This is a genomic window from Thalassococcus sp. BH17M4-6, assembly GCF_049323015.1.
GTDB lineage: Bacteria > Pseudomonadota > Alphaproteobacteria > Rhodobacterales > Rhodobacteraceae > Puniceibacterium.
On the sequence record NZ_JBMPGU010000007.1, the window covers coordinates 113,064 to 167,640 of the forward strand.

Consider the following 54,577-nt stretch of genomic DNA (forward strand, 5'->3'; position numbering starts at 1 on the left):
GTTCGCGAGACGGCGAAGACACCCGCCGCTCGAGCAGCCGCGCACCGCCCGCCGTCACTGTTCGGTCGATCACGGATAACAGCGATCCGGCTCGTCCGCCCTGCAGGCTGTGTGTCAACTCCAGGTTCCGGCGGGTCGCGGCGTCGATCTGCATCAGCCGTGACACCTGATCCTGCCGGGGGGGCTGCAGCAGCGGCAACTTGCCTTTCTGCGTGATGTCCAGATAGTCGACCAGCGCGCCCATGGCCGACACTTCGGCCCGCTCGAACCGGCCAAAGGCCTCGAGCGTCTGCACGCCAAAAAGCGCACAAATCCGCGCCTCCGCCCCGGTCGAATCGAACGATGCGCGGCCCAGAACCGTGGGCAGAATGCCAAGGTCGGTCAGCACCTCGCCCAACGCCTCTTCGACCGTGTCGGATACCAGCACCTCGGACGGGGCGAGCCGCGCCAGTTCCGCGCCGATGCGGGCGCGCGACAACGGCATCACGTGAAACACACCGGTGGAAATGTCAGCCCAGCTGATCGCCCAATCGTCTCTGACACGGCTCAAAGCGGCCAGGTAGTTGTGCCGCCGCGCCTCGAGCAGCGTCTCTTCGGTCAGGGTGCCGGGGGTGACCAGCCGCACCACGTCCCGCTTCACCACCGATTTCGATCCGCGTTTCTTCGCCTCGGCCGGGCTTTCCATCTGTTCGCAGACCGCGACGCGAAATCCCTTGCGGATGAGCGTCAGAAGGTATCCTTCGGCGGCGTGCACCGGCACGCCGCACATCGGTATGTCATCGCCGTCATGCTTGCCGCGTTTGGTCAGTGCGATGTCCAGCGCCGCGGCGGCGGCTGCCGCGTCGTCAAAGAACATCTCGTAGAAATCGCCCATCCTATAGAACAACAGCGCATCCGGATACTGCGCCTTGATCTCAAGATATTGCGCCATCATCGGCGTGACCGCGTTCATGTGACCCCCCATGGCTTCGCCGCAACCCTACAAATCCCCGCATTTGTCCGAAAGCCAAAACCATCCCGGTTGAGCACGCCCCGTTGCTGGTCTAAGACCAACCGACCGCTTTGGGAGGAGCGCCTGAATGGCCCGTCTGAAATATACCCGCGAAGAGGCGCTTGCCTTTCATCTGGAGCCCACCCCCGGCAAGTGGGAGGTGCAGGCCACCGTTCCCATGACCACGCAGCGGGACCTGAGCCTGGCTTATTCGCCAGGCGTTGCTGTCCCGTGCGAAGAAATCGCTGAAAACCCGGAACTGGCGTACGACTACACCAACAAGGGCAACCTTGTGGCCGTCATCTCGAACGGCACCGCGGTGCTGGGTCTTGGCAACCTCGGCGCGTTGGGTTCGAAACCGGTGATGGAGGGCAAGTCGGTCCTGTTCAAACGCTTTGCCGACGTGAACTCTATCGATATCGAGCTTGATACCGAAGACCCCGATGCCTTCATCAACGCGGTCAAGCTGATGGGCCCCACCTTTGGCGGCATCAACCTCGAAGACATCAAGGCGCCCGAGTGTTTCATCATCGAACAGACACTCAAAGAGCAGATGGACATTCCGGTGTTCCACGACGACCAGCACGGCACGGCGGTGATCTGTGCCGCCGGCCTGATCAACGCGCTGCACCTGTCTGGCAAGAAGATCGAGGATGTGAAGATCGTCCTCAACGGGGCAGGGGCGGCGGGCATCGCCTGTCTGGAACTGCTCAAGGCCATGGGCGCGCGGCATGACAACTGCATCATGTGCGATACCAAGGGCGTGATCTACCAGGGCCGCACCGAGGGCATGAACCAGTGGAAATCGGCCCATGCCGCCAACACCCCGTCGCGCAGTCTGGAAGAGGCGATGGTCGATTGCGATGTCTTCCTGGGCGTGTCGGCCAAGGGCGCGGTGACGCAGGAGATGGTGCAAAGCATGGCCGAAAACCCGGTCATTTTCGCGATGGCCAACCCCGACCCCGAGATTACCCCCGAAGAGGCGCAGGCGGTCCGCGCCGATGCCATCGTCGCCACCGGGCGCAGCGACTATCCCAACCAGGTCAATAACGTCCTGGGCTTTCCCTATCTCTTTCGTGGCGCGCTCGACATCCACGCACGGGCGATCAACGACGAGATGAAGATCGCCTGCGCCGAGGCGCTGGCCGAGCTTGCGCGCGAGGATGTGCCGGACGAGGTTGCGCTGGCCTATGGCAAGAACCTGACCTTCGGGCGCGACTACATCATTCCGACACCCTTTGATCCGCGGCTCATTCACCGCATTCCGACGGCGGTCGCGCGGGCGGGCATGGACACCGGCGTGGCGCGACGGCCGATCATCGACATGGAGTCCTACGAGCTGTCGCTGAAATCGCGGATGGACCCGACCGCCAGCATCCTGCGCGGCATCAACAGCCGCGCTCGTGCCGCACAGGCCCGCATGATCTTTGCCGAAGGTGATGACCCCCGCGTCTTGCGCGCCGCCGTGATGTATCAGCGGTCGGGGCTGGGCCAGGCGCTGGTCGTGGGCCGCGAGGCCGATGTGAAGCTGAAGCTGGAACAGGCCGGGCTCGAGGATGCGATCCGCGAAATCGAGGTGATCAACGCCGCCAATACCCGGCATCTGGAAACGTACAAGACCTTCCTTTACGATAGGCTGCAGCGCAAGGGCCATGACCGACAGGACATCGACAGGCTGGCGACCCGAGACAGGCACGTCTTTGGCGCGCTGATGCTGGCGCATGGCCACGGCGACGGGCTGATCACCGGGGCGACGCGGAAATCGGCGCATGTAATGCAGCGCATCAACCACGTCTTCGATGCTGATGCAGAACACGGGGCCGCGGGGATCACCGCCTTGCTGCACAAGGGCCGGATCGTGCTGATCGGGGACACGCTCGTGCATGAATGGCCGGACGAGAATGACATGGCCAACATCGCCGAACGTGCCGCCGGGGTGGCCAAGCACCTCGGGCTCGAACCGCGTGTGGCCTTCGTCTCGTTCTCGACCTTCGGGTACCCGGTGTCGGAACGGGCGACCAAGATGCATCTGGCACCCAACGTGCTGGACCGGCGCGGCGTGTCTTTCGAATACGAGGGCGAGATGACGGTCGACGTGGCGCTCAACGCCCGTGCGATGGAGGCCTATCCGTTTTCGCGCCTCTCCGCACCGGCCAACATCCTGATCGTTCCAGCGCGGCATTCGGCGTCTATCTCGGTCAAGTTGATGCAGGAAATGGCCGGGGCGACGGTGATCGGGCCAATTCTCGCGGGGGTCGACAAGTCGATCCAGATTTGTTCGTCGGTTTCGACCGCGAATGATATTCTCAACATGGCGGTTCTGGCGGCCTGCAAGGTCGGCTGACCCGCGGGGCGGCAAGATAAGGGGGCAGCGCGGTGACCATTTTCAATCTGGGCTCTATCAATGCCGATCTGGTTTACCGCGTACCGCATCTGCCGGGACCGGGCGAAACGCTGGCCTCGGCGGCGTTCAGCCGCGGGCTGGGCGGCAAGGGGGCCAACATGTCCGTGGCGGCGGCGCGCGCGGGGTCGCACTTGGTGCATATCGGCGCGGTCGGCGAAGACGGGCGCTGGGCCAGCGACAGGCTCTTGGAATACGGGGTCGACACCCGCCACATCGCCGTCACCGCCGAAGCGACGGGTCATGCGATCATTGCAGTGGATGATGCGGGCGAAAACCTGATCATCCTGCACAAGGGCGCCAATTGGGCCTTGTCAGAGACCGAAATCGCGCTCGCGCTCGAACCCGCCAAGGCCAGCGACACTTTCCTGTTTCAGAACGAAACCAATGCGCAGCGCGCGGGCGCCGAACAGGCGTCGGCCAAGGGGTTGCGCATCGCCTATGCCGCTGCGCCCTTTGATGCGGGCGCGGTGGCCGAGGTTCTGCTGCTGCTCGATCTGCTGGTCCTGAACGAAGTCGAGGCCGCGCAGCTGGAAGAGGCGACCGGCACGCCCCCGCACCAGCTGCCGGTGCGCGACGTGGTGATCACCCTCGGGTCCAAAGGCTGCCGCTGGATCAACACGGACGACGGCACCTCTCAGGATCTGCCCGCCCTGCCGGTCAAGGCGGTCGATACCACCGGGGCGGGCGACACCTTCACCGGCTATCTGGTGGCGGGGCTGGATCGCGGTCTGCCGATGGCGCAGGCGTTGTCGCAGGCAACCCGCGCCGCGGCGATCATGGTCACGAGGCACGGGACGGCGGATGTCATTCCCGACCTCAAGGATGTGCAGGACAGCCTGCTTTAGCCGCCGATGAAGGGCGCGTCGGCGCCCCAAAGCTGCTCGATCCGGGCGTCGCGGCCGCAGCCCTTGCGGTACCGCTTGTAGGCATCGAACTGCTTGACCGCGCCGAACCGGGTCAGCACGCGGTTGGTGCCCTTGTAGTAATCCTGATGATAGTCCTCGGCCTCGTAGAACGGCCCGGCCTGCAGGATCGGCGTAACGATGGTCTGCCCCAGCTCTTGCTGCGCTTCGGCCTTTGCGCGTTCCGCGGCGGCCTTTTCAGCAGCGTTAGAGACGAAAATAGCGGTCGCGTAGCTTTGCCCACGGTCGCAGAACTGGCCGCCCGCGTCAGTGGGGTCGATCGACCGGAAGAACAGGTTGTAAAGCTGATCCAAGCTCACAACGCTGGGATCGTAGGGGATCTTCACCGCCTCGTAATGCCCGGTGCCGCCGCGCGTCACCTGCTTGTAGGTCGGGTTCTTCGTCGTGCCGCCGGTATAGCCCGACACCACGTCGCCAACGCCTTTGACCTTTTCGAAATCCGCCTCGACGCACCAGAAACATCCACCGGCCACGACGATGTCCGCGGCCTCGGCGCGCTGGGCATTGGCGACCAGGCCAAAGCAGATGAAAAGCGCCAGAAGGGCGGGCTTGAGAAATGTGAAACGCTGCATGGCAACCTCCTTTATTTCGATCAGCGTGCCTGCCCGGCGCGCATCGGGCAATGGACTGTCACCGATTGTCACGCCAAGGTGAGAAGAGGTGACACCGCAGGAGCCTGCCATGACCGATGTGACAACCCACCAGGCCGAAGAGGATGCGCGCAACGCCGATATCCTGATCTGGCTCAACGGCGCGCTGAAGCCCAAGGCGCAGGCGCTGGTCAGCGTCTACGACAGCGGGTTCATGCTGGGTGACGGCGTCTGGGAAGGCCTGCGGCTTTACGACGGCCACTGGGCGTTCGCCGACAAACATCTCGACCGGTTGTTCGAGGCGGCGAAGGCCATCGATCTCGACATCGGAATGACCCGGGACCAGCTGCTATCGGCTTTGTCAGAGACGCAAAAGGCCAACGGCATGACCACCGATGCCCATGCCCGGCTGATGGTGACCCGCGGGGTCAAGACGCGGCCGTTCCAGCATCCATCGCTGTCCCGGCAGGGCCCGACCGTGGCCATCATCATGGAACATTCGCGCCCGTCCATTCCCCGTCCCATCCGGCTGGCCACCGTACCGCACCAGCGCGGGTTGCCGATGACGCAGGACCCGAAACTCAATTCGCATTCCAAGCTCAACTGCATTCTGGCCTGCATCGCCGCCGAAAAGGCCGACGCGGACGAGGCGCTGATGCTCGATGTGCATGGCTTCGTGAACACCACCAACGCCTGCAACTTCTTCATCGTGCGCAACGGCGCGGTCTGGACCAGCACCGGCGACTACTGCATGAACGGGATCACCCGGCAAAAGGTCATCGACCTTTGCCATGTCAACGGTATCCCCTGCTTTGAGCGAAATTTCTCGCTGGTCGACGCCTATAGCGCGGACGAGGCGTTCCTGACCGGGACCTTCGGCGCGCAAACGCCGGTGGGCAGGATCGACGGCCGGCAGATCGGCACCGGCCAGATGGGGCCTGTGACCGAGCGCCTTCGCACCCTCTACAAATCCCTGATCGAGGAAACCTGCCGATGAAACGCCTCTCCCTCTTTGCCAGTGTCTTGGCGCTCATGGCCTGCACGCCGCCCGCGCCCCTGCCACCCGACGGGTCGGATATTCCCTGGTCCGAGGCGGTCGAGCTTTTTCAGCAGTGCCGGGTCGAAACCGCGTTTCAACTGCACGACCGCACCGTAACGCTCACCCTCAAGGACGGCACAACCCTGCACACGGTCACGCCCCGCCTTGATGACGTAGTCCGGCCCGGCGTCATGCCGCCGCGCTGCGACGACGTCGGGATCATTATGGAGTAGCCGATGAGACTGGCCATGTGGTCCGGGCCGCGCAATCTGAGCACGGCGATGATGTACAGTTTCGGCAACCGCGCCGATTTTCACGTGGTGGACGAGCCATTCTACGGCCCCTACCTGCGCAAAACCGGGCTGGACCACCCGATGCGGGCCGAAATCATCGCCGACCGCCCGGAAAGCGCGCAAGAGGTGGCGGCATCCTTGCTGGGTCCGATCCTGGATGGCAAGCCGCATGTCTATCACAAGCACATGGCGCAGCACATGATCCCGGGCATCTCCCGTGACTGGATGGCGGATTGCACCAACGTTTTTCTGATCCGCCACCCGGCGCGGGTTGTGGCGAGCTTTGCCGACAAGTACGAAAATCCGACGCTGGACGACATCGGCTTTGTCCAGCAGGCCGAGCTTTACGCGCTGGCCAAGGCGCTGGGCCAGACCCCGGTGGTGATCGACAGCGCCGACATCCGCCGCGACCCCGACCGAATGCTGCGCGCCTTGTGCGAGGCCATCGACCTGCCGTTCGATCCCGCGATGCTGCGCTGGCCCGCAGGCGGTCATCCCCAGGATGGTGTCTGGAAGAAAGTCTGGTACGCCTCCGTTCACACGTCCACCGGGTTCGCCGGGGCCGAAGGGCCTTTGCCACAGCTTGATGGCCCGATGGCCGATCTGGCAGCGCGGGCGCTGCCTTATTACGAAGACATGGCGGCGGCGAAACTGAGCTGACGACCCGGTGGCCAGCAGCCGCAAAAAAAAATTTGCCGCCCCTGAAACTCTGCCAGCCGATCTTCCGTGACTGTTACCAGCGACCGGGTAAATGGCCCTGTCCTCAGTCCTGAATGGGAGAGATGATTATGAAGACACTTCTGATGACCACCGCCGCCCTGACCGTATCCGCCGGCATGGCCTTCGCCGCCGCGCATGGCATGGCCCCCGCCGTCGAAGCCACCGACCAGTCGGTCGAAAATGGCGTCGTCAGCGCCTCCAAGGTCGTGGCGCCCGCCAACGGCTGGCTGGTCGTGCACCGCACCGATGCGGACATGAAGCCCGGCCCTGTCGTCGGTTACGCGCCCCTGCGCGAAGGCGAAAACATGGATGTGGCCGCGATTCTGCAGGAAGACGTGGCATCGGGCGACATGCTGATGCTGATGGTTCACAGTGAAGAGGGCGGCATGTCCACCGGTGTGTTCGAATACACCCTGGGCGCCACCGAAGATGGTCCCATCAAGCCCGATGGGAACCTTGTCATGACGGTCGTCACCGCCGAGTAGTCCTTCAAGGACGACCGTCAGAGCGTCGGGAATACTGCGGAGTTGACGACGCTCGGGAACCGCCGGGTCCTTCGGGGCCTGGCGGTTTTCTTTTGTCTGCCATTCTTCTTGGCAAAATACCTCCAGAGAGCACGAGAGACAGCGTCTCTCGTATGCCGCAGGCATTCCGGGCGCGTTTCTAGCCCTTCAAACGCCGCTTCCGCGTGGCCAGAAGCTTCAGACGCAGCGCGTTCAGCTGGATGAAACCGGCGGCGTCCTTCTGGTCGTAGGCGCCTGCATCCTCTTCGAAGGTCACGTGCTGTTCGGAATACAGCGAATGATCCGACCAGCGCGCCACGGTCCGCGCGGACCCCTTGTAAAGCATCAGCTTGACCGTGCCGGTCACGTGTTCCTGGCTCTTGTCGATCAGGGCCTGCAGCATCTCACGCTCGGGGCTGAACCAGAAACCGTTGTAGATCAGCTCTGCATAGCGGGGCATGATCGAATCCTTGAGGTGCCCCGCGCCGGAATCCAGTGTGATCTGCTCGATCCCGCGATGCGCCTCGAGCAGGATGTCGCCGCCAGGGGTTTCGTAGATGCCACGGGATTTCATGCCGACAAAGCGGTTTTCGACAAAATCCAGCCGTCCGATCCCGTGTTTCCGACCGTAATCGTTCAGCCTGGTGAGGATCGTGGCAGGGCTCAAAGCTTCGCCGTTGATCGATACCGCGTCGCCCTTCTCAAACCCGATCTCGATATACTCGGGCGTGTCGGGGGCCTGCGTCACCGGATCGTCGGTGCGCTGGTAGACGTAATCGGGCGCCTCGACGCCCGGATCTTCCAGCACCTTGCCCTCGGACGAGGTGTGCAGCAGGTTCGCATCCACGCTGAACGGCGCCTCGCCCCGCTTGTCCTTGGCGATGGGGATCTGGTTGGCTTCGGCGAATTCCAGCAGCTTGGTCCGGCTGGTGAGGTCCCATTCCCGCCAGGGGGCGATCACCTTGATGTCCGGATCCAGCGCATAGGCCGCCAGTTCAAAGCGCACCTGGTCGTTGCCCTTGCCGGTGGCGCCGTGGGCCACGGCGTCGGCACCGGTTTCGGCTGCGATCTCGACCAGACGCTTGGAAATCAGCGGCCGCGCGATCGAGGTGCCCAGAAGGTACAGCCCTTCGTAGACCGCATTGGCGCGGAACATCGGAAAGACGAAATCGCGCACGAATTCCTCGCGGATATCCTCGATATAGATGTTCTGGGGCTTGATGCCCAGCATCTCGGCCTTCTTGCGGGCCGGATCCAGCTCTTCGCCCTGGCCCAGATCGGCGGTGAAGGTCACGACCTCGCAGCCGTATTCCGTCTGCAGCCATTTCAGGATGATCGAGGTGTCGAGGCCACCGGAATAGGCCAGGACGACTTTTTTGGGCGCGGACATGGGCGTTTCCTCTGTCAGGTTTGGCGCGGCGATTACCCGGTTTTCAGGGGCGGGGCAAGGTTTGGCCATTTGCCTTGCGCCACCGCCGTGCTAGCCAAGGCCAAGGCAACCGACAGGAGACGGCGATGAAGGGCTGGCAGATATTTGCACATTCGGTGCGGCTGGTGTTTTCCAACCTTGAACAGGCGCTTCGCGTCTCGTTGGTGCTGTATCTGGTGCAGGTGGCCAACCAGGTCGCGTTCTTTCTGAACCCGCCCGAAATGGTCGAGGTTGGCGGGATGAGCTATCCAGAAATGTCTGCTGGGGGCACGTTTCAGAGCCTGATCCTAGGTCTTCTGGCGGTGGTCGCGAGCCTTTGGATCGCCGTGGCGTGGCACCGCTTCGTGCTGGCCGAGGAATATCCGCAAGGCTGGCTGCCGCGCTGGCACGGGTCCAACATGCTCAGCTATCTGGGCCGGTCGATCCTTGTCGGGCTGCTGATCACGCTGGCTGTTCTGGTGGTGTCGGTCCCGCTGGGTCTGATCACCATGGCCGCGCCGGGCCTGGCCGCGCTGCTGCCAATTCTGATGGTGGGCCTGGCCGCTTTCCTGTTCTTCCGGCTGTCGGTGATGCTGCCTGCGGCGGCGCTGGGTCACAAGATGAAGCTGGGCGAGGCGTGGGAGGAAACCTCGGGCGAAACCGACACGATCCTGGTACTGGCGGCGGTCGTCGCCGGGGCCAGCATCCTGATCCAGTTGCCGACAATGCTGAACGGCGATCCCGGGTCGTTCATCAGCCTGATCTACGGGTTGGTGGTGAACTGGTTCGCAACGATCATCGGCATTTCCCTGCTCACCACGCTTTACGGCCATTTCATCGAAAAACGCCCCATCGACTGACCCCGCCCCACCGGTGCAAGGACCGCCATGACCGACTTTCAGGACCGTGCCCGCGAGGCCACAACGCAGATGCGCGGGGTCTTTGCCGCCACGCCTCTCTTGCGCAATGCGCATCTGTCAGACCGGTTCGAGGCCGATGTCTGGCTCAAGCGCGAAGATCTGTCGCCGGTGCGCAGCTACAAGCTGCGCGGGGCCTTCAACGCGATGCGCAAGCAGGATGGCGTGGCGCTCTTTGTCTGTGCCAGTGCGGGCAATCACGCGCAGGGCGTTGCCTTCATGTGTCGGCATTTCGGTGTCCGGGGTGTGATCTTCATGCCGGTGACGACACCCCAGCAGAAGATCGAGAAAACCCGGATGTTCGGGGGTGACGCCATCGAGGTGCGGCTTACGGGCGATTATTTCGATGATACGCTGCGCGCGGCGCAGACCTTTTGCGCCGAGGCGGGGGCGCATTTCCTGTCGCCCTTTGACGATGAGGACGTGATCGAAGGCCAGGCATCAGTCGCGGTCGAGATCGAGGAACAGCTGGGCGGGCTGCCCGATCACATCGTGATCCCGGTGGGCGGCGGCGGGCTGTCGGCGGGTACGATCAGCTATTTCGGCACCGGCTGCCAGTATACCTTTGTCGAACCGTCGGGTGGTGCCTGCCTGCAAGCCGCGTTGATGGCAGGCAAGCCGGTCAAGCTGCCGAAGGTCAACACCTTTGCCGACGGCGCGGCGGTCGGGCAGATCGGCGAACGCACCTTTGCGCGCCTTAGCGGCGTGGGTCTGGCCAACGTGCTGACGATCCCCGAGGACCGGCTGTGCACGACCATGCTCGATATGCTCAACGTCGAAGGCATCGTGCTGGAACCGGCGGGCGCGCTGGCGGTCGACGCGCTCAAGGATCTGGGACAGGCGATCCGGGGGCGTACGGTGGTCTGCGTCACCTCTGGCGGGAATTTCGATTTCGAACGGTTGCCCGAGGTCAAGGAACGCGCGCAGCGCTATTCCGGGGTGAAGAAGTATTTCATCCTGCGCCTGCCGCAGCGGCCCGGTGCGCTGAAGGACTTCCTGAATATTCTCGGCCCTGAGGATGACATCGCCCGGTTCGAATACCTCAAGAAATCTGCGCGCAACTTCGGGTCCGTGCTGATCGGGATCGAAACCACCGACGCGGCGAATTTCGATCATTATTTTGCCAAGCTCGACGCACAGGGGTTCACGTATCAGGACATCACCGATGACGAGCTGCTGGCGCAGTTCGTGATCTGATGGCGCTGCGCGGAAAGACCGCTGTGGTCACGGGTGGTGGGCAGGGCATCGGGCGCGCGATCTGTCATGCGCTGTCGGCGGCGAGAATGCAGGTGGTGGTCAGCGACCTGCTGCCCGATCTGGCCTCCCGTGTCGCGAATGAGGTCGGCGGCATCGCGGTGCCCTGCGATGTGAGCGAGCCCGAAGAGATCGCCGCGCTGGTGTCGGCTGCGGAAGACCGGTTTGGCGCGATCAACCTTTTCTGCTCCAACGCCGGGTTCGCCAAGGGCGATCCGGGCGGCGCGGTGTCTGCGCCGGATGCGCAATGGCAGGCGTCCTGGGACGTGCACGTGATGGCGCATGTGCGTGCCGCGCGGCTGGTGCTGCCGGGGATGATCGCGCGGGGGGAGGGGGTACTGGTCAACGTCGCCTCTGGCGCGGGTCTGCTGAACCAGATCGGCGATGCCGCCTATTCCGCCACCAAACACGCCGCCGTCAGCCTGGCACAGTCGCTGGCGATCACCCATGCGGATCAGGGCATTCAGGTGGCCGTGGTCTGCCCGCTTTATGTGGCCACGCCCTTGCTAGGGTACGATGATTCCGCGCGCGAGGCGGTGCCGCATGACCGCGTGCTGCGCCCCGAGGATGTCGCGCAGTCGTTGATGGAGGGGCTCGCCGAAGGCCGATTCCTGATTCTGCCGCATGCCGAAGCGGGCGAATTTGCACGCCGCCGCGCCACCGATCCCGAAGGCTGGATCAGGGGCATGCAGGCGCTGCGCCGCCGGGTGATGGCCGAACTGGGGCCGGAAAGCGATCTGGTCGATCTGCACAAGCTGATCTGAGCCTGCGTCAGCGGTCTCAGGCGGCGAACCTTTCCTGCATGCCGTCCAGAAATTGCGCTTTTGAGATAGCGTAGACACGCATCACCTCGTCCGGGTCGACACCGTCCATCTGTCCAAGACCGGCAGAGGCTTCGCCCGACTGGCACAGCTCTGCCATCGCCTGGAATCCCAGGTTGAGCGCACCGCCCTTGAGGAAATGATAGGCCGCTTCCAGCGCGGCCGCGTTCGTAAGGGATGTCAGCGTATCCAGCGTGCCTTCCACCTCTTCGAGGAAAAGGTCGATGACCTCCTGAAAATCCTCGGCGCCGATTTCATCACGCAGTTCCGTCACGCGGGTCCAGTCGATCATGGTCTGTCTCCTTTCTTCGACTGTCGCGCGGATATCTGAAGACGGCGCTAAAGGCTCTGACGGATTGCACGGCATTTTAGGGTTCACGCCGTGTTAAACCCCGGGCCTTAGGCAGGCACGGTCGTATAAGTTCGCCCAAAGGTATTGCCCGTGCCGCTGCCCCTCCCCAAGACCGCCCAGGTCCTGCCGCTTAACGGGCCGATCCGGCGGGTGTTGCTGGTGGACGACAGCCGCCTGCAGCTGCGCATCATGACGGCCCTGCTGGAAAAACTTGGCCTTGAAGTGCAAAGCGCGCTCAGCGCCGAGGAAGGGCTGGCACTTTGCGCCGAGGCAGAGCCTGATCTGGTCATTTCGGACTGGATGATGCCGGGCATGGACGGGCTGGAATTCTGCCGCCGGTTCCGCAAGTTGTCGCGCAACAGCTACGGATATTTCATCCTGCTGACCTCGAAATCCGAAAAGGGCGAGATCGCGCGTGGGCTGGACGCCGGGGCCGACGATTTCCTGACCAAACCGATTGCTTCGGACGAATTGCGTGCGCGTATCAGTGCGGGCGCCCGGATCCTGAGCATGGAGCGGGAGCTGAGCAAGAAGAACCGTGTGATCTCGGACACGTTGGCAAAGTTGCAGGCGGTCTACAACGATATCGAACGCGATCTCAAACAGGCCCGCAACATTCAGGAGGCTTTGGTCCCTGAACACACCCGCACCTTCGGCAAATCGCGGGTCAGTCTGCTGCTGAAACCCTGCGGCCACGTGGGTGGTGATCTGGTCGGGATGTTCAGCCCGGCGCGGGATCGCGTCGGGGCCTACAGCATCGACGTGTCGGGGCACGGCATCACCTCGGCGCTGGTGACGGCGCGGGTCGCGGGGTACCTGAGCAGCCGGTTTCCCGATCAGAACCTGGCGCTGGAACGGCGCGACACCGGCAAACACGCCCTGCGCCCGCCGGAAGAGGTGGGTCTTTTGCTGAACGAACGGCTGGCCGCCGATCCGGGTGTGTCGGAATACCTGACCATGCTTTATTTCACCGCGAATCTGCGCACCGGTCGCATCGACATGGTGCAGGCCGGGCATCCGCCGCCGCTGCTGCTGCGCGCCGACGGCAGTGCGGAATTCTTCGGGGCGGGCGGCGTGCCAATCGGCCTGATTGATTCGGTGTCCTACGAACGCCAGACGATCCAGATGGCCACGGGCGACCGCCTACTGATCTACACCGATGGTTTTACAGAGGCGGTGATGAAAGGCGGCGCCATGCTCGAGGAGGAGGGGCTGCTCGCGCTGGTCCGGGAACACGACGAAAAACCGTCGGGGATGGAGTTTCTCGATGACCTTTTCTGGCGCTTGCGGCGCGACATGTCACCCGAGGTCGGGATGGAGGATGACGTTTCCGCCGTGCTGCTGGAATACGGCGGCAAATAACGCCCGATCACAGGCCGAAGCGGCGCAGGAACGCCCGATCGCCGGGATTGCCCAGCTTGCGTGCGGCCAGGTCGGCGGACATCCACGCGGCGATATGCGCAGGCTCTGACGGCGGGCCGAGGGGCCTGACCGGGCGAGCACGGTAGATGATGCAGAGCTTTTCCGCCCAGAGATCGTATTCCGGCATGAAGGTGAAACGGCGAAAGCAGCCCAGCCTGCGCGGCGCGGCGATGCGCCAGCCGGTTTCCTCGAACACCTCGCGGTGCAGGGCGGTGATCGGATGTTCGCCGGGGTCGATGCCACCGCCGGGCAACTGGAACTCTGGCCAGGGCTCTGACTGGTGGGTCAGCAGAAGCTGGCCGCCGCGCGGCAGGATCGCATAGGCACCGGGGCGCAGGGTGTAGCGCCGACCAGGTTCGGGGGTTGGGCCGTATCGGCGGATCATGCTGCCCCTTGGACTCTGTGTCATGGCTCTTATATGCAGCCGGTATGCCAATCCGCGGCAAATAAGGAAACCCCATGACGCTTGGAACCAAACTCGCCTGGGACGACACCGTCCTGCCCTTTCAGCTTGACCGCTCGGATGTCCGCGGCCGTGTCGCGCGGCTGGACGGTGTGCTGGGTGGTATCCTCAAGCAACACGACTACCCCCCGCAGGTTGAGGCGCTGGTCGCCGAGATGGCGTTGCTGACCGCGCTGATCGGCCAGACCATCAAGCTGCGGTGGAAACTGTCGTTGCAGGTGCAGTCGAAAGGGGCGGTGCGGATGATCGCCACAGATTTCTACGCGCCCGCCAGCGAAGGTGAACCGGCGCAGATTCGTGCCTATGCCAGCTTCGATCCTGACCGCCTGACCGATGGCCCGGCGATGGAGCAGATCGGTGACGGCTATTTCGCGATCCTGATGGATCAGGGGCAGGGGATGCAGCCCTATTCGGGCATCACCCCGCTGACCGGTGACAGCCTCGCGCATTGTGCGGAAACCTATTTCGCGCAGTCCGAACAGCTGCCGACCCGCTTCCAGCTGAGCTTTGGCAAATCGTCCGAACCCGGCGTGGCCGAACACTGGCGCGCGGGCGGCGTGATGCTGCAGCACATGCCCAAGGCGTCGCCCTTTGCCAAGGACGGCGGATCGGGCGAAGGCGGGCTGCTGCAGGCGGGCGACATTCTGGACGAGGATGAAAGCGAGAACTGGAACCGTGTGAACTTTCACCTCGACACGGTGGAAGAGCTGGAACTGATCGGACCGGCGCTGCCGCCGACCGATCTGCTGGTGCGCTTGTTCCACGAGGAACAGCCGCGGGTCTTCGACGCGCAGCCGGTGCGGTTCGGCTGTACCTGTTCCGAGGATCGCGTGCGGCAAAGCCTGTCGATCTATTCGGCCAAGGACATCGAGAAGATGACTACAGACGATGGACGGGTGACCGCCGATTGCCAGTTCTGCGGCGCGCATTACGATCTGGACCCGGCCACCGTCGGGTTCGAGGCTGCAGATGAGCAGAACGGCTGAACAGCTCAGCGCCCTGACACGGGCCTTGGATGCGGCAACGCAGGCATCGTCGGATTACGACCTCAACCCCGAGGTGGTCCTGCCTGCCAACCGCGTCCTGCGCCCAGCGGGTGTTCTTATCGCGCTGGTCGATGGCAGCGACGGGCTGGACGTGATCCTGACCAAACGGTCGTCGCGGCTCAAGCATCATCCGGGGCAGATCGCCTTTCCGGGCGGCAAGCAGGACGATGGCGACCGCGACGTCACCGATGCCGCGCTGCGCGAGGCCGAGGAAGAGGTCGGATTGCCGCGGCACAGGGTCGAGGTGTTGGGACATTTGCCCAGCCATGAAACCGTCACCAGCTTTCGCATGACGCCGGTGATCGGCCGGGTCACCGGCCGGTTCGATCCGGTGGCAGAACCCGGCGAGGTCGAAGAGGTGTTTTCCGTCCCGCTGGCACATGTCACCGATCCGGGGCGGTTTTCGGTGCAGTATCGGCGCTGGCGTGGCACGCGGCGGCATTACTTCACCGTGCCCTTCGGTCCCTATTACATCTGGGGTGCGACGGCGCGCATCCTGCGCGGCCTGGCGGACCGGATGTCGCAATGACGCGCATCACCGATCCCTGGCTGATGCAGCCCGCGACGCAAGCTGTCCTTGGGCTGCTGACCGACGCGGGGCATCAGGCCTACGCGGTGGGTGGCTGCGTGCGCAACGCGCTGCTGGGCGCGCCGGTGCAAGATGTCGACATCGCCACCGACGCCCTGCCTGAAACAGTCACTGAACTTGCCGAAAACGCCGGCCTCAAAGCCGTCCCGACCGGCATCGCGCATGGCACCGTCACGGTCGTGGCCGACGGGATGGGGTTCGAGGTCACGACCTTTCGCGCCGATGTCGAAACCGATGGCCGCCATGCCGTCGTGCGCTTTTCCGACGATCTGGCCGAGGATGCGCGCCGCCGCGATTTCACGATGAACGCGCTTTATGCCGATGCGCAGGGCAATGTGATCGACCCGCTGAAGGGTCTGCCGGACCTCAGGGCCCGCAAGGTCCGGTTTATCGAGGATCCGGCGCAGCGCATCGCCGAAGACTACCTTCGAATCCTGCGGTTCTTTCGCTTCAACGCATGGTATGCCGACCCCGAGCAGGGCTTTGATCCAGAGGCGCTGGCGGCCATCGCGGACAGTTTGGACGGTCTGGCTGGCCTTTCGAAGGAACGCGTGGGTGCGGAAACGCTCAAGCTTCTGGCCGCGCCCGATCCGGCCCCGGCGGTTGCCGCGATGCAGCGCGTGGGGGTTCTGGGCCGGTGCCTGCCCGGGGCAGAGTCCCGGGCGCTGGCCCCGCTGGTGCATTTGGAGCACCAGCACGGCATGGCCCCCGATCCGCTGCGGCGGCTGGCGAGCCTTGGCGTATTCGACGGTGCCCCGCTGCGACTGTCGAAGGCGCAGCAACGGCGGATTGAGCTGTATCAGAGCCTGATTGGCGCCGCGGATTCTCCCGGTGCCATCGGATTTCGTCACGGTGCGGAGATGGCGAAGGATGTGCTGTTGCTGCGGGCCGCGATGCTGGAAACACCGCTTGATGCGGGTGACCTTCTCAGGGCTGACGAGGGGGCCAAGGCCGGTTTCCCGGTCTCGGCACAGGATCTCATGCCCGCCTTCAAAGGGCCGGCCCTTGGGGCGGAACTGGTCCGGCTCGAAGCGCTTTGGATCGCGTCCGGGTTTCGCCTGAGTCGCGACCAGTTGCTGGACCTTGCCGCCAAGGGGTGACAGGCGGCGGATTCCGGTGTATGTGAGCGGCATCCGAATGGAGACAATCAATGGATAACACGCGCCTCATTCCAAGCTTCGCCTGAACAGCGAACCTGCGCGTGCGGGTGAGCGTTTGGCCTCACCCCGTCCTTTCTTGTCCTGCCGATTTCGGATTTCCCCATGTTCCGCATCTTTGAATCCCTGGTCGACCCCTATGTCGACTATCCCGAAGACGACCGTCCGCCGCAGCGGCTGGCGCCGTTCCTCATGCAATATGTCCAGCCGTTTCGCGGCCTCTTCGTCGTGGCGACGCTGCTGTCGGTCGTCGTGGCCGGCGTCGAGCTTGGCCTCATCTGGGCGATGGGCTGGATCGTCGATATCCTGACCGGCGATCCCGCGCAGGTCTGGGCCGATCATGGCACCATGCTGATCTGGATGGCGCTGGCGATCCTGCTGCTGCGCCCGCTGGTGCAGGCGCTGGATGTGCTGGTGCTGAACAACGCGATCCTGCCGAACTTTACCACCGTCGTGCGCTGGCGGGCGCATCGGCACGTACTGCGCCAGTCTGTCGGGTGGTTCGAGGATGATTTCGCCGGGCGCATCGCCAACCGGATCATGCAGACGCCGTCGTCGGCCGGGGAAGCGGTGTTTCAGGTGTTCGACGCGCTGTCCTACGCCGTGGCCTATGCCATCGGCGCGCTGCTGCTGCTGGGCGGGGCCGAACCCTGGCTGATGCTGCCGCTTGTGCTGTGGCTGGTGCTTTACGGTTTCCTCATGCGCTGGACGATCCGGCGGATCGGGCCCGCCTCCAAGGCGGCGTCGGATGCGCGGTCGCAGGTCACGGGGCGGGTCGTTGACAGCTATACCAACATCCACTCGGTCAAGATGTTCGCGCATCACAACCGAGAGCTTGAGTATGCGCGCGAGGCGATCGAAGAAACGCGCACCTCTTTCCAGCGCGAGATGCGGCTCTTCACCATCATGGACGTGGTTCTTGTGGGTCTGAACGGCGTGCTGATCGTGGGCGTGGTGGGGCTGGCCGTGGCCTTCTGGATGACCGGCTCGGCCACCGTGGGGGTCGTGGCGGCGGCGACCGCCCTGACGCTGCGCCTCAACGCGATGACCGGCTGGCTGATGTGGGCGCTGACCAGCTTTTTCCGCGAACTCGGCGTGGTGGCCGAGGGGATGGAAACCATTGCCCAGCCTATCACCCTGACCGACGCGGACGGGGCCAAACCGCTGGTGCTGAGCGAAGGCCGGATCGAGGTGGACGGCCTGAGCCATCACTACGGCAATGACGTGGGCGGTCTGGAGCGGATCAGCCTGACCATCCAGCCCGGCGAAAAGGTCGGGCTGATCGGCCGGTCCGGGGCGGGCAAATCGACCCTCGTGAAGCTGCTTTTGCGCTTCTACGACGCCGAAGAGGGGCGCATCCTGATCGACGGGCAGAACATCAGCCGGGTCACCCAGGACAGCCTGCGGCGCAATATCGGCATGGTCCAGCAGGACAGCGCGCTGTTGCACCGTTCGGTCCGGGACAACATCCTTTACGGTCGTCCCGATGCGTCCGAGGCCGAGGTTATTGCCGCCGCCAAACAGGCGCAGGCGCATGACTTCATCGGTGATCTGCAGGATCCGCAGGGGCGGCGCGGCTATGACGCGCATGTGGGCGAACGGGGGGTCAAGCTTTCGGGCGGTCAGCGGCAGCGGGTGACGCTGGCGCGGGTGATCCTCAAGAATGCGCCGATCCTGCTGCTGGACGAGGCGACGTCGGCGCTGGATTCCGAGGTCGAGGCGGCGATTCAGGACACGCTTTATGGCATGATGGAGGGCAAGACCGTGATCGCGATTGCCCACAGGCTCAGCACCATCGCCCATATGGATCGCATTCTCGTGATGGATCAGGGCCGGATCGTCGAAGAGGGATCGCATGACGCGCTTTTGGCGAAAGGCGGACTATATGCCCAGTTCTGGAAGCGCCAATCAGGGGGCTTTCTGGACATCGACACGGACGCAGCTGAATGAACCCCGACAACTGGATCGACCCTTTCCAACCCGCCGACGGCCCGCCGCCGCGCAGCCTTCTGGCGTTTTTCCGCTGGGCACTGGCGGGGGCGGGCAAGGTCATTTCCTTTGTCGGCGCGCTGTCGATCCTGGCGGGCGTGGCCGAGGTGGTGGCCGCGCTCTTGCTGGGATGGGTCATCGACGCGGCCCTGAACACCGGGGTTTCGGGTCTGTTCGCGCAGAACACCTGGCTCTTCGGCTTTGCGCTGGTGTTCTTTCTGGGCCTGCGTCCGGCGGTGCTGGGGCTCAGCTCTTTCGCGCAGACGATCCTGCTGCAGCCGGCGGTGATGAACCTCGTGCTGTCGCGGCTGCACCGGTTCACGCTGGGCCAGTCGGTCACCTTTTTCGACGACGATTTCGCAGGACGGATCGCACAGAAGGAAATGCAGACCGCGCGGGCGCTGAACGACACGGTGACCGAGATCATCCAGACCGTGCTTTTCGCACTCGCCTCGGTGATCGGGTCGATCTTGCTGCTGGGCACGGTCGACTGGCGCATCGCCGGTGGTCTGCTGGTCTGGATGGTCGCTTATGGTTTCCTGATCCGGCACTACATGCCCCGCATCCGCACCCGGTCCAAGGCGCGTGCCGCGGCGCGGGCGATGGTGACGGGGCAGGTCGTGGATACCGTGACCAACATCAAGACCGTGAAGCTTTTCGCGCATCACGAACACGAGGATCGCGCGGCGCTGAATTCGATGGACAGTTATCGCAAGCGCTTTCTGGAATTCGGCTATGTCTCTGTCGCGTTCCGGTTCTGGCTGATGGCTTTGGCCGGGGTTCTGCCGGTCCTGCTGGTGGGCGGGGCGCTGTGGTACTGGACGCTGGGGGTCATTTCCGCCGGTGACATCGCCGCCACCGGAGCCATCAGTCTGCGGCTGGCGCAGATGACCGGCTGGGTCAGTTTCACGCTCATGAGCCTTTATGCCAACGTGGGCGAGGTCGAGGACGGCATGCGCACGCTGACCCCGCCGCACCGGCTGGTGGATGCGCCGGATGCGCGGGATCTGCATGTGACCGATGGTCGGATCGAGCTGGAAAACCTGGGCTTTGCCTACGGGCGCGACAGTGGCGGGATCGAGAATATCTCGCTCACCGTGCACCCGGGCGAAAAGCTGGGAATCGTCGGCGCCTCGGGGGCGGGCAAGTCGACGCTCGTGGCGCTGCTGTTGCGGCTTTACGACCCCGAAGAGGGGCGGATCCTGATCGACGGGCAGGACATCGCAAAGGCCACGCAGGAAAGCCTGCGACGCAAGATCGGCATGGTCACGCAGGAAACCGCGATGTTCAACCGGTCGGCCATCGACAACATCCGCTATGGCAAGCCCGATGCGACGAAAGACGAGGTCATTGCTGCCGCCCGCAAGGCCGAGGCGCATGACTTCATTCAGGACCTGCAGGATCATTTCGGCCGCAAGGGCTATGACGCCCACCTGGGCGAACGCGGCGTGAAACTTTCTGGTGGCCAGCGCCAGCGGATCGCTCTGGCTCGCGCCATTCTGAAGGACGCGCCGATCCTGATTCTGGACGAGGCGACAAGCGCGCTTGATTCCGAGGTGGAGGCGTCGATTCAGGGCGCGCTTCATCGGGTGATGGAAGGCAAGACCGTGCTGGCCATCGCGCACCGGCTGTCGACGATTTCTGACATGGACCGCATCGTTGTGCTGGATCAGGGTCACATCGTGGAAACCGGCACCCATGACCAGCTGCTTGCCAGGGGCGGGCTTTATGCGCGCTACTGGGATCGGCAGTCGGGCGGCTTCCTCGATGCGAAAAGCGCGGCGGAGTGAGCCGAGCCTGCACATCGGTCCATCCTTAATTGATTGATCGAACCGCTCGACGCGGCGCGCGGGACAGGGCAAAAGGCGTCGCATGGAACGCGTGACGATTGAACGGCTGGGGCATCAGGGCGACGGGATTGCGCCCGGTCCGATCTATGTGCCCGCCACCCTTCCCGGAGAGGTCGTGCTGGGCGACGTAGAGGGCGGTGTCATGCCCACCCCGCGGATCGAAACGCCGTCATCCGACCGGGTGCGCCCGCCCTGTCGGCACGCCAAGTCGTGTGGCGGGTGCCAGCTGCAGCATGCCAGCGACGGATTCCTGGCCGACTGGAAGGTCGGCGTTGTCCGTCAATCGCTCAAGGCACAGGGGCTGGAGGCCGATTTCCGCCCCATCCAGACCTCTCCCGCCCAGACCCGCCGCCGCGCCACCTTTTCGGTGCGCCGCACCAAGAAGGGCGCACTGGCCGGGTTTCATATGAAGGCCTCGGATGTGATCGTCGCGGTGCCCGATTGTCAGCTGGTGCATCCCGAGATCGCCGCCGCCCTGCCGATGGTAGAGGCGTTGGCGGTGCTGGGGGCCAGCCGCAAGGGCGCGCTGTCGGTGCTGCTGACACGCTCGCTCGACGGGCTGGACGTGGCCGTGACCGGGGGCAAGCCGCTCGATACCGCGCTTTACGCCGGGTTGGCCGATACCGCGCGGCAGTACGATCTGGCGCGGATCAGTTGGGACGGGGAGCCTGCCATCACCCGCCGTGCCCCGCATCTGCGGATGAGCGGCGCGCTTGTGACGCCCCCGCCGGGCGCCTTCCTGCAGGCGACACCCGAGGGCGAGGCCGCGCTCCGCTCCGCCGTGCACGAAGCGGTGTCGGGCGCGGGCCGCATGGCCGATCTTTTCGCCGGATGCGGCACCTTTGCCCTGCCTTTGGCGCAAGGCGCACGGGTGCACGCCGTCGAAGGCGATGGCGCCATGCTGGAGGCGCTGGCGCAGGGGCACCGCACCGCCACCGGCCTCAAACCCGTGACCACCGAAACCCGCGACCTCTTCCGCAATCCGCTGCTGGCGTCCGAACTGTCGGGCCTTGATGCCGTGGTCATCGACCCGCCCCGCGCCGGGGCCGAGGCGCAGGTGGCGCAGCTTGGGCAATCGGGCGTACCGCGCATCGCGCATGTATCTTGCAACCCCGTCACCTTCGCGCGCGACTGCGCCACGCTGGTGGCGGCGGGCTATCGCCTTGATTGGGTGCAGGTGGTTGATCAATTCCGCTGGTCCACCCATGTGGAGGTGGCCGCGCAACTGACCCTTGGGACCCCGACAAAATGACATTCAGAGAAAAAGTCGGCGCCTTCATGCAGCGACCGCTGGTTCAGAACAGCATCATCGGGGTGATCCTGCTGAATGCCGTGTTGCTGGGGCTGGAAACCTCGGACCAGGTCATGGCGCAGGCTGGATCGGCGATCCTGTTCCTCGATGGTGTCTGTCTGATGATCTTTGTCATCGAACTGGCGGCCAAGATGTTCGCGCAGGGCTGGGCCTTTTTCCGCAGGGGCTGGAACATCTTCGATTTTCTGATCGTCGGCGTGGCGCTGGTGCCCGGCGGCGGCAGCTTTTCGGTGCTGCGCGCGCTTCGGGTGCTGCGAATTCTGCGGGTCATATCCATGGCACCGCGACTGCGACGCGTGGTCGAGGGATTCGTCAGCGCGTTGCCGGGGATGGGCAGCGTGTTCCTGCTAATGGCGATCATCTTCTACATCGGGTCGGTCATGGCGACGAAGCTCTTCGGCGACAGCTTTCCCGACTGGTTCGGCGATCTGGGCACGTCGGCCTATACGCTGTTCCAGATCATGACTCTGGAATCCTGGTCCATGGGGATCGTCCGCCCGGTGATGGAGGTCTTTCCCTATGCCTGGCTGTTCTTCGTGCCGTTCATCATGGTCACGACCTTTGCGGTGGTGAACCTGCTGGTCGGCCTGATCGTGAATTCCATGCAGGAGGCCCATTCCGAAGAAGCCGACGCCGCCACCGGCACCTACCGCGACCAGGTGCTTGCCCGGCTCGAGGCGATCGAGGCGCGGCTGGCCGAGAAAGAGCGCAGATAAACCCGGCGTGATCACGCATTCGACGACTGTTCCGACCCTAAAAATCAGGATATGATCCGAAAAAAACAAATCGGGCAGCGGGCAGTGAAATGAGAATTTTTCAGGTGATCCTTGCGGTGGTGCTGGCGATGTCGCTGGCGGGTTGCAGCAGCAAGTTCAAGACCTACTACGGGCCGGAAGTCACCCGGGTGGTCGTCCAGAAGGGCGAGCGCAAGATGTACCTTCTGCACCATGGCAAGGTGCTGAAGCAGTACAACATCGGGCTTGGCTTCGCGCCCGAGGGCGACAAGAAGATCAAGGGGGACGGCAAGACGCCAGAGGGCGATTACGTCATCGACCGGCGCAACCCCAACAGCAAGTTCCACCTGTCGCTGGGGATTTCCTATCCCAACGAACACGACATCGCCGAGGCGCTGGCGCTGGGCGAGGATCCGGGCGGCGACATTTTCATCCACGGCAAGCCGCGCAAGTATCGCGATGCGCCGCGCGACTGGACATGGGGTTGCATCGCCATCAGCGACCGGCAGATGGAACGGGTCTATGCCATGGTCAAGGACGGCACGCCGGTCAGTATCCGGCCCTGACTGGTTCGTACAAGAAGTCGGTGCGTTGCGGCCCCTGGCTTGGAATCAAGCCGCGCCCTGCGCGGCGCCAAGCCAGAGCGGCGGACCGTCCCGCGGTCTGCCGCTTCGTCACCGTTTGAACGATGTTTCTGCGGCCTGCGGGGTTTCGGGATAAATCGCAAAGCACGGGCGTCGCAGCGGCAAACCCCGGCCCGCCGCTCTGGCTCGGCCCGGTCGCTCTTGGCGTCATGCCTCGGTCTGCCCCAGTTCGCAGACCACCTTCCACTCCTCTTCGGTCACCGGTTGCACCGACAGGCGCGAATTGCGCAGCAGCGCCATGTCCGACAGGCGCGGGTCGTTCTTGCACATGTCGAGCGTGACCGGAGAGGTGAAGGGCCGCACCGCCTTGATGTCCACACACTCCCACCGGTCATCGTCGGTGGTGCTGTCGGTATGCGCCTCTGCGATCACCTCGACGATGCCGACGACGGCCTTTTCGGTCTGGCTGTGGTAGAAGAACCCAAGGTCGCCCACCGTCATCTCGCGCATGAAATTGCGCGCCTGGTAGTTGCGCACGCCGTCCCATTCCTCGCCCGCATCCCCCTTGGCAACCTGATCGTTCCAGCCCCAGACAGACGGTTCGGATTTGAAAAGCCAGTACTTCATCCGATCACCCGGTTCCACGGGATAAGCTCGACCGACGCGAACAGCCCGGCCTTGCCGTAGGGGTCGCCTGCGACCCAGGCTTCGGCCTCGGCCATGTCGGTCACGTCAAGGATGATCAGCGATCCGCACATCTCGCCTGCCTGATCCAGCAGCGGTCCGGCCTGTTGTACCGCGCCCGAGGATTTCAGATAGTCCACATGCAGCGGGCGGTTTTCCTGCCGGATCGGCAGCGCGCCGGGTTTGTCCCGGGCGATAAGGGCGATGAGCACTGTTATTCCTCCTTCAGGGGGCGCGACAGCAGCGCGTCAAGCGCCTGCCGCACGGTCAGGGTTTCGGTCACCAGCCGCGCCACTGTGGTGCAGATCGGCAGGTCGAGCGCGGTGGATTTCGCCACATGCGCCATCGCGCGGGCTGTGGCCGCGCCTTCGACGGTCAGGGCGCTGTCGAACGGCTCTTCCCGGCCCAGCGACAGGCCCAGCCGGTAATTGCGCGACAGGTCCGACGTGCAGGTCAGGGTCAGATCGCCCAGCCCGCACAGACCGTTGAGCGTTTCGGGGTCCGCGCCGAAATGATCGGCGATGCGCATCATCTCGGCAAAGCCGCGGGTCATCAGTGCGGCGCGGGCGCTGTCGCCATAGCCTGCGCCGATGCAGGCGCCGCAAGCGATGGCGATGATGTTCTTGAGCGCACCGCCCAGTTCAGCCCCGATCATGTCGCTGCTGCGGTAAAGCCGCAACGTTCGGGTCGAAAGCTGTTCCTGCAGCGTCGCGCCGCGCGCCGCATCGGGGCAGGCCAGTGTCAGCGCCGTCGGCAGGCCGATGGCGATATCGGCGGCGAAGCTGGGGCCGGTGAGGATCGCGGGCAGGGCGTCGGGCTTTTGCGTCGCGATCACCGCCGACGGGCCGGTGCCGGTGTCGAGGTCGATGCCCTTGCAGCAGGCCACGAGGGCGGTGCCCGGCAAGGGCCCTTCGATCTGCCGTAACAGACCCGACAGAGTCTGCATCGGCGTGGCCAGCAGCAAGGTGTCCGCCTGCGCCGCCTCTTGCAGCTTGTCACTCAGCCGCAGGTCGTCGGGCAGCGGGGCGTCAGGCAGACGCGGGTTGCGGCGGCTTTCCCGCATGTCCGCAATCGCACCGGCATCGCGGCCCCACAGGCAGACATCGCGCCCGCCTTCGGTGAGGGCGATGGCCAGCGCGGTGCCGAACGCGCCTGATCCCAGAACCGAAATGCTCATGCCTTGGCTCCTTTCTTGCCCGACCCGACCAGCGGTGCCGCGGCAGCGTCCAGCGGCCAGCGCGGGCGCGCCGACAGCGTCATGTCGTGCTGCACCCCTTGGGCCAGCAACAGCCCGCCCGCAAAGGCGATCATCGCGGCATTGTCGGTGCAAAGCGCCAGCGGCGGAGCGCTGAAGGTCACGCCCCGATCGGCGCAAAGCGTCTCTAATCCGGCACGAAGCGGCGCGTTTGCAGCCACCCCGCCCGCGATGGCAAAGCCCGGCTGGGCTGATGCCTCGGCCAGATAGATGGCCAAAGCGCGCTGTGTTTTTTCCAGCAGTACGTCCCGCACCGCAGCCTGAAATCCGGCGCTGAGGTCGGCAATATCGCGGTCGTGCAGCCCGCCATGGTCCGCGATCAGCCCGTCGCGCTGCCGCAAGAGCGCAGTCTTGAGGCCCGAGAATGACAGGTCGCACCCGGGGCGGTCCAGCAGCGGACGGGGAAACCGGAACCGGGTTTCGTCGCCCGATTCTGCCGCGGCCTGCACCGACGGGCCGCCGGGCTGCGGCAGGCCCAGCAGACGGGCGGTCTTGTCGAACGCCTCGCCCGGAGCGTCGTCGATGGTGCCGCCAAGCCGGGTGAACTCCTGCGGGCCGCGCACGATCAGGAACTGGCAATGCCCGCCCGACACCAGCAGCATCAGATAAGGAAATGGCAGGTCGTCGGTCAGCCGGGGAGTCAGGGCATGACCGGCCAGATGGTTCACGCCGATCAGCGGGCGGTTGAGACCCGCGGCCAGCCCCTTGGCCAGCATCACACCCGACAGCACCCCGCCGATCAGACCCGGCCCGGAGGTGACGGCGATGGCGTCGATGTCCTTCAGCGCGATTCCGGCCTGCCGCACCGCGTCGGCCACGCAGAGGTCGAGCTTTTCGGCATGGGCGCGGGCGGCAATCTCGGGCACGACGCCGCCAAAGGCGCGGTGCAGCTCTGCCTGGCCCATGACGACCGACGACAGCACCTCGCGCCCGCGCAGCACGGCGGCGGCGGTATCGTCGCAACTGCTTTCCAGTCCAAGGATCAGGGGCGGGTTCGGCACGGTCGGTCCCATTGCGTCAGGCGTGGTGACGAAGTACCACCGGACCATGGTGCCCACAATCCCGCCCCCGACACCGCCGGTCTTGCTGATGACCCGGCCCGCCGACCGGTCAGAGGCATTTGTGACGGCCCTTCGCGCCGAAGTCGGCACGGGATTCGCAAGCGTCGTGTCGCCGTTGATCGGCTTGCAGACCACTGGACCGCTGCCCGACATGGGGGCCATGCGTGGCGTCATCTTTACCTCGGCCAGCGCGGTTGATGCGTTTCGGGCGCTTGGTGGCACGCCGCTCGACCCGTGTTTTGTGGTCGGGGCGGCGACCGCGGCGGCGGCGCGGTCCGCGGGCTTTGAGCCCGTGAGCGCCGATGGCGATGTGGAGGATCTGATTGCGCTGATCATGGCGCGGTCCACCGCCGGGCCGCTCATGCACCTGCGCGGCGCGCACAGCCGGGGCGAACTGGCGAAGAGACTGAGTTCGGCAGGGATAGAGACACATGAGGCGGTGATTTACGACCAGCCCCTGCTGTCTCTGACAGCGGAGGCCGCGGCGGCGCTGGACGGCCCCGGGCCGGTGATCGTGCCGCTTTTTTCCCCCCGGACAGCGGCGCGATTTGCCGAAAGCGCGCCGCGGCTTACTTCTGCCTGGATCGTCGCAATGAGCGGGGCCGTGGCCGAAACGCTGGCGCAAACGCCCCCGATCAGGCTTTGCGTCGCTGCCCGTCCGACGGGCAGCGAGATGCTAAAAATGGTGGCAATGCTTATGGATGAGGCAAGGACGCTTGAGAGCGGGCGGGGCGCGCAGTAAGGTCGGCTGACCGGACAACGTGTTCAGAGCGTTGAGATTCGAAAGGTTGGCGACACGTGGCAGACTCGAAGAAATCCAAAGACACGTCCGAAACGGACACGGACAAGGCGGATGCCGAGGCCACAGAACTGCCGCCGGTCGATCCGCTGAACGTTCCCGATGCCAAGGTCGCGGAGCCTGAAAAACACGAAGACGCGTCCGACGAGGCGCAGGCGGAGGCTTCCGATCCGGAGCCAGCCAAGGCAGACGACGCCGGTGACGAGGGGGCGCCCGATAACGATGCCTCCGCCAAGACCGATGACGCCGATGCGGCGTCGACTTCCGAGGACAGCAGCGACGCTTCTGCCGACGTAGCCAGCACCGATAACTCTGATAGCGAGACCGACACGACCGGCGCCAGCGTGGTCGAAGCGCAGCCGGATGCGGATCGCGGTCCCGGTACCTCTTCCATCCCGCCGGTGCAGCCCAAGGTCGTGCGCGAAACCGTCGTCGAAAAACGCAGCGGCTTTGTTCCCGTGCTGTTGGGCGGCATCCTTGCAGCGGGCGCGGGCTTCCTGGCCGCGCAGTACGAATCGAATGACTGGCCTTTCGCCAGCGGCACCCCCGCCGAAGATCCGTTCCGCACCCAGACCGAATCCGCGCTGGCCAGCCAGCAGGGCAGCGTCGCTTCGCTCACCGAACGGCTCGATGCGGTCGAAACCACGCTGGGCGGCCTTGACGATTCCGGCACCGTCGCCGCGCTCGACGATCTGAAAGAGCAGGTTGCGTCGCTGAACGAACAGGCCTCGCTCTGGACCGATCAGATCGGACTTTTGGAGGTGCGGGTGGTCGAGCTTGAGAAGGCCCCCATCGCCGACACCGTGTCACCCGACGCCATCGCCGCCTACGAGCGTGAACTCGACGCCCTGCGCGCCGATATCTCCGAACAGCGGGTCGAAATCCAGAATATGGCGACCGAAGCGGTGGCCGCGGAACAGAACGCCGCCGCCCAGGCTGAACTCGCCAAGGCGCGCGCGGCTCTGGCCGAACTGACTGCCGCGCTTGAGAATGGCCAGCCTTTCAACGATTCGGTGATCACCATCGAGGCGGCGGACGATGTCACCGTGCCCGACGTCCTGACAACCGCCGCCGCCGACGGTGTGCCCACCCTGACCGGCCTGGCCGACAGCTTTCCCGACGCGGCCCGCGCCGGATTGGCCGCGGCCCGGCAGTCCGGTGCCGATGCGACCGAAGGCAACCGCCTGACCGGCTTCTTCAAGGCGCAGCTTGGCGCGCGGTCGGTCGCGCCCAAGGACGGCGACGATCCCGACGCGGTTCTGTCACGGGCCGAAGCCGCGATCACAGCCGGTGATCTGCCGACAGCGCTGGACGAAATCGCGACGCTGCCCGAACCGGCAAAGGCCGCCATGGCCGACTGGATCGACCGGGCCGAACTGCGCGCCCAAGCGCAGGCCGCCGCCGATACGTTGACGCAGGAATTGAACAAGCAATAAGGGTCTTTGGATGCTCTGGTCTCTCATCAAGATATTGATCTTCGTCGCGCTGGTCGCGGCGCTGACCCTCGGTGCCGCCTACCTCATGGAAAGCAGCGGCGGCGTGCAACTGACCGTGGCAGGCACGGAATACACCTTCGGGCCGCTGCAATCGGTCATCGCTGCGGTGGTCATCGTCGTGGCCGTCTGGGTGTTGCTCAAGCTCTTTTCGCTGCTCATCGCGACGCTGCGGTTCATCAACGGCGATGAAACCGCGATTTCGCGCTATTTCGATCGCAACCGCGAACGCAAGGGGTTCGAGGCGCTGAGCGAAGGCATGCTGGCGCTCGCCAGCGGCGAAGGACGGGTGGCGATGGCCAAGGCGGCCAAGGCCGAACGCTATCTGCACAAGCCCGAAGTGACCGATCTGATCACCGCCCAGGCGGCGGAAATGATGGGCGACCGGGCGAAGGCCGAACAGGTTTACAAGCGCCTTGTCACCAACAATTCCACCCGGTTTGTCGGCGTGCGCGGCATCATGCGCCAGAAGCTCGAGGCGGGGGATACCGAAACCGCGCTGAAGCTGGCCGAACGCGCCTTTGCGATCAAACCCAAGCACGAGGAAGTGCAGGACGTGCTGCTGCGGCTTCAGGCACAGCGGCATGACTGGTCCGGCGCCCGCAAGACGCTGAACGCCAAGCTCAAGCACGGCGCCCTGCCGCGCGATGTGCACAAGCGCCGCGACGCGGTTCTGGCCCTGTCCGAGGCGAAGGATATCCTTGATGCGGACAAGAGCATCGAGGCGCGCGAAGCCGCGATTGCCGCCAACAAATCGTCGCCCGATCTGATCCCGGCCGCGGCCATGGCGGCGCGCGGCTATATCGCCGACGGCCGCAGCAAGAACGCCGTGCGCATCCTGAAGCGCGCGTGGGAGGCACAGCCGCATCCCGATCTGGCCGCCGCCTTTGCCGAGATCGAGCCCAACGAGACCCCGGCAGAGCGGCTGAAACGGTTCCGCCAGCTGACGGTAATCAAGCCCGATCACCGCGAAACCCGGCTTTTAATGGCCGAACTCTTCCTCGCCGCAGAGGATTTCCCCGGCGCCCGCCGCGCCCTTGGCGATCTGGTCGAGAAGGAACCTGATGCTCGCGTGTTGGCGATCATGGCCGCGATCGAACGCGGCGAAGGCGCGCCCGACAGCGTGGTGCGCGGCTGGCTGGCCAAGGCGGCGATCGCGCCGCGCGGTCCGCAATGGGTTTGCGACAACTGCAATCACATCACCGTCGACTGGGCCCCGGTCTGCAGCAATTGCCAGGGCTTCGACACGCTGACCTGGCGCACACCGCCGCAGGTCGACGGCGCCGTGCCCGCCGGTGCGGAAATGCTGCCGCTGCTGATCGGCACGGCGGATGAGCCGGTGGAAGACGTCGAGGACGTCACCCCCGATCCCGACCCCGAACGCGAAGCGCGCAACCAAGAGGTCCTAAAGACCATCGCGGAACCTAAGACTCAGGCGCACTAGCGCGCACTGCTTTGCCCGGTGTCGGTACACCGGGCATGGGCGAACCCATGGGTTGTCAGGAGGCCCGAGTTCGAAACGGATTGGGAAAAGTGGTGCCTCAAGAGGGACTCGAACCCCCGACCTTGTCCTTACGAAGGACCTGCTCTACCAGCTGAGCTATTGAGGCGTACCGACCGAGCGTTTAAACGCAACGGTCGGCCCGTTCAAGCGTCTTTCGTCTGGAAATCAGCACGGGTTTCGCCGCCTTTGGCCGCGGCCATGGCATCATGTTCGATCTGTCGACCGTCCATTCGTGGGCTCAGACGCCTGGTGCGAGGAAGCGGCAACAGGCGCGCCCTTCAGCCGACCTGGCGCCCCTGGCTCCAGACACCGCGCAGGAGCGGGGTTTGTCCGGCCTGACGGACGCGCAGGACGTCGCCGCGCATCCCGGCTTGCAGCGCGCCCCGATCAGTGAGGCGCGCGGCGCGAGCCGGGTTGTGGGTGACGGTCGCGACGGCGCGCGGCAGGTCCTCCCAGATCCGGGCCAAATGGAAGGCGGACAGAAGCAGGGCAGAGGGGACATAGTCCGACGAGACGATGTCGAGCAGATCGTTCCGGGCCAGTTTCTCGGCGGCGACGTTGCCGGAATGCGAGCCCCCGCGGATCAGGTTCGGCGCGCCCATCATCACGGCGATCCCGTGGCGGCGGCAGGTCTGGGCCGCCTCGAGCGTTGTGGGAAATTCGGCAAATCCGACGCCGTGCCGCGCCGAGGTCGCCACATGCTCGGCAGTGGTGTCGTCGTGGCTGGCCAGAACGGCGCCCAGGCGGGTCGCCTCTGCTACCGCGCCCGCTTCGTGCTTGGCGCCAAAGCGTTCCTGCAGGTCCAGAAGGGTCTGCACGTGTTTTGCAAATTCCGCGTCGTTCATGCCGCGCTTCTTGGCGACATAGGTCTTGAGGACGGCGAGGTCGCGGAACTGTCTTTGCCCCGGCGTGTGGTCCATCAGGCTGAGGATCCCGACCCGGTCCTCGGGGCCGAAGGCCGCCAGTTCGTCCAGCAGGGTTTCCGAACAGATTTCTGCCCTCAGATGCAGAAAGTGGCTGATCTTGAACAGGCCGTTGGCCCGGGCGGCGAGCAGTTCGTCGGCAAGTTTGCGGGCGTAGTCGATATAGCGGCCCTTGCCGGAATGGATGGAGCCTGCGCGCATCGCGTCGAACACCGTAGTGATACCGGCCCCGGCCAGTTCGGCGTCATGGGCCAGAAGGGCCGGCAGATGCGGCCAGTCTACTTCGGGGCGAGGTTCGAGGTGGCGTTCGACATTGTCGGTATGCAGCTCCACCAGGCCCGGAAGCACCAGATCACCGCCGCAGTCCTGCGCGCCATCGGGCACGGCATCGCCTTCGGCGATGTCGGTGATCACGCCCTTTTCGATGGTCACCGATCCCAGAACGACGCGATCAGGCAGGACAAGCTGTGCATTGGCCAGGCAAAGATCGGCCACCGCGCTGTCTTGGGATCGGGTCAGGAAGGATGCGGGGAGGGGAGAGTTCATGTCATACGCTCGCTTCGCGATTTGTTACGTGCCGCCTGTCAGGCCTTCGGCGGGTACGGATGGTTCGGCTTTCATTCTCGCTATACACGCGCGGGCTGCAGCCGGGCCAGGGCCACGGCGACCGTCTGGTCCAGCGGTCCGTCATTGGACACCTGGATCACGTCCAGCCCATCCGGCAGGTTCTTTTCCGCCTGGGCCAGACGTTCCGCGATCTCGTCCTCGGATTCGCGCCCGCGTGCGGCAAGGCGCGCGGCCAGGGTGTCCGGCTTTGCGGTGACGTGCAGGACGGTGATATTCGGAAAGGCCGCCGCAGCCTCTGTCAGGGCGGAGCGCGAGAAATTTGCAAGGCAATCCGTACCCCGGTTCAACTGGTACATCACGGTCCGGGGAATGCCGTACGAAAGCCCATGCGCGTCCCAGTGCACGGCAAAGGCACCGTTTTCCACCATATCCGCGAATTCGGACACCGACACGGCATCGAAATCCTCACCCCCCAGGTCGGGCGCGCGGGTGATGACGCGCCGCACCAGGTGCAGGCCGGGCATGACGCGACAGAGGCCGCGCATCACACTGTCCTTGCCCACACCGGACGGGCCGGTCACGGCGATAAGGCGCCCTGCCGTCATGCGGCCACCCCGGGTGTGAACACGCTCACATCGATTTCGCGGTCACAGACACGATCCCGCGCCGCGGCGTCGTGAAAGATGCCGATGAGGGCGGCGCCGCGGGCCTTGGCCTCTTCGATCAGGGACAGCACGACCTCACGGTTCGTGGGATCGAGGCTGGCGGTGGGTTCGTCCAGCAGCATCGCCGGGTAGTCATGCGCAAAGCCGCGCGCGATGTTCACGCGCTGCTGTTCGCCGCCCGAAAAGGTGGTGGGCGACAGCGACCAGAGCCGTTCCGGGATATTGAGCTGGCTCAGCAGCACCCGCGCACGCGCCTGTGCGTCGCTGACCGGGACCCCGACGGCGCGCAGCGGTTCGGCCACCACGTCCAGCGTGGGCACACGCGGCACGACGCGCAGGAACTGGCTGACGTATCCCAGTACCTCGCGGCGCAGTGCGATCACCTCGCGCGGCTCTGCCTGCACCAGATCGACCCCGCCGATCCGGATGGAGCCGGATTGCGTCAGGTAGTTGCCGTAGATCATGCGCATCAGGGTCGATTTGCCCGCGCCCGACGCGCCGGTCAGGGCCACGCATTCGCCCGGCGCGACCGAGAACGAGACGCCGCTGATGACGTCGATCACGGTGCTGCCCTGGTTGTGCAGCGTGAAGGTTTTCGAGACGTCCTCGAGCTCGATCATCGGTCACACCTGCAAAACGGAAGAGACAAGAAGTTGCGAATAGGCGTGTTGCGGGTCGTCCAGAACCTGGTCGGTCAGACCGGCCTCGACCACGCGGCCCGATTTCATCACCATCAGCCGGTCGGCCAGCAAGCGCACCACGGCCAGATCATGGGTCACGATGATCGCCGACAGGCCCATGTCGCGCACCAGTCCGCGCAGGAGATCCAGCAGCCGCGCCTGTACGCTGACATCAAGCCCGCCGGTGGGCTCGTCCATGAACACCAGCCGCGGTCCGGTCACCAGGTTGCGGGCGATCTGCAGGCGCTGCTGCATGCCGCCGGAGAACGTCGTGGGGCGGTCGTCGACTCGTGTGGCGTCGATCTCGACCCGCTCCAGCCAGTCGGTGGCCTTGTTTCGGATGTCGCCGTAGTGCCGCGCGCCCACAGCCATCAGCCGCTCGCCCACGTTGCCGCCGGCGCTGACACCCATGCGCAACCCGTCGCGGGCGTGCTGGTGGACAAAGGCCCAGTCGGTGCGGCTCAGCATCCTGCGTTCGGGTTCGGACATGGTGACGGTGTCCTTGGGCCCGTCGGTGCGTGTGTCGAACACCACTTGGCCCGCATCCGGCGCCAGATGCCCGGCCATGCAGTTGAGAAGCGTGGACTTGCCCGATCCGCTTTCGCCGACGATGCCCATGACTTCGCCAGGATAAAGGTCGAACGACACATCCGCGCAACCGATATGCGCGCCATATCGCTTGGTGATACCGTGTACCGAGAGCAGAGGGATCATGCGGCATCCTTTCCCTTGTGGCCCGCCGCCTGACGGGCTGCGCAATAATCAGTGTCGGAGCAGACGAACATCCGCCCGCCCGCGTCGTCGACGATCACCTCGTCAAGATAGCTGTCGGTGGCACCGCACAGCCCGCAGGGGTGATCGGCCTTGCTTGGCTCGAACGGGTGATCCTCGAAATCGAGGCTGACGACCTGCGTGTAAGGCGGCAGGGCATAGATGCGCTGTTCGCGCCCCGCGCCAAAAAGCTGGATCGCCGCCATGTCGCCCAGTTTCGGATTGTCGAACTTGGGGATCGGGGACGGATCCATCACATAGCGCCCCTCGACCTTGACCGGATAGGCATAGGAGGTCGCGATATGGCCGTGGCGGCTGATGTCCTCGTACAGCTTCACATGCATCAGCCCGTATTCCTCGAGGCTGTGCATCTTGCGCGTCTCGCTTTCGCGCGGTTCGAGAAAGCGCAGGGGTTCCGGGATCGGCACCTGGTAGACCAGGATCTGGCCGTCGGTCAGCGGCTCTTCAGGGATGCGGTGGCGGGTCTGGATCACGGTCGCGTCGCGGGTCGCGGTGGTCGTGGCCATCCCCGCCGTCCGTTCAAAAAAGCTGCGGATAGAGACCGCATTGGTCGTGTCGTCAGCGCCCTGGTCGATCACCTTGAACCGGTCTTCGGGCGTGAGCACGGCGGCCGACACCTGCACGCCGCCGGTGCCCCAGCCGTAGGGCATGGGCATTTCGCGGCTGGAAAAGGGCACCTGATAGCCGGGAATGGCCAGCCCCTTGAGGATGGCGCGCCGGATCATCCGCTTCGTCTGCTCATCCAGGTAGGCAAAGTTGTAGTCGGTGTCGCGTGTCACAAAACGGTCTCACTTTTATGTTCAATGCCGACCCAAGGATGCACTTGATCATGGAGGCGATATGTCGACGTTGTTTTTCCTGCTGCCGTCCCTGGCCGTGGTTGCGATTGCTGTGATTGCAATCGATCTGATGATTGGCCGGGCCATCTTGTGGCTTTCACCGATCCTGGCCGACGACGTGGCCGGGCCGGACGGTTGGCTGCTGGACACGCAAGGCGCGAAGGGCGTGTTCGACCGCCGCCCGCGTTTGCCGGTCTAAAGCGACAGGACGAAAGGGGCCGGGTCATTCCGCGGCCTCTTGTGCGCTGCTTGCGCCCGCCTCGCGGCGCAGCTTGCGGACCAGTTCCAGTTCGGACTGGAAATCCACGTAATGCGGCAGCTTGATATGTTCCAGAAAGCCCGTCGCCTGGATGTTGTCGGCGTGATAAAGCACGAATTCCGTATCCTGGGCCGGCGCGCCGACGTTGTCTTCGCCCAGCTCCTCCCAGCGCAGCGCGCGGTCCACCAGCGCCATCGAGATGGCCTTGCGCTCGCTCTGGCCAAAGACCAGCCCGTAACCGCGGGTGAATTGCGGCGGCTCGGTCTTTGAGCCCTTGAACTGGTTCACGGTCTCGCATTCGGTCAGGCAGACCTCGCCGATCTCGACGGCAAACCCCAACTCGGGGATGTCCATTTCAACCGTCACCGTGCCGATCCGCAACTCGCCCACGAAGGCGTGGTTGCGGGCATAGCCGCGCTGCGTGGAGTAGGCGAGCCCGAGGGTAAAGCCTTCGTCCGCCCGTGCCAGCGCCTGCAGGCGAAGCGCGCGATCTGCCGGCATCTCGAGCGGTTCGCGCGTCAGGTCAGGCGGCGGCGTGTCGTCCTCCGGCGCCTCTTCGATCAGGCCTTCGCGATTCAGGAACTCCGTCACGTGGGGCACGGCGCCGGGCGTGGCTTCGCGCGTGGGGGCGGCGGGCACTGCGCCGTCGGCGGCGAGTTTGAAGTCGAGCAGGCGATGGGTGTAATCGAAGGTCGGCCCCAGAACCTGTCCGCCCGGTAGATCCTTGAACGTGGCCGAAATGCGCCGATCGCAGTTCATGGCGCCTGTATCCACAGGCTTTGATGCCCCGAACCGCGGCAGGGTCGTGCGGTAGGCGCGGATCAGAAAGATCGCTTCGATCAGGTCACCGCGCGATTGCTTGATCGCCAGCGCGGCAAGGTCGGGGTCGTAAAGCGACCCTTCGGCCATCACCCGGTCCACCGCCAGTTTCAGCTGTTCGCGGATCTGCGCGATGCCAAGCTCGGCGACGTTGGTGTCGCCCCGCCGCTCTTCGCCAAGCCAGGCATGGGCGCTTTCGATGGCGCGTTCGCCGCCTTTGACCGCCACGTACATCAGGATACCTCGGTGGTTCGCGGCAGGGCGGCAAGCTGTCGGCCGCTGGTGAAGATGAAGTCGAGCCCAAGCGGAAAGAGCGCGCGGTTCGCCTGAAAGGCCGCGATCTCGGGCAGCGACAGCGCGGCCTGCGACGGGATGCCGGGCCCCCGCAGCGTCGCACCCGAGGCGGTGAGTTCGTCGCATTCCACGATCAGCGTGGCGGAGCGGTCGGGGTACTGCGCGCTGCCGATCGGATAGGTGGTCAACGGCAGCAGCGCGTCCCACGTGCCGACGGCAAACATGCAGTGCGACGGGCCTGCCACCGGCGCCCCGGTGTGAAAGGCAAGCCAGGCGCGCACGTCAACGGTGTCGGCGGCCCCGGCCAGGTAGACGGGCGTGTCGGTGTCGCACAGGGTCAGCAACACGCCGCCCGCCGCCGTCGACAGCGGCGCGGGCGGCGCCGCGCCGGTGATGTCGCGACGGATGCCGGGGCGGGCCATCGCCTCCATGATGCTGCGGAACGCGTGTGCGGATTGAACGGCGGGGGTGTCGAACCCGCCCGAGAGGGTGTCGGCCCGCATCAGTCTTCCCCCCGGGTCATGGTGAAGAATTCGACCCTGGTCGCCGCGGCCTTGGCAGCGCGCGCCGATTTTGCCGCTGTCTGCTCTGCCGCGAGGATGTCCAGAACCGCCGCGCGCACCTTTGCCGCGTCCGGTCCCTGCATCAGGGCATCGACCAGCGCCGCCGCTTCGGCATCGGCTTTTCGCCGCCCCTGGATGTAGGCATGCCCGACCTCGCCAGTGTCGAGAGACAGCGCGCAGCGCGTGACCGTCACCTCGCCAAGGTTGAACGGCGCACCGGTCGCCCCGGCGCGGCCCCGCACCATGGTGCTGCCGATCTCGGGCGCGCGCAGCCAAGTGAAGGGCGGGCGCGTCATCGCCGCATCGAGCAGGGCGGCAACGCGCCCCTCGGGCGCCTTGGCCAGAAGGCTCATCCAAGCCTTGCGGTCAGGGTTTTCGTCGAAAGCGTCTTTCATCTCGACAACTATTCCAGATACTATACAACTATACACATATTAGCAGATTTGCGGTCCGAAGACAGGGGAGATTTGTGAAAATTGCGTGACGCGTCCGGCAAGACTCCGATCTGGCAGGCCATTGCCGATGCTCTGCGCAGCGATCTGGCAGAGCGGCGGTATGGCCCCGGTGACAAGCTGCCGACCGAGGCGGCGCTGGCCGAACGCTTTGGTGTCAACCGCCACACGGTGCGGCACGGAATCTCTGCCCTGGTCGACGAAGGGTTGGTACGGACGCGGCGCGGGTCGGGCGCCTATGTGGCAGCCCCGCCGACGGATTATCCGCTGGGTCGGCGCGTCCGGTTTCATGAAAACCTGATCGCCGCGGGGCGTTCGCCGGCAAAGCGCGTTCTGCTGGTCGAGGAACGGTCCGCCACGGACGGCGAGGCGCGCGCGCTCGATCTTCCCCCCGGCGATCTGGTCTGCGCCTATCACGGCCTTTCGCTGGCGGATGGCCAGCCTGTCGCGCTTTTCGAAAGTATCTTTCCGCTGGCGCGCCTGCCCGGAATCAGCGCGGCGTTCAAGGCAACCGCCAGCGTGACCGAAGCGCTGCGCGTCGCGGGGGTTGCGGACTACACCCGCGCCTCTACCCGCGTGACCGCCGTCCGCGCCTCGGCCACGCAGGCCCTGCACCTGCAACTGACGGAGGGTGATCCGCTGCTCAGAACCTCTGGCGTGAATGTGGACGAAGCGGGGGTGCCGGTCGAGTTCGGGCGCACGTGGTTCGCCGGGGACCGGGTGACCCTGACGCTGGAGGGCCTGGGGGTTTGAATGAAGGGCTAGGACCTGCGCCGCGATCCGGACCGCCACACGCGGGATCGCAGGGCCGGATCAGCGTTCATACTTGTCCAGAAACGCCTCGGCGCTGAGGGTTCTGAAATCCGCCAGCGCGGCGCGCAGCGCGTCATGCGACCAATCCCACCACGCCAGTGCGATCAGACGGTCGGCGATCGCGGGCGGCTGGCGCGGGCGCAGCGGTGTCGCCGGCGTGCCCGCGACGATGGTGTAGGGGGCCACGTCCTTGGTCACCACGGCCCCGGCCGCGACAACCGCGCCGTCGCCCAGCGTCACCTCGGGCTTGATCATCGCCCCGGCCCCGATCCAGGTGTCGTGGCCGATATGAGCAGTGCGCGATCTGCGGCGGGCAAAGAACGCCTCGTCCCGTCGGGCATCGTCCCAATAGTCGTCAGAGCGGTAGAGGAAATGATGGCAGGCCGCCGTGTGCAACGGATGATCCGTCGCGCCGATCCGGGAAAAGGCGGCGATGTTGGCGAACTTTCCGATCCGGGCGTTGGCGATATCGGCATAGCGGTCGCAATAGCTGTAATCGCCGAAGATCGTGTTCGCGACGCGGCTGCCCTTCCCGATCTCAACGTAGGCGCCAAAGATGCTGTCGCTGACCTCGCAGTCGGGATGGACAAAAGGCGTGTTGGCGGAAAGGCGAGGCATCAGTCCTTGCGTCCGATCAGCCTGCCGCGCAGCCAGCCCGAGAACCAGTCCATGAACATCACCATCAGGACGATCAGAACGATGTAGTACGCGACCTCTTCCCAGTCTTTCTGGGTCTGGATCGCCTGGGTCAGCATCAACCCGATCCCGCCGCCGGTGATCGCGCCGATGATGGTGGCCGAGCGTGTGTTGGATTCGAGGAAATAGAGGATCTGCGCCAGCAGCACCGGCACAACCTGCGGGATCACGCCGAAGCGGTAGCGTTGCAGCGGCTTGGCGCCGGTAGACGCGACGCCCTCGATCTGCTTGCTGTCGACGTTTTCCAGCGCTTCCGAGAAGATCTTGCCGAAGGTGCCCGTGTCGGTGATCAGGATCGCCAGCGCACCCGTCAGCGGGCCGGGGCCAAAGGCGCGGGCCAGCACAACGGTCCAGATCAGCGCATCGACCCCCCGCACGAAATCAAACAGCCGCCGCGTGGCCGCCCGCAGGATCATCAGCGGGGAAAAACGCTTGGCCGCGACAAAGGCCAGCGGCAGTGCGATCATCGCAGCGCCCATGGTGCCAAGGAACGCCATCAGGATCGTTTCGCCAATCGCCCAGGCCACGTCCTTGTGCCGCCACATGGCGTTGTTCCACCAGTCCGACACCGCGCCGCTGATATTGCCGCGGGCGGGGTCGATCCGGTCGCCGAACAGGATGGAGCCAAGGCCCTGCCCGTGATAGGGGCTGTCGAGCGTGAACCAGAACAGCTCCCACCCCGGGAAGTAGTTGAACACCTCGGTGCGCGCGCCGGTCATGGTGATGCGCCCTTCGGGCGTGGTGATCGCGATGCGGCGGTTCGAGGCGGAAATCCAGTCGGGCAGATCGTCCGGCAGGTTGGAGGAGAGGCTGCGGCCCTCGGCCCGTACCTCGATAAGCTCAAAGCCGGGAATGTCGATTTCGGTCCGGTTTTCCGGCAGGTAGCGCACGATGTGATCACCGCCGAGGTCGATGGTGACGATCTCCTCTCCGCTGACCCAGTCGGGGCGCATACCCTCTGGATAAGTGCCCTTGCGTTCGCCCTCGATGGCATAGGTGACCTCGCCCGACCGGTTGTCGCGGGTCACGTGCACCTTGTGCGACCAGCTGTCCGACGCCAGCGTGACCGCATTGTCCAGGCTGGCCCGCTGCGCAAGGCCGGGGATGTCGAAGGCAAAGAAGATATAGGTCAGGTAAAGCAGGATCACCGCCGGGATGCCGAAGGCGACCAGCCGCTTTCGCTGAAACAGCGCATCGGTCTCTTGCTTGGTCAGGGTCAGATCCGCTGCGGTCATTGGCCGTGCCCCTCTGTCAGTCGGTTGCGGTAGTGGCTTGACAGCTGATCGAAGAACACGATCGTGCCGAAGAGCAGGATGAAGATGGCCGCCGCCTCGTCAAAGCGGCCGGGGCCCCAGGCCATGGCGTTGCGCAGCTCGTACCCCAGGCCGCCCGCGCCGACAAAGCCCAGGATGGCAGAGGCGCGAATGTTGATCTCGAACCGCAGCAGCGCGTAGCTGAGGTAATTCGGCGCGACCTGCGGCAGCACGCCCAAAAGCATGCGCTGCATCCAGCTTGCCCCGGTCGAGGCAAGCCCTTCGACAGGTTTCAGATCGGCGTTTTCCGCCACTTCCGAAAACATCTTGCCAAGCGCGCCGGCGGTGTGGATGGCAATGGCAATCATCGCGGGCACCGGGCCGCCGCCCAGAACGAAGATCAGCACCAGCGCGATCACGATCTCGGGCACCGCGCGCATGATGTCCGAAAAGCGCCGGAACAGCGGAATCAGCCGCGGCCATTTGGCCAGGCCCCTGGTGCCGAGAAAGGACAGGAACAGCCCGGCAATCGCCCCGATCAGGGTCGACACGGCGGCGATGTTGACGGTTTCTACCAGCGCAGGAAAGAATTTGACGATCAGGCCGGGAAGATCGGCGCGCTTTTCCCACGCCTCCGAAAGCACTTCGGCGGGGTAGTCGCCGACATTGTGCAACCCGTCCCAGAAACCGCCGGCGTTGCGAGCGTCGGCGATGTTGAAGCCCGACACCATCAGGACGACAAAGATCAGCAGGGTCAGCCCGCCATAGAGTCTGCGCCGCTGTACCTGCGCCATATAGCTGGACTGAATGCTGTTCACGCTGTGTGGCGCGCTGCTGAGTGATGTCTCTGCCATCCTGCCCCCGGGCACAAAAAATTCCGGCAGCCCCGTTAGGAGCTGCCGGAGACGTCATTGAAATGGCTTAGCCGCCGATCTTGGCCTTGCGGGCCTCGATGACGGAAATATAGGCGTCGTGCCCGATCGGGTCGAAGCCGAGCGTATCGCCCGCCGCGACGCCGTAGGCGCATTCGGGATCCGTTTCATAAAGCGTGTCGACCAGTTCGGTCATCTTCGCCTTCACGTCATCCGGCAGGCCGGTGCGCAGCACGACCGGGCCTTCGGGGATGACGTTGGATTTCCAGATTTCAACCAGGTTGTTCATGTCAACGAGGCCCGCATCGACGGCCTTGCGCAGGGCGCCCGAATTGTAGCCGTCTTCCCAGTTGCCCTGGGCATCGGCCCAGGTCACGCCGCCGTCGATGTCGCCGTTGGCCACTGCGACGATGGTCTGTTCGTGACCGCCGGTGAAGGTCACCTCGCCGAAATAGTCACCCGATTCCATGGTGGCGCCGGTCTGGGCGGGGATCTCGATCGACGGGATCAGGTAGCCGGAGGTCGAATTCGGGTCGCCGAAGCCGAACACCTTGCCCTTCATGTCCTCGAGCGAGGTTATGCCGCTGTCCTTGCGGGCGAAACCGATGGAATGGTAGCCGTAGGAGCCGTCGAGGTTGATCTTGACCAGCACCGGTTCCACCGCTTCGGCATCCTGCAGGTAGACGGCCGCGTAGCTGGAGGCGCCCAGCCACGCCATGTCGAGCGTACCGCCCAGCAGGCCCTGGATGACGCCGTTGTAGTCGGCCGGAGCAAAGAGCTTGGCTTCGACGCCAAGCGCCTCGGAGGTGTATTCCTGCAGGCAGGAGAACGAGGTCATGCGGTCCTGAGCGTTTTCGCCACCCAGAATGCCGATGCGGAATTCGCTGATGTCCTGGGCGAAGGCGCCGGTGCTCAGGGCGGTGGTGGCGGCAAGCGCCAGTACGAGGGTCTTTTTCATCGTTCTCTCCGTTGGGTTTGATGAAAATTTCCCGCGCCGATCACGCGGGATGAACTGGCTCAGACGTAGGCTTCCGCCTCGCGGACCTCCGCCTTGTCCAGTGTTTCGATTTCGGTCGAGGTCGCGGCTTCGGAAAAATCCGCGCCCGCACCGTAGATGTCGCGCGCCACCCCGGTGGTCAGCTGCGCGGGCGTGCCGTCAAAGACGATCCGGCCATCGCGCATGCCGATCACACGGTCACAGTAGCGGCGTGCGGTATCCAGCGTGTGCAGGTTGGCGATGACCATGCGCCCGTCTTCCTCGTGGATCGCGCGCAGGGACTGCATGACCACCTGTGCGTTCATCGGATCGAGTGATGCGATGGGTTCGTCCGCGAGGATGATCTTGGGGTCCTGCATCAGGGCGCGGGCGATGGCGACGCGCTGCTGCTGCCCGCCCGACAACGCCTCGGCCCGTTTCGGGGCCTGTTCGGCGATGCCCAGGCGATCAAGGATTTCGATGGCCTTGTGGATGTCGGACTGGGGGTAAAGGTTGAACATCGTCGCGAAGGTCGACCGCCGGTTCAACGTGCCGTGCAAGACGTTCGACACGACATCCATACGCGGCACCAGGTTGAACTGCTGAAAGATCATCGCGCAGCGGGATTGCCAATGACGCTTGGCCGCGCCGCGCAGAGCGGTGATGTCCTCGCCTTCGAAGGTGATCACGCCGCTGGTGGCATCGCTCAGCCGGTTGACCATGCGCAGCAGCGTGGATTTCCCGGCCCCCGACCGGCCGATGATCCCGATCATGGTCGGCTTGTCGACAAGGATGCTGGCCGCATCCACAGCCGTCTTGTCCCCGAACCGCTTTGTCAGCGCGTCGATCTTCAGCATGCCACCCCCTTGGTTGGGAGCCGCGTAAATCGGTCAGGCGACAGCTGCGTGACGGTTTTGATTCAGGTTCTTTGCATTTGTGCAACGAATTTGTGACAAGCCCTGCCCTGACGGGCTTTGCCGGATCCGACCGCGGCGCAACAGTCATAAAAACTTATCCACAGGCCGTCATGAAACTGTTACATTTCACGACCTGATCGCTTAGGCTTTGTGCATGTCCCTTCGTTTTTTGCCCCTGCTCGCCCTTTCCATCGCCCTTCCAAGCGTCGGGCAGGCAAAGATGTCCGACCTCAGCTGCGATGACAGGGGGCGCATGACAACTATGCTCACCACCGTCCTGGGCGCTGAACGTCAGGGGATGGGCCTGCGCGATCCCGACACGATGCTCGAGGTTTGGGTCAGCCGCGGCAACGGCGAATGGCTGATCGTGCAGAACTATGCCAACGGCACGTCCTGCATCGTCGCCATGGGCGAACATTGGGAACCTGCCGATCCGGGGCCGGCCTAGGCCCGCGCTGCTGGCAAGCCGGGGTCACATGCTGTTTCGCAGGATCTCTAGATAATCCTCACGCGTGGCCGTGCGCGGGTTCGTGGCGTGGCAATGATCCTTGAGCGCCGCATGCGATACATCTTCGATCATCGCGTCGGTCACGCCCATGGCCCGCAACCCCGAAGGCATGCCGATCCGCGCGTTCAACGCGGTGACATAGCTGTCGGGCGCGTCGCCCATCAGGGCCGCCATGACATCCCATTTGTCGCCGATCACCGGCCGGTTGAAGCGCAGGACTTCCGCCAGAAGCACCGCGTTCAGCGTGCCGTGGTGCAGGTTCAGCTCCCGGATCGCGCCAAGCGGATGGGTCAGGGCGTGGACCGCCCCCAGCCCCTTCTGAAAGGCCATGGCCCCTTCCAGCGCCGCGGCCATCATGTCGCGCCGCGCGGTGCGGTTCTGGCCATCCTGCGTTGCGGTTTCCAGAGACCGCAGCGCGCAGCCCAGCCCGTGCAGGGCGATCCCGTCGGCGGGCGGGTTGAAGGCCTGCGACATGTAGGTCTCGAGGCAGTGGGTCAGCGCATCCATCCCGGTCGCCGCAGTCAGCCCGGCGGGCAGCCCGTAGGTCAGTTCCGGATCGCAGAGCGCGATGCTGGGCAAGAGGTAAGGCGACAGAAGACCCAGCTTGCGCCCGTCTTCGGTGATGATGACAGCGGCACGGCCCACCTCGGATCCGGTGCCGGCAGTGGTGGGGACCGCGATCATCGGCGCGATATCGGGGCCGATCTTGCCTGCCCCGCCGTTGACAAAGGCGTATTGCCCCAGCGGCGCGGGGTGCCCCGTCAGGATCCGCACGGCCTTGGCCAGGTCGATGGGAGACCCGCCGCCCAGCCCGATGATCCCGTCGCATCCCTCTTCGTTGTAAATGGCAAAGGCATCCATGGCTGCGGCTTCGGTCGGGTTCGCGGGCGTCCTGTCATAGATCGCGGCGGTGCCGACAAGCTCTGCCACCTGCGCCACAAGGCCCGTCGCGGCCAGCCCTGCGTCGGTCGCAATGAGCGGGCGTTTGATGCCAAGGTCCGACAAAAATTCCGGCAGGCGATTAATTTCGCCTTCGCCGAACTCGATCCGGGTCAGATAGTTGATCTGTGCCATGGTGTCGGGTGTCCTTTGGTCAGGTGGTGGGGTGTCCATCGGTGACGTTTTGCAAGACGTGTGCGCCCAGGACCAGCTTTGCCAGGGCTTCGGAGGATCGGCCCTGTGCTGTGGCTCGATCGCTGTCCGACCGGGTGGACAAGGGATGCGGGGCGGCGCGCATGTCGATCTCGGAGTCCGTCTGACAGTGCATTGATCTGACGATTGATTCTAGTCATCCGATGAGCCAAGGGAAACATCTCTCTGCAGATGACCTGACGACCCTGGAACAGGCGCGGTCAGGATCGTGCCGGGCGGTCGACGCCGTAATCGCCGCAAAGCTCCGACAGGACCGCGTGCAGCCGCGCGATGATTTCAGCCCGGGGTGACGCGGTCCGCTCCACGATGCCGATCTGGCGGTTCACCTGCGGCGTGCCAAAGGGCAGGCGGGTGATGTTCAGATCCTCGGGTTCCTGCAAGGCCACGTGGGGCACCACCGATATGCCCAAACCCTGCCGCACCCCGGTGACGATGGACCCGATGGTGTCAATCTCGGCCACGTCATTGGTCACAACGCCGAGGCGCGACAGTTCGGTGTCGATCAGGTTGGCCAGCGGCACGGCGCTGCGAAAGCGGATATAGGGGCGGGTGTTCAAAAGCTCGATCGGGTCGCTTGCCTCCATGCCGCGCGGCGCGATCAGCCAAAGCGGTTCACGTAGGAACGGGCTCCACCGCAGGGCACCGGGAAAGCCCAGGTGTTCCGCCACGATGGCCGCGTCGAGCCGCCCGGCCGCCACGTCGGCGATCAGCGTGCTCGAAAGCGAGACCCGCAGGTTCGGCTTGAGATCGGGATAGCGCTGCCGCATCTGCACCAGCGCCCGGGGCAGGAGGTTCAGCGCGCTTGACCGGACCGACCCCAGCATCAGCGTCCCGGCAATCTGATCGCCGCGCAGGCTGGCCTTCGTATCTTCTTCGCGACGCAGGATGTCCTTTGCCATTTCAATGACCTGAAGCCCCTCGGGCGTCGTGCGTGGCGGGCGGGTGCTGCGGTCGAAGATGGTCACGCGCAGCTCTTCCTCGAGCGCGTGAACCTGCTGGCTGACGGCCGACGGCGTCAACCCGACCACATCCGCCGCCTGCGCAAAGGTGCCGTGCGATTGAATGGCAAGAAGGGTCCTGAGCTGCCGGGTGTCCATCATCAAATCCAGTTATTCTAAATTTAATAACCAGAAATCCGCGCTTTTGTGAAGACAAACTTGGTATTAGGGTGCCCAGTCAAGGAGGACCCCGCAGCCCGGTTCGGGAGACCGCTGCGGACCAATCGAGAGAACAGACAGGAAATGGCGCGACCCGATAGTTCGGGACGCCGTGGAGACACGCGCGATGAGCAAGACAATCCTTGTGACGGGACCAGACCTTGATCCGGCGGCTGCGCAACTGGTGGCGGAGCATGGGTACGAGACGGTGCACACCCCGCCCTATGCCGACAGCGCGGTGATCTCGGACTACCTGATCGAGACCGGCGCAGATGGGATCGTGTCGCGCATGGGCCGTCTGGATGCCGCCGTGATGGATGCGGCGCCGCAGCTCAAGGTGATCTCGAAACACGGGGTCGGGGTCGACAATATCGACATCCAGGCCGCCGCCGACCGGGGCATTCCGGTGCTGGTTGCCACCGGTGCCAACGCGGTGTCGGTCGCCGAACACGCGATTGCGCTGCTGCTCGCGACGGTCAAGCGCATTCTGCCGCTGGACGCGGGCCTGCGCGCCGGGCGCTGGGACAAGCCGGGCTTTTCCGGGCGCGAGATTGCCGGGTCGACCATGGGGCTGATGGGCATGGGCGCGATTGCCCAGGCTACGGGCCGCATGGCCAAGGGCCTGGGTCTGACCCTGGTGGGCTTTGACCCCTACGCGCCCGACAGCGCATTCGAGGAGCTGGGCGTCACACGCTGTACCACGGTCGAAACGCTTTTCGCGCAGTCCGACATCCTGTCCCTGCATTGCCCGCTGACCGAACAGACGCGCGGCCTCCTGAACGCTGACAGCATCGCGCAGATGCCCCAGGGCGCTTACGTCATCAACACCGCACGCGGCGGGCTGATCGACGAGGCCGCGCTGGTCGATGCGATCCGGGCGGGCCATCTGGCGGGGGCGGGGCTGGATACCTTCTCGGTAGAGCCGCCCAGCCCGGACCATCCGTTCTTCGCCGCGCCGGAAATCGTGCTGACCCCGCATGTCGGCGGCGTGACCCGCGAGGCCGGCGCGCGTGTCGGCGTGGATGCGGTGCGCGGGATCTTTCAGATCCTGGCTGGTCAGCCCGTCGCCCCCGAACGCATCATCAACCGCAAATTGCTGGCCGCCGCCCGGGCGGAGCTTGCCAGCGTGGAGAAATAGCCATGACCATCGGTTTCCGCATCCTCAAACGCGACCGCGTCGCCCCTGCCGACATCGTCGCGGAATTCGCCAAGCTGCCGGTCGCCAACGTGTCCGACAGCATGTCGCGCATGACCGCAGGCGGGCCGACCCTGCGCCCGATGCACACATCCGGCGGCATGGCGGGTGTCGCGCTGACGGTCAAGACGCGGCCCGGCGACAACCTGATGCTGCACGCGGCCATCGACCGCGCGGTGCCCGGTGATGTGATCGTCGTCGACGCCGGCGGCGCGCTGGACAATGCGTTGATGGGCGAGCTGATGCTGGCCTATGCGATCAAGCAGGGCGTCGTGGGCTTTGTCATCAACGGTGCGATCCGCGATCTGGACCAGTTCCGCGAAATGAACCTGCCCACATGGGCGGCGGGTGTGACCCATCGCGGCCCCTACAAGGACGGCCCGGGCGAGATCAACGTGCCCGTGGCGCTCGACGGCATGGTGATCCATCCCGGCGATATCGTGATCGGCGACAGCGACGGCGTGCTGTGCGTGCCCATTGACGCGGCCGAAACCGTGCTCAAGGCCACGCAGGCGAAATCGGATGCCGAGTTAAAGCAGATGGCCGCCATTCAGGCCGGAACCAACGACCGGGCCTGGGTCAACCGCACGCTCAAGGAACGCGGCTGCGCCCTGCCCGAGGACTGAATCACCCGCATGCAAAGGAGGAGTAACATGCTCAATATCTTCAAGAAGACCGCCATCGCCAGCGCGATGTGCCTTGCCGCAGGTGCGGCGCTGGCTGAATATCCGGAAAAGCCGATCGAGGTGATCGTCGGTTACTCCGCAGGCGGCGGCACCGATGTGATGGCCCGCACCGCGGCGCCCTTCATCGAGAAATACCTGGGCGAAGGCGCGAGCCTTGTGGTCAAGAACATGCCCGGTGCCTCGGGCCAGATCGGCGTGACCGAGGCGGCCAACGCCGAACCCGATGGGTACACGCTGGGCACCTTCAACCTGCCGGGCATGATGGCCCGCACCATCGACCGCGAGGCGGATTACGACCGCGAAAGCTTTACCTACCTCGCCAACGTCGTGAACGATCCCAACGTCATCGTGACATCGAAAGGCAGCGGCCTGGACACGCTGGACAAGCTGATCGCCGAGGCCAAGGAAAACCCGCTGGCCGTGACCGTCGGCATGTCGTCGCTGGGCGGCGATGACCACTTTGCCCTGATCAAGCTCCAGAACGCCACCGAAACCGAATTCACCATCGTGCCGTTCAAGGGCTCCGCGCCCGCGCGCACCGCGCTGCTCGGTGGTCACGTGGCCATGGGCATCCTCAACATTTCCGAAGTGGCCGAATTTCAGGACCAGCTGAACGTGCTGGGCGTCGCCACGACCGAGCGGTCGGAATTCGCCCCCGACCTGCCGACCTTTCAGGAGCAGGGGCTGGACCTCGTGAACGGCTCCATGCGCGGGTTCATCGCGCCCGCCGGGCTGCCCGAGGATGTGCAGGCCAAGCTGCTGAACGCTTTCACGCAGCTGTCGGACGATCAGGAATTCCTTGATGCCATGGCCGCGACCGCCAACCCGGTCGAAGTCGTGACCGGCGAGGATTTCAAACAGCTGACCTCGGACCTCTATGACCTCGCCAACAGCGTGTGGGAAACCACGCCCTGGAACTGAGGCGACGCGCGTGAGGGGGCTTTCTCCCTCACGCCTTCCGTCCGGTGAGGGGGCGCCCCCTCATGCCACTCATCCCTCACACCAAAGGCAAATCCATGCCCGAGAGCCGCAATTCCCGCCTGACCCGGCCCGAGACCCTGACCGCGCTCGGTATCATCGTGACAGCCTGCGGGTTCCTCATCCCGACCTCCGACCTGCGCGCGATCTCTGCGCTCTTGCCCGCCGTCATGCTGATCGGCCTGATCGTGCTGTCGGTCCTGCTGTTGCTGGCGGATCAGCGCAAGGCGGCAGAGGGGGTGCCCGCACAGCCCATGACCAAATCACCAAAGCGGGTGGTCGGGGCCTTCTTTCTGATCGTCGCCTATGCGCTGGCCACCGATTTCATCGGCTTCTACGTCAGCACCGTTGCGACCATACCGCTGGTCGCGTGGATCTTCGGCTATCGCAGCCCTGTGGGGCTCTTGATCGCCACCGTGATCGTCACAGGCACCATCTGGGCGATCTTCGATTTCGGGATGAGCCAGGAATTTCCCTCCGGCCGTCTGTGGGGGCGCTGAGCCATGTATGCCGATCTTCTGCACGCCTTGCCGGACGTCTTTGCCTTTACCAACTTCGCCGCCGTCATCATCGGCGTGATCGCGGGCATCGTCGTCGGCGCCATGCCAGGCCTTTCGGCCACCATGGCGATTTCGGTCCTCGTGCCCTTCACATTCGGGCTTGAACCGCTTGTCGCGCTCGGCCTTATGGCGGGCATCTACAACGGCGCCATGTACGGTGGCGCGATCCCCGCCGTGCTGCTGCGCATCCCCGGCACGCCTGCCGCCGTCGCCACCACCTTTGATGGCTACCCGATGGCACAGAAGGGCGAAGGCGGCTTTGCGCTGCAAGTCGCCGTCGTGTCGTCGGCCTTCGGCGGCATCGCCTCGGCCTTTGCGCTGATGCTGCTGGCCCCGCCGCTCAGCCGCGTGACCCTGCTTTTCGGCCCGTCCGAGGTGTTCTGGGTCGCGGTCTTCGGGCTTGCCTCGATCATCTTCCTGCTGGGCGGCAACCCGGTCAAAGGTCTGATTTCGGCCTGCTTCGGGGTCTTCGTTTCGGTCATCGGATCGGACCCGATCTATGGCAACGACCGCTTCACCTTTGGCCAGCTTGAGATGCTGGACGGCATCAACATCGTGATCCTTCTGGTCGGCCTCTATGCGCTGCCGCCGGTGATTGACCTGCTGGAAACCCCGCTCAAGACCGATGGCGTCAACAGCTCCAAACTGGGGACAGAGCCGATCTGGAAAGCCCTGCCGCGGATGAAATACCTGAAGACGTGGCTGCGCGGGTCGTTCATCGGTATCTGGATCGGCATCCTGCCCGGCGCGGGCGGCTCAATGGCGGCCTTCATGTCCTACAACGAGGCGCGCCGCACCTCGAAGACCCCCGAGACCTGGGGTGAGGGAGAGCCTGAGGGCGTCGCCGCCGCAGAGGTCGCCAACAATGCCGATACCGCGTCGGCGCTGATCCCGGCGCTGACGCTGGGCATCCCGGGCACCGCCGTGGCGGCGGTCATGCTGGGCGGCCTGCTGGTGCATGGTCTTCAACCGGGGCCGATGCTGTTCAGGGACAATCCCGACATCGTCTTCGGCTTCATGTGGCAGTTCCTGTTCGGCGCGATCCTTCTGGTGCTGCTGGGCGGCTCGCTGGCCACCAACTCCTTCGCGCGGCTGCTGAACCTGCCGCGTCCGCTACTGGGATCGGTGATCATCGTGCTCATGCTGATCGGCGTCTATTCGATCCATGGCCGCATGTTCGACGTCTACCTGATGCTGGGCTTTGGCGCGATCGGCTGGGTGATGGACCGGCTCAAGTTCCCGCTGCCACCCGTCGTGCTGGGCCTGATCCTGGGTGGTTTTGCCGAGGAAAACCTACGCCTTGCCCTGCGGATCGGACGCGGTGATCCGATGGTGCTGTTCCAGAACACCACCAGCCTGATCCTGGTCGCGCTGACCGTGGCGGTGATCGTCGGGCCGACTCTGAAAAAGCGCTTTGTCGACAGCCGCAAGTCCACCGCGTGAGGACCGGCCCGCCGCGGCGCAGGAAAAACCTCTTGCGCCGCGGCGAACACCCAAAAAACCGGGCCACACGTCCCGGCCGAACGATTGAAAACTGGAGGAAAATCATGACGTTCAAAACCCTTGGCGCCGCTGCGCTGATCGCCGCTTCCACCACCGTCGCGCATGCCGACGACTGGACCGCCTACACCTACTCGTCCGTCTCCACGACCTCTGCCGTGAAGGGCATGAACCGCATCGTGGAGCGGGTCGCGGCAGATACCGACCTGACCATCGACCTGCACCTGGGCAAGACGCTGCAGATCGCCTCCGCCGACATCACGCAGGCCGTGGGCGACGGCATCATCGACATGGCGGCGGATTTCTTCTTTTCCGGCTCCGTGCCGCTGGCGCGGGTGCTGAACCTGCCGATGCTGATCGAGAATGACGAGGAATGGGCCAAGGCCTACGCCGCGATGGAACCGACGTTGGAGGCGGCCTTTGCTCAGCAGGGCGTGGTGCTGTTGGGGGGCTACCGCTATCCCGAGCAGACGATCTTTACCACCTTCGAGATCAACGGCCTTGCCGACCTTGAGGGTCACAAGATCCGCGTGACCTCGCCCGAGCAGGGCAAATTCATCGAGGAATTCGGCGGCGCGCCGATCACCCTTTCCGGCTCCGAAGTGCCAACCTCGCTGGAGCGTGGCGTGATCGAGGGCGTGCTGACCGCGTCGGCAGGTGGCGCCAAGAACTGGCACGAATTCCTGCCCTACAACTACCGCTTCTCGGTGAACTACGGCAACTCGATGATCATCGCCAACCAGGACAGTTTCGACGCACTGTCCGAGGACACCCAGGCCAAGCTGCGCGAGATCGTGGCCGAAGAGGGCCCCAAGACGACCGAAGCCTTCCTTGAGGACGAGGAGGCGCAGAAGGCGTCGCAGGCGCAGGCGGGCATGACGCTGGTCGAGGCCGCCGATGGCGATGCGGAGATGGCGAGCGAAAAGCTGGCGCCGTTCTGGGAAGCCTGGGCCGAGTACAACGGTCCGGAATACGTCGAAGCCCTTGCCACCGTGCGCGAAGCCATCGGCAAGTAAGATGCAAGCGCAAAGCAAAACGGGGCCGGTTTCGGCCGGCCCCCTCTTCGACATCGCCGCGCGCATCACCGGCGCGGCCACCGGGCTCGTGCTGGTGGGGCTGGTCACGCTCGTCTGCCTCGAGGCGCTGCTGCGCGGCGGCTTCAACTATTCGCTGGGCTTTGCAGAGGAGCTGACGGGCTATGGCGTCGTCTTCGTGACCTTCTTCGGCGCAGCGCTCAGCTTGCGCGGCCACGCGATGTTCCAGGTGCATTTCCTGCTGGATACCTGGCCCGAGGGCACACGCCGCTGGCTGATCCGCGTCTTTGTCCTGATCGCGCTGGTGATCTGCGTGATCCTCGCGTGGAAGACGAAGGACCTGACGCTGTCCTCCTTCTCGCGCGGCAAGTTCGCCCCGACCGTCCTGCGCACGCCCTTGTGGATCCCGCAAATCATGCTGCCGCTCGGGTTTTCCGTGCTGGCGTTCTTTCTGGTCGAGCAATTGCTGCTGACCTTCCGCAAATCCGGGGACAAGTAAATGGAAGCGATCCTCGCCTTCGGCCTGCTGATCGGCCTGATCCTTGGCGGCATGTGGGTGCAATTCGCCGTTGCTGGGGCCGGGCTCACCTATATCTGGCTGCTCAAGGGCTTTGGCGGCTGGAAGGCGCTCGGCCTCGTCAGTTGGGGCGCGGCCAACAGCTTTACCCTCGCCGCCATTCCGCTTTTTGTCCTGATGGCAGAAATCCTGCTGGGCTCGGGCCTCTCGACGCGGCTTTATAACGGCGTCGCGCCCTTCATGCGGCGGCTGCCGGGGGGCCTTCTGCACACCAATATCGCGGGCAGTGGCATCTTCGCGGCGATCTCGGGCGGCTCTGCCCCGACCGCCGCGGCCATGTCCACCGTTGCCCTGCCGGAGCTTTCGGCACGCGGCTACAACAAGCGCCTCGTCGCCGGATCGCTGGCCGCGGGTGGAACGCTGGGTATCCTCATTCCGCCCTCGATCACGATGATCATCTACGCCACTTTCACGGAAACCTCGATCGCGCGGCTCTTTGCCGCCGGTCTGGTGCCGGGCATCGTTCTGGGGCTGTGCTACATGGGGTTCATCATGGCGCGCGTGCTGATGAACCCGTCGCTTGCACCGAAGAACGACACCAAGGCCAGCGCCGGCGATCTGGGCCGCGCGCTTCTGGACATCGTGCCGTTCCTCATGCTGATCGTGATTGTCCTGGGCAGCATCTACGGCGGCTTCGCCACCCCGACCGAGGCCGGAGCCGTGGGCACCGTCGGCGCCATCCTGATCGCCGGGCTCTATCGAAAACTCAGCCTGAAGCTGCTGAAAGACGCGCTGTCGCGCACCGCGTCGATGAGCGGCAACATCCTCTTCATCGTCTTCACCTCGATGATCTTCGCCTATGCCACCGCGCTGTCGGGCATCGGAGAGGACCTTGTGGGCATGCTGGAAGAGGCCAATGTCTCCCGCCTGACGTTCCTGCTGATCATCATGGTGGTCTTCGCGATCCTCGGCTGCTTCATGGAGGGGCTGGGGATGATCGCGATCATCGTGCCGGTGATCTTTCCGGCGCTGATGGCGCTGGATGTGGACCCGATCTGGTTCGGCGTCTTCGTGGTGATCCTGGTGGAGCTTGGCCAACTGACGCCACCGCTTGGCGTGATCCTGTTTGTCGTGGCAAGTTCGTCGAACGAGGTGAAGGTCGAGGATGTGATCATGGGCACCTTGCCCTTCTTCATCATCATCGTCGCCTTCATGCTGCTGCTGATCGGCGTGCCGGATATCGCGCTCTTCCTGCCGGAGTTCACGTTCGGATGACCCCCACCTATCCCTTCCCCGAACCGGTGGTCATCGACGCCGAGGTGTTCACAGAACTGCCCGCCGACCTGCGACGGACCGGTCAGCCGTCCTACTGGGCGGAAAAGAACCGGCGCGGCACGCCTGCGGACAGTTTCCTTGAAGGGCCGTCCTTTGACCGCGACGGCAACTTCTGGTTCGTCGACATCCCCTTTGGCCGGGTCTTCCGCGCCGACACGTCGGGCGGGATCACCCAGATCGCGGAATATGAAGGCCAGCCCAACGGGTTGAAGATCCATCGCGACGGGCGGATTTTCCTCGCGGATTACCAGAACGGCATCATGCGGCTCGACCCCGACACAGGCGCCGTGACCAAGGCGCTTGGCGACGCCGACACCGAAAGCTTCAAGGGGTGCAACGATCTGCATTTCGGGCGGGACGGCGCGCTCTATTTCACCGATCAGGGACAGACCGGGCTTCAGGACCCCTCGGGCCGCGTCTGGAAATGGGTGCCCGAGACCGGCGCGCTCACCTGTCTGATCGACAAGGTGCCCAGCCCCAACGGGCTGGTGCTGGACCTGGCCGAGCATGTGCTGTTTCTCGCGGTGACGCGGGCCAATGCCGTCTGGCGCCTGCCGATGTCGCCCAGTGGCCGCGTCAACAAGGTGGGGCTGTTCATTCAGTTCTCGGGCGGGCGCGCGGGGCCCGACGGGCTGGCGCTGACGTCTGATGGTGGCGTCGTGGTCTGCCAGACCGGCATGGGGCTCGTATGGGTGCATGATGTGCTGGGACGGCCCATTGCCGTGGTGCGCAGCCCGCGTGGGCTGGGCACGACCAACTGCGCCTTCGGCGGGCCGGGGCGGCGGACGCTCTACATCACCGAGTCCGACAGCGGCAGCATCCTGAAGGCGGAGTTCCCCGCAGAGCTGGGCATCGCAGGCGCGCCGACCATGGCGCTGCAAGAGCCGTAGGATGAGAGCGCAACGACCCTAAAGCCCCGGGCGGACCGTGATCCGCCCGGGTTCGCCCATCAGAACGGGCTGTCGGGGTAGTAGAACTGCTCGGCATTGTCCTGGGTGATCAGGACCGACCCGATGGTGAAGGTGCCCGAAACCGGCGCGTTCGAGGTCATGCCGACCGCCGTCATCTCGATCGCGGTGGCGATCATCGAGGGCGGATAGGTCACGTCGGCGGGGATCATCGCGTCGCCGTCCATGACGCGCTTGACCATCTCCTTCATGCCGGCACCGCCCAGAACGAACTGGATATCGTCGCGGCCCGCTGCGTCAATCGCCGCAAGCACGCCGACCGCCATGTCATCGTCCGAGGCCCAGACAGCGTCGATCTGTTCGTGCTTGGACAGGAAATCCTGCATCACGTTGAAACTGTCGTCGCGGTTCCAGTTGCCGTGCTCCATGTCGATGATCTCGATCCCCGATCCTTCGATGGCAGACTCGAAGCCCTCGACCCGCTCGTTGTCGATGGTGGTGGGGATGCCG

Annotated in this window: 58 protein-coding genes and 1 tRNA gene (2 of these 59 only partly in view); 33 read left to right on the forward strand and 26 right to left on the reverse strand. The window is 64.8% G+C overall.

Translation table 11 applies throughout. The annotated features are described in order from the left end of the window. Positions 1–952, reverse strand: the start of a protein-coding gene (gene mutS / locus ACOXXX_RS11770) for a DNA mismatch repair protein MutS (protein ID WP_422826781.1). 1,691 nt of this gene lie to the left of the window's left edge; 952 of the gene's 2,643 nt are visible here — the first part of the coding sequence; the start codon lies at positions 950–952; its stop codon lies beyond the left edge, outside the window. 127 nt (positions 953–1,079) lie between these two features. Between mutS and ACOXXX_RS11775 the strand changes: the two genes are divergently transcribed. Together ACOXXX_RS11775 and ACOXXX_RS11780 are read left to right on the forward strand one after the other, a co-directional pair. Continuing rightward, positions 1,080–3,335, forward strand: a complete 2,256-nt coding sequence (locus tag ACOXXX_RS11775; RefSeq protein ID WP_422826782.1) for an NADP-dependent malic enzyme — start codon at positions 1,080–1,082, stop codon at positions 3,333–3,335. 32 nt (positions 3,336–3,367) lie between these two features. After that, positions 3,368–4,240 (forward strand): ribokinase, encoded by an 873-nt coding sequence (locus ACOXXX_RS11780; protein ID WP_422826783.1) that lies wholly within the window; start codon positions 3,368–3,370, stop codon positions 4,238–4,240. On the opposite strand, the gene msrA is transcribed toward ACOXXX_RS11780, so the two are convergent. Next, positions 4,237–4,890 (reverse strand): peptide-methionine (S)-S-oxide reductase MsrA, encoded by a 654-nt coding sequence (gene msrA / locus ACOXXX_RS11785; RefSeq protein ID WP_422826784.1) that lies wholly within the window; start codon positions 4,888–4,890, stop codon positions 4,237–4,239. The genes ACOXXX_RS11780 and msrA overlap by 4 nt on opposite strands. Before the next feature lie 109 nt (positions 4,891–4,999). On the opposite strand from msrA, the gene ACOXXX_RS11790 reads away from it, so the two are divergent. The 4 genes from ACOXXX_RS11790 (at position 5,000) to ACOXXX_RS11805 (ending at position 7,445) form a co-directional block, all read left to right on the forward strand. After that, positions 5,000–5,905 (forward strand): aminotransferase class IV, encoded by a 906-nt coding sequence (locus tag ACOXXX_RS11790; protein ID WP_422826785.1) that lies wholly within the window; start codon positions 5,000–5,002, stop codon positions 5,903–5,905. Next, complete coding sequence (locus tag ACOXXX_RS11795) at positions 5,902–6,180, forward strand: hypothetical protein (protein WP_422826786.1); 279 nt, start codon at positions 5,902–5,904, stop codon at positions 6,178–6,180. The genes ACOXXX_RS11790 and ACOXXX_RS11795 overlap by 4 nt, the downstream gene beginning before the upstream one ends. A gap of 3 nt (positions 6,181–6,183) precedes the next feature. Then, the gene (locus ACOXXX_RS11800; protein WP_422826787.1) at positions 6,184–6,900 is read left to right on the forward strand and encodes an HAD family hydrolase; all 717 of its coding nucleotides are present in this window, start codon (positions 6,184–6,186) and stop codon (positions 6,898–6,900) included. A gap of 128 nt (positions 6,901–7,028) precedes the next feature. After that, the gene (locus ACOXXX_RS11805; protein WP_422826788.1) at positions 7,029–7,445 is read left to right on the forward strand and encodes a DUF7282 domain-containing protein; all 417 of its coding nucleotides are present in this window, start codon (positions 7,029–7,031) and stop codon (positions 7,443–7,445) included. A gap of 178 nt (positions 7,446–7,623) precedes the next feature. Here the strand turns inward: ACOXXX_RS11805 and ACOXXX_RS11810 are convergent, their stop codons facing one another. Then, entirely contained in the window at positions 7,624–8,853 is a 1,230-nt protein-coding gene (locus ACOXXX_RS11810; RefSeq protein WP_422826789.1) for an argininosuccinate synthase, read from the reverse strand. 125 nt (positions 8,854–8,978) lie between these two features. On the opposite strand from ACOXXX_RS11810, the gene ACOXXX_RS11815 reads away from it, so the two are divergent. From ACOXXX_RS11815 to ACOXXX_RS11825, 3 genes are read left to right on the forward strand one after another with little or no spacing between them, the layout of a single operon-like run. After that, complete coding sequence (locus ACOXXX_RS11815) at positions 8,979–9,731, forward strand: hypothetical protein (RefSeq protein ID WP_422826790.1); 753 nt, start codon at positions 8,979–8,981, stop codon at positions 9,729–9,731. A gap of 27 nt (positions 9,732–9,758) precedes the next feature. Beyond that, on the forward strand, positions 9,759–10,985 hold the full coding sequence (gene ilvA / locus ACOXXX_RS11820; RefSeq protein ID WP_422826791.1) for a threonine ammonia-lyase IlvA: 1,227 nt from the start codon (positions 9,759–9,761) through the stop codon (positions 10,983–10,985). Then, positions 10,985–11,806 (forward strand): SDR family oxidoreductase, encoded by an 822-nt coding sequence (locus ACOXXX_RS11825; protein WP_422826792.1) that lies wholly within the window; start codon positions 10,985–10,987, stop codon positions 11,804–11,806. Before ilvA ends, ACOXXX_RS11825 begins: the two co-directional genes overlap by 1 nt. Before the next feature lie 16 nt (positions 11,807–11,822). Here the strand turns inward: ACOXXX_RS11825 and ACOXXX_RS11830 are convergent, their stop codons facing one another. Further along, the gene (locus ACOXXX_RS11830) at positions 11,823–12,155 is read right to left on the reverse strand and encodes an Hpt domain-containing protein (RefSeq protein ID WP_422826793.1); all 333 of its coding nucleotides are present in this window, start codon (positions 12,153–12,155) and stop codon (positions 11,823–11,825) included. 150 nt (positions 12,156–12,305) lie between these two features. Here ACOXXX_RS11830 and ACOXXX_RS11835 point away from each other — a divergent pair, with 150 nt between their 5' ends. Beyond that, on the forward strand, positions 12,306–13,577 hold the full coding sequence (locus tag ACOXXX_RS11835; RefSeq protein WP_422826794.1) for a PP2C family protein-serine/threonine phosphatase: 1,272 nt from the start codon (positions 12,306–12,308) through the stop codon (positions 13,575–13,577). Between the two features lie 7 nt (positions 13,578–13,584). On the opposite strand, the gene ACOXXX_RS11840 is transcribed toward ACOXXX_RS11835, so the two are convergent. Continuing rightward, positions 13,585–14,022, reverse strand: coding sequence for an NUDIX hydrolase (locus tag ACOXXX_RS11840; protein WP_422826895.1), 438 nt, complete (start codon positions 14,020–14,022; stop codon positions 13,585–13,587). 74 nt (positions 14,023–14,096) lie between these two features. Between ACOXXX_RS11840 and ACOXXX_RS11845 the strand changes: the two genes are divergently transcribed. The 8 genes from ACOXXX_RS11845 to ACOXXX_RS11880 all read left to right on the forward strand — a co-directional run bounded on the left by ACOXXX_RS11845 (position 14,097) and on the right by ACOXXX_RS11880 (position 23,343). Beyond that, on the forward strand, positions 14,097–15,086 hold the full coding sequence (locus tag ACOXXX_RS11845; protein ID WP_422826795.1) for an Hsp33 family molecular chaperone HslO: 990 nt from the start codon (positions 14,097–14,099) through the stop codon (positions 15,084–15,086). Further along, positions 15,070–15,675 carry a CoA pyrophosphatase gene (locus tag ACOXXX_RS11850; protein WP_422826796.1) on the forward strand — a complete coding sequence of 202 codons (606 nt, stop codon included), beginning with the start codon at positions 15,070–15,072 and terminating at the stop codon, positions 15,673–15,675. The genes ACOXXX_RS11845 and ACOXXX_RS11850 overlap by 17 nt, the downstream gene beginning before the upstream one ends. Continuing rightward, a complete protein-coding gene (locus ACOXXX_RS11855) occupies positions 15,672–16,835 on the forward strand; it encodes a CCA tRNA nucleotidyltransferase (protein WP_422826797.1) in 1,164 nt (387 codons plus the stop codon). Before ACOXXX_RS11850 ends, ACOXXX_RS11855 begins: the two co-directional genes overlap by 4 nt. A 162-nt stretch (positions 16,836–16,997) precedes the next feature. Next, positions 16,998–18,842 carry an ABC transporter ATP-binding protein gene (locus ACOXXX_RS11860; RefSeq protein WP_422826798.1) on the forward strand — a complete coding sequence of 615 codons (1,845 nt, stop codon included), beginning with the start codon at positions 16,998–17,000 and terminating at the stop codon, positions 18,840–18,842. Continuing rightward, positions 18,839–20,671, forward strand: a complete 1,833-nt coding sequence (locus tag ACOXXX_RS11865; RefSeq protein WP_422826799.1) for an ABC transporter ATP-binding protein — start codon at positions 18,839–18,841, stop codon at positions 20,669–20,671. The genes ACOXXX_RS11860 and ACOXXX_RS11865 overlap by 4 nt, the downstream gene beginning before the upstream one ends. Before the next feature lie 82 nt (positions 20,672–20,753). After that, positions 20,754–21,983 carry a class I SAM-dependent RNA methyltransferase gene (locus ACOXXX_RS11870; protein ID WP_422826800.1) on the forward strand — a complete coding sequence of 410 codons (1,230 nt, stop codon included), beginning with the start codon at positions 20,754–20,756 and terminating at the stop codon, positions 21,981–21,983. Next, positions 21,980–22,759, forward strand: a complete 780-nt coding sequence (locus tag ACOXXX_RS11875; protein WP_422826801.1) for an ion transporter — start codon at positions 21,980–21,982, stop codon at positions 22,757–22,759. The genes ACOXXX_RS11870 and ACOXXX_RS11875 overlap by 4 nt, the downstream gene beginning before the upstream one ends. Positions 22,760–22,848: 89 nt before the next feature. Further along, a complete protein-coding gene (locus tag ACOXXX_RS11880; RefSeq protein WP_422826802.1) occupies positions 22,849–23,343 on the forward strand; it encodes a L,D-transpeptidase family protein in 495 nt (164 codons plus the stop codon). Between the two features lie 225 nt (positions 23,344–23,568). On the opposite strand, the gene ACOXXX_RS11885 is transcribed toward ACOXXX_RS11880, so the two are convergent. The 4 genes from ACOXXX_RS11885 to tsaD are packed head-to-tail and all read right to left on the reverse strand — an operon-like array spanning position 23,569 to position 26,301. Continuing rightward, positions 23,569–23,988 (reverse strand): EVE domain-containing protein, encoded by a 420-nt coding sequence (locus ACOXXX_RS11885; protein WP_422826803.1) that lies wholly within the window; start codon positions 23,986–23,988, stop codon positions 23,569–23,571. Then, on the reverse strand, positions 23,985–24,257 hold the full coding sequence (locus ACOXXX_RS11890) for a YciI family protein (protein WP_422826804.1): 273 nt from the start codon (positions 24,255–24,257) through the stop codon (positions 23,985–23,987). The genes ACOXXX_RS11885 and ACOXXX_RS11890 overlap by 4 nt, the downstream gene beginning before the upstream one ends. Before the next feature lie 2 nt (positions 24,258–24,259). Beyond that, positions 24,260–25,222 carry an NAD(P)H-dependent glycerol-3-phosphate dehydrogenase gene (locus tag ACOXXX_RS11895; protein ID WP_422826805.1) on the reverse strand — a complete coding sequence of 321 codons (963 nt, stop codon included), beginning with the start codon at positions 25,220–25,222 and terminating at the stop codon, positions 24,260–24,262. Continuing rightward, a complete protein-coding gene (tsaD, locus tag ACOXXX_RS11900) occupies positions 25,219–26,301 on the reverse strand; it encodes a tRNA (adenosine(37)-N6)-threonylcarbamoyltransferase complex transferase subunit TsaD (RefSeq protein WP_422826806.1) in 1,083 nt (360 codons plus the stop codon). The genes ACOXXX_RS11895 and tsaD overlap by 4 nt, the downstream gene beginning before the upstream one ends. 46 nt (positions 26,302–26,347) lie before the next feature. Here tsaD and ACOXXX_RS11905 point away from each other — a divergent pair, with 46 nt between their 5' ends. From ACOXXX_RS11905 to ACOXXX_RS11915, 3 genes are read left to right on the forward strand one after another with little or no spacing between them, the layout of a single operon-like run. Then, the gene (locus ACOXXX_RS11905; RefSeq protein WP_422826807.1) at positions 26,348–27,103 is read left to right on the forward strand and encodes a uroporphyrinogen-III synthase; all 756 of its coding nucleotides are present in this window, start codon (positions 26,348–26,350) and stop codon (positions 27,101–27,103) included. Positions 27,104–27,159: 56 nt separating this feature from the next. Further along, positions 27,160–28,596, forward strand: a complete 1,437-nt coding sequence (locus tag ACOXXX_RS11910; RefSeq protein WP_422826808.1) for a mitofilin family membrane protein — start codon at positions 27,160–27,162, stop codon at positions 28,594–28,596. A 10-nt stretch (positions 28,597–28,606) separates the two neighbouring features. Then, positions 28,607–30,097, forward strand: a complete 1,491-nt coding sequence (locus ACOXXX_RS11915) for a heme biosynthesis protein HemY (RefSeq protein WP_422826809.1) — start codon at positions 28,607–28,609, stop codon at positions 30,095–30,097. Between the two features lie 90 nt (positions 30,098–30,187). Here the strand turns inward: ACOXXX_RS11915 and ACOXXX_RS11920 are convergent. The 6 genes from ACOXXX_RS11920 to ACOXXX_RS11945 form a co-directional block, all read right to left on the reverse strand. Next, a tRNA-Thr gene (locus tag ACOXXX_RS11920) sits at positions 30,188–30,263 on the reverse strand. Between the two features lie 172 nt (positions 30,264–30,435). Beyond that, entirely contained in the window at positions 30,436–31,626 is a 1,191-nt protein-coding gene (locus ACOXXX_RS11925; RefSeq protein ID WP_422826810.1) for an alpha-D-ribose 1-methylphosphonate 5-triphosphate diphosphatase, read from the reverse strand. 80 nt (positions 31,627–31,706) lie between these two features. Further along, positions 31,707–32,252: a phosphonate metabolism protein/1,5-bisphosphokinase (PRPP-forming) PhnN gene (phnN, locus tag ACOXXX_RS11930; RefSeq protein WP_422826811.1), complete on the reverse strand. Its 546-nt coding sequence runs from the start codon at positions 32,250–32,252 to the stop codon at positions 31,707–31,709. Beyond that, positions 32,249–32,932, reverse strand: a complete 684-nt coding sequence (gene phnL, locus ACOXXX_RS11935) for a phosphonate C-P lyase system protein PhnL (RefSeq protein ID WP_422826812.1) — start codon at positions 32,930–32,932, stop codon at positions 32,249–32,251. Before phnL ends, phnN begins: the two co-directional genes overlap by 4 nt. 3 nt (positions 32,933–32,935) lie before the next feature. After that, positions 32,936–33,706: a phosphonate C-P lyase system protein PhnK gene (phnK, locus tag ACOXXX_RS11940; protein ID WP_422826813.1), complete on the reverse strand. Its 771-nt coding sequence runs from the start codon at positions 33,704–33,706 to the stop codon at positions 32,936–32,938. Continuing rightward, positions 33,703–34,563, reverse strand: a complete 861-nt coding sequence (locus ACOXXX_RS11945; protein ID WP_422826814.1) for an alpha-D-ribose 1-methylphosphonate 5-phosphate C-P-lyase PhnJ — start codon at positions 34,561–34,563, stop codon at positions 33,703–33,705. The genes phnK and ACOXXX_RS11945 overlap by 4 nt, the downstream gene beginning before the upstream one ends. Positions 34,564–34,624: 61 nt before the next feature. Here ACOXXX_RS11945 and ACOXXX_RS11950 point away from each other — a divergent pair, with 61 nt between their 5' ends. After that, positions 34,625–34,822, forward strand: coding sequence for a hypothetical protein (locus ACOXXX_RS11950; protein WP_422826815.1), 198 nt, complete (start codon positions 34,625–34,627; stop codon positions 34,820–34,822). Positions 34,823–34,846: 24 nt separating this feature from the next. Here ACOXXX_RS11950 and ACOXXX_RS11955 read toward each other — a convergent pair whose 3' ends face one another. From ACOXXX_RS11955 to phnG, 3 genes are read right to left on the reverse strand one after another with little or no spacing between them, the layout of a single operon-like run. Continuing rightward, on the reverse strand, positions 34,847–35,935 hold the full coding sequence (locus ACOXXX_RS11955; protein ID WP_422826816.1) for a carbon-phosphorus lyase complex subunit PhnI: 1,089 nt from the start codon (positions 35,933–35,935) through the stop codon (positions 34,847–34,849). Further along, positions 35,935–36,498 carry a phosphonate C-P lyase system protein PhnH gene (gene phnH, locus ACOXXX_RS11960; protein ID WP_422826817.1) on the reverse strand — a complete coding sequence of 188 codons (564 nt, stop codon included), beginning with the start codon at positions 36,496–36,498 and terminating at the stop codon, positions 35,935–35,937. The genes ACOXXX_RS11955 and phnH overlap by 1 nt, the downstream gene beginning before the upstream one ends. After that, the gene (phnG, locus tag ACOXXX_RS11965) at positions 36,498–36,953 is read right to left on the reverse strand and encodes a phosphonate C-P lyase system protein PhnG (RefSeq protein WP_422826818.1); all 456 of its coding nucleotides are present in this window, start codon (positions 36,951–36,953) and stop codon (positions 36,498–36,500) included. The genes phnH and phnG overlap by 1 nt, the downstream gene beginning before the upstream one ends. 81 nt (positions 36,954–37,034) lie before the next feature. On the opposite strand from phnG, the gene phnF reads away from it, so the two are divergent. Next, positions 37,035–37,763, forward strand: coding sequence for a phosphonate metabolism transcriptional regulator PhnF (gene phnF, locus ACOXXX_RS11970; RefSeq protein ID WP_422826819.1), 729 nt, complete (start codon positions 37,035–37,037; stop codon positions 37,761–37,763). 60 nt (positions 37,764–37,823) lie between these two features. On the opposite strand, the gene ACOXXX_RS11975 is transcribed toward phnF, so the two are convergent. The 5 genes from ACOXXX_RS11975 to phnC form a co-directional block, all read right to left on the reverse strand. Further along, positions 37,824–38,441, reverse strand: a complete 618-nt coding sequence (locus tag ACOXXX_RS11975; RefSeq protein ID WP_422826820.1) for a DapH/DapD/GlmU-related protein — start codon at positions 38,439–38,441, stop codon at positions 37,824–37,826. Then, a complete protein-coding gene (gene phnE / locus ACOXXX_RS11980) occupies positions 38,441–39,754 on the reverse strand; it encodes a phosphonate ABC transporter, permease protein PhnE (protein ID WP_422826821.1) in 1,314 nt (437 codons plus the stop codon). The genes ACOXXX_RS11975 and phnE (ACOXXX_RS11980) overlap by 1 nt, the downstream gene beginning before the upstream one ends. After that, the gene (gene phnE, locus ACOXXX_RS11985; RefSeq protein WP_422826822.1) at positions 39,751–40,626 is read right to left on the reverse strand and encodes a phosphonate ABC transporter, permease protein PhnE; all 876 of its coding nucleotides are present in this window, start codon (positions 40,624–40,626) and stop codon (positions 39,751–39,753) included. The genes phnE (ACOXXX_RS11980) and phnE (ACOXXX_RS11985) overlap by 4 nt, the downstream gene beginning before the upstream one ends. Before the next feature lie 67 nt (positions 40,627–40,693). After that, positions 40,694–41,602 (reverse strand): phosphonate ABC transporter substrate-binding protein, encoded by a 909-nt coding sequence (gene phnD / locus ACOXXX_RS11990; protein WP_422826823.1) that lies wholly within the window; start codon positions 41,600–41,602, stop codon positions 40,694–40,696. 59 nt (positions 41,603–41,661) lie between these two features. After that, entirely contained in the window at positions 41,662–42,477 is an 816-nt protein-coding gene (phnC, locus tag ACOXXX_RS11995) for a phosphonate ABC transporter ATP-binding protein (RefSeq protein ID WP_422826824.1), read from the reverse strand. A gap of 313 nt (positions 42,478–42,790) precedes the next feature. Here phnC and ACOXXX_RS12000 point away from each other — a divergent pair, with 313 nt between their 5' ends. Next, positions 42,791–42,985, forward strand: a complete 195-nt coding sequence (locus tag ACOXXX_RS12000; RefSeq protein WP_422826825.1) for a hypothetical protein — start codon at positions 42,791–42,793, stop codon at positions 42,983–42,985. A 24-nt stretch (positions 42,986–43,009) separates the two neighbouring features. Here ACOXXX_RS12000 and ACOXXX_RS12005 read toward each other — a convergent pair whose 3' ends face one another. Next, complete coding sequence (locus ACOXXX_RS12005) at positions 43,010–44,119, reverse strand: iron-containing alcohol dehydrogenase (RefSeq protein ID WP_422826826.1); 1,110 nt, start codon at positions 44,117–44,119, stop codon at positions 43,010–43,012. 278 nt (positions 44,120–44,397) lie between these two features. Beyond that, the gene (locus tag ACOXXX_RS12010) at positions 44,398–45,297 is read right to left on the reverse strand and encodes a LysR family transcriptional regulator (RefSeq protein WP_422826827.1); all 900 of its coding nucleotides are present in this window, start codon (positions 45,295–45,297) and stop codon (positions 44,398–44,400) included. 184 nt (positions 45,298–45,481) lie between these two features. Between ACOXXX_RS12010 and ACOXXX_RS12015 the strand changes: the two genes are divergently transcribed. The 9 genes from ACOXXX_RS12015 to ACOXXX_RS12055 all read left to right on the forward strand — a co-directional run bounded on the left by ACOXXX_RS12015 (position 45,482) and on the right by ACOXXX_RS12055 (position 54,049). Next, a complete protein-coding gene (locus ACOXXX_RS12015; RefSeq protein WP_422826828.1) occupies positions 45,482–46,492 on the forward strand; it encodes a hydroxyacid dehydrogenase in 1,011 nt (336 codons plus the stop codon). Between the two features lie 2 nt (positions 46,493–46,494). Further along, a complete protein-coding gene (locus ACOXXX_RS12020; protein WP_422826829.1) occupies positions 46,495–47,175 on the forward strand; it encodes an RraA family protein in 681 nt (226 codons plus the stop codon). Positions 47,176–47,202: 27 nt separating this feature from the next. Next, entirely contained in the window at positions 47,203–48,156 is a 954-nt protein-coding gene (locus ACOXXX_RS12025; protein WP_422826830.1) for a Bug family tripartite tricarboxylate transporter substrate binding protein, read from the forward strand. A 95-nt stretch (positions 48,157–48,251) separates the two neighbouring features. Then, complete coding sequence (locus ACOXXX_RS12030) at positions 48,252–48,713, forward strand: tripartite tricarboxylate transporter TctB family protein (protein ID WP_422826831.1); 462 nt, start codon at positions 48,252–48,254, stop codon at positions 48,711–48,713. A gap of 3 nt (positions 48,714–48,716) precedes the next feature. Next, complete coding sequence (locus tag ACOXXX_RS12035) at positions 48,717–50,216, forward strand: tripartite tricarboxylate transporter permease (RefSeq protein ID WP_422826832.1); 1,500 nt, start codon at positions 48,717–48,719, stop codon at positions 50,214–50,216. 104 nt (positions 50,217–50,320) lie between these two features. After that, positions 50,321–51,289 (forward strand): TRAP transporter substrate-binding protein DctP, encoded by a 969-nt coding sequence (gene dctP, locus ACOXXX_RS12040; protein WP_422826833.1) that lies wholly within the window; start codon positions 50,321–50,323, stop codon positions 51,287–51,289. A gap of 1 nt (position 51,290) precedes the next feature. Further along, on the forward strand, positions 51,291–51,806 hold the full coding sequence (locus tag ACOXXX_RS12045) for a TRAP transporter small permease (protein WP_422826834.1): 516 nt from the start codon (positions 51,291–51,293) through the stop codon (positions 51,804–51,806). Continuing rightward, on the forward strand, positions 51,807–53,099 hold the full coding sequence (locus tag ACOXXX_RS12050; protein ID WP_422826835.1) for a TRAP transporter large permease: 1,293 nt from the start codon (positions 51,807–51,809) through the stop codon (positions 53,097–53,099). Continuing rightward, the gene (locus ACOXXX_RS12055; RefSeq protein ID WP_422826836.1) at positions 53,096–54,049 is read left to right on the forward strand and encodes an SMP-30/gluconolactonase/LRE family protein; all 954 of its coding nucleotides are present in this window, start codon (positions 53,096–53,098) and stop codon (positions 54,047–54,049) included. Before ACOXXX_RS12050 ends, ACOXXX_RS12055 begins: the two co-directional genes overlap by 4 nt. Positions 54,050–54,108: 59 nt before the next feature. On the opposite strand, the gene ACOXXX_RS12060 is transcribed toward ACOXXX_RS12055, so the two are convergent. Next, positions 54,109–54,577 carry the end of an ABC transporter substrate-binding protein gene (locus tag ACOXXX_RS12060; RefSeq protein WP_422826896.1) on the reverse strand. Its footprint extends 479 nt past the window's final position, so the window shows 469 of its 948 coding nt (coding positions 480–948); its start codon lies beyond the right edge, outside the window; it ends in the stop codon at positions 54,109–54,111.

Bases quoted from the DNA above. Each gene is read 5' to 3' on its own strand.
- ACOXXX_RS11775 (WP_422826782.1), top strand. From the start codon at position 1,080: ATGGCCCGTCTGAAATATACCCGCGAAGAGGCGCTTGCCTTTCATCTG.
- msrA (WP_422826784.1), bottom strand. From the start codon at position 4,890: ATGCAGCGTTTCACATTTCTCAAGCCCGCCCTTCTGGCGCTTTTCATC.
- ACOXXX_RS11790 (WP_422826785.1), top strand. From the start codon at position 5,000: ATGACCGATGTGACAACCCACCAGGCCGAAGAGGATGCGCGCAACGCC.
- ACOXXX_RS11795 (WP_422826786.1), top strand. From the start codon at position 5,902: ATGAAACGCCTCTCCCTCTTTGCCAGTGTCTTGGCGCTCATGGCCTGC.
- ACOXXX_RS11800 (WP_422826787.1), top strand. From the start codon at position 6,184: ATGAGACTGGCCATGTGGTCCGGGCCGCGCAATCTGAGCACGGCGATG.
- ACOXXX_RS11805 (WP_422826788.1), top strand. From the start codon at position 7,029: ATGAAGACACTTCTGATGACCACCGCCGCCCTGACCGTATCCGCCGGC.
- ACOXXX_RS11810 (WP_422826789.1), bottom strand. From the start codon at position 8,853: ATGTCCGCGCCCAAAAAAGTCGTCCTGGCCTATTCCGGTGGCCTCGAC.
- ACOXXX_RS11815 (WP_422826790.1), top strand. From the start codon at position 8,979: ATGAAGGGCTGGCAGATATTTGCACATTCGGTGCGGCTGGTGTTTTCC.
- ilvA (WP_422826791.1), top strand. From the start codon at position 9,759: ATGACCGACTTTCAGGACCGTGCCCGCGAGGCCACAACGCAGATGCGC.
- ACOXXX_RS11825 (WP_422826792.1), top strand. From the start codon at position 10,985: ATGGCGCTGCGCGGAAAGACCGCTGTGGTCACGGGTGGTGGGCAGGGC.
- ACOXXX_RS11830 (WP_422826793.1), bottom strand. From the start codon at position 12,155: ATGATCGACTGGACCCGCGTGACGGAACTGCGTGATGAAATCGGCGCC.
- ACOXXX_RS11840 (WP_422826895.1), bottom strand. From the start codon at position 14,022: ATGATCCGCCGATACGGCCCAACCCCCGAACCTGGTCGGCGCTACACC.
- ACOXXX_RS11845 (WP_422826795.1), top strand. From the start codon at position 14,097: ATGACGCTTGGAACCAAACTCGCCTGGGACGACACCGTCCTGCCCTTT.
- ACOXXX_RS11850 (WP_422826796.1), top strand. From the start codon at position 15,070: ATGAGCAGAACGGCTGAACAGCTCAGCGCCCTGACACGGGCCTTGGAT.
- ACOXXX_RS11855 (WP_422826797.1), top strand. From the start codon at position 15,672: ATGACGCGCATCACCGATCCCTGGCTGATGCAGCCCGCGACGCAAGCT.
- ACOXXX_RS11860 (WP_422826798.1), top strand. From the start codon at position 16,998: ATGTTCCGCATCTTTGAATCCCTGGTCGACCCCTATGTCGACTATCCC.
- ACOXXX_RS11865 (WP_422826799.1), top strand. From the start codon at position 18,839: ATGAACCCCGACAACTGGATCGACCCTTTCCAACCCGCCGACGGCCCG.
- ACOXXX_RS11870 (WP_422826800.1), top strand. From the start codon at position 20,754: ATGGAACGCGTGACGATTGAACGGCTGGGGCATCAGGGCGACGGGATT.
- ACOXXX_RS11875 (WP_422826801.1), top strand. From the start codon at position 21,980: ATGACATTCAGAGAAAAAGTCGGCGCCTTCATGCAGCGACCGCTGGTT.
- ACOXXX_RS11880 (WP_422826802.1), top strand. From the start codon at position 22,849: ATGAGAATTTTTCAGGTGATCCTTGCGGTGGTGCTGGCGATGTCGCTG.
- ACOXXX_RS11885 (WP_422826803.1), bottom strand. From the start codon at position 23,988: ATGAAGTACTGGCTTTTCAAATCCGAACCGTCTGTCTGGGGCTGGAAC.
- ACOXXX_RS11895 (WP_422826805.1), bottom strand. From the start codon at position 25,222: ATGAGCATTTCGGTTCTGGGATCAGGCGCGTTCGGCACCGCGCTGGCC.
- ACOXXX_RS11905 (WP_422826807.1), top strand. From the start codon at position 26,348: ATGGTGCCCACAATCCCGCCCCCGACACCGCCGGTCTTGCTGATGACC.
- ACOXXX_RS11915 (WP_422826809.1), top strand. From the start codon at position 28,607: ATGCTCTGGTCTCTCATCAAGATATTGATCTTCGTCGCGCTGGTCGCG.
- ACOXXX_RS11925 (WP_422826810.1), bottom strand. From the start codon at position 31,626: ATGAACTCTCCCCTCCCCGCATCCTTCCTGACCCGATCCCAAGACAGC.
- phnN (WP_422826811.1), bottom strand. From the start codon at position 32,252: ATGACGGCAGGGCGCCTTATCGCCGTGACCGGCCCGTCCGGTGTGGGC.
- phnL (WP_422826812.1), bottom strand. From the start codon at position 32,932: ATGATCGAGCTCGAGGACGTCTCGAAAACCTTCACGCTGCACAACCAG.
- phnK (WP_422826813.1), bottom strand. From the start codon at position 33,706: ATGATCCCTCTGCTCTCGGTACACGGTATCACCAAGCGATATGGCGCG.
- ACOXXX_RS11950 (WP_422826815.1), top strand. From the start codon at position 34,625: ATGTCGACGTTGTTTTTCCTGCTGCCGTCCCTGGCCGTGGTTGCGATT.
- ACOXXX_RS11955 (WP_422826816.1), bottom strand. From the start codon at position 35,935: ATGTACGTGGCGGTCAAAGGCGGCGAACGCGCCATCGAAAGCGCCCAT.
- phnH (WP_422826817.1), bottom strand. From the start codon at position 36,498: ATGCGGGCCGACACCCTCTCGGGCGGGTTCGACACCCCCGCCGTTCAA.
- phnG (WP_422826818.1), bottom strand. From the start codon at position 36,953: ATGAAAGACGCTTTCGACGAAAACCCTGACCGCAAGGCTTGGATGAGC.
- ACOXXX_RS11975 (WP_422826820.1), bottom strand. From the start codon at position 38,441: ATGCCTCGCCTTTCCGCCAACACGCCTTTTGTCCATCCCGACTGCGAG.
- phnE (WP_422826821.1), bottom strand. From the start codon at position 39,754: ATGACCGCAGCGGATCTGACCCTGACCAAGCAAGAGACCGATGCGCTG.
- phnE (WP_422826822.1), bottom strand. From the start codon at position 40,626: ATGGCAGAGACATCACTCAGCAGCGCGCCACACAGCGTGAACAGCATT.
- phnD (WP_422826823.1), bottom strand. From the start codon at position 41,602: ATGAAAAAGACCCTCGTACTGGCGCTTGCCGCCACCACCGCCCTGAGC.
- phnC (WP_422826824.1), bottom strand. From the start codon at position 42,477: ATGCTGAAGATCGACGCGCTGACAAAGCGGTTCGGGGACAAGACGGCT.
- ACOXXX_RS12000 (WP_422826825.1), top strand. From the start codon at position 42,791: ATGACAACTATGCTCACCACCGTCCTGGGCGCTGAACGTCAGGGGATG.
- ACOXXX_RS12005 (WP_422826826.1), bottom strand. From the start codon at position 44,119: ATGGCACAGATCAACTATCTGACCCGGATCGAGTTCGGCGAAGGCGAA.
- ACOXXX_RS12010 (WP_422826827.1), bottom strand. From the start codon at position 45,297: ATGATGGACACCCGGCAGCTCAGGACCCTTCTTGCCATTCAATCGCAC.
- ACOXXX_RS12015 (WP_422826828.1), top strand. From the start codon at position 45,482: ATGAGCAAGACAATCCTTGTGACGGGACCAGACCTTGATCCGGCGGCT.
- ACOXXX_RS12020 (WP_422826829.1), top strand. From the start codon at position 46,495: ATGACCATCGGTTTCCGCATCCTCAAACGCGACCGCGTCGCCCCTGCC.
- ACOXXX_RS12025 (WP_422826830.1), top strand. From the start codon at position 47,203: ATGCTCAATATCTTCAAGAAGACCGCCATCGCCAGCGCGATGTGCCTT.
- ACOXXX_RS12030 (WP_422826831.1), top strand. From the start codon at position 48,252: ATGCCCGAGAGCCGCAATTCCCGCCTGACCCGGCCCGAGACCCTGACC.
- ACOXXX_RS12035 (WP_422826832.1), top strand. From the start codon at position 48,717: ATGTATGCCGATCTTCTGCACGCCTTGCCGGACGTCTTTGCCTTTACC.
- dctP (WP_422826833.1), top strand. From the start codon at position 50,321: ATGACGTTCAAAACCCTTGGCGCCGCTGCGCTGATCGCCGCTTCCACC.
- ACOXXX_RS12045 (WP_422826834.1), top strand. From the start codon at position 51,291: ATGCAAGCGCAAAGCAAAACGGGGCCGGTTTCGGCCGGCCCCCTCTTC.
- ACOXXX_RS12050 (WP_422826835.1), top strand. From the start codon at position 51,807: ATGGAAGCGATCCTCGCCTTCGGCCTGCTGATCGGCCTGATCCTTGGC.
- ACOXXX_RS12055 (WP_422826836.1), top strand. From the start codon at position 53,096: ATGACCCCCACCTATCCCTTCCCCGAACCGGTGGTCATCGACGCCGAG.